Below are 57671 nucleotides of genomic sequence, written 5' to 3' on the forward strand. Positions count from 1 at the left end.
TAAATCACTTGCTCAACAATATCGTAGCTTTTCAGAAAAAGATATTGCCCTCATATTATGTACATGGTAGGATGTATTTGAAAGTTAGAAATTTTGTCACATGTTGACTATAAGCGAACGAATATGTTTTTTTTAGGATAAACAATCGTTATGATATGAATGAATATATGCGCAAAACAACAAAATGTTCGTTTTTATGTGATACCTCTTTTGTAATGATCTCGATTTATTCGTATTAACTCGTACTTTATAGTATGACCAACTGGGAAAATTTTATAAACGCGGATGAGAACAAGGGGAGAGACTACGTTGTAGCGCCGAAGGAGCAAGCATGAATTTGTGAATCTCTCAGGCAAAAGTACACTTGTTTGACGCAACTCTGGAGAGTGCTTCGACAGGAAGAATGAAGCCACCAAAGGGGAAAGCTTACGGGGTGTTCATACAGCATGAAGACTCAAGTAAGTAAACTTTCAGGTGCCAGGACAGAGACCTTTCTTTTATGAAAAGGGGGAGCTCTGTCCTTTTTTTCTTGGACAGAGATATAACGTTTGATTTTGAAAATGGTCTAGCACCAGCGCCAATCGCCTAGCAAATTTCAGGTCCTTTCACTGCGATAAGTCAACTATGAATCGCTTCACGATTCAAGTTTCCTTTATCTAAAGTCGAAGCTCTTCCAGTTTGTACGGCGATGAGCAAGGCGCTTCCGCTTTTCGATTAAATTTCGCTTTTTTAAGCGGGTTTTGATAAATACCAAGTAAAAATAAGAAAGGGGATCATGTAATGTCTGAGCTAAAGCGCACTCCTTTATTTGAGGTTTACAAACAATATGGGGGAAAAACAATTGATTTTGGCGGATGGGACCTTCCTGTACAGTTTTCCAGCATTAAAGAGGAACATGAAGCTGTTCGAACTAAGGCAGGATTATTTGATGTCTCTCATATGGGGGAGATTGAAGTTAAAGGTCCAAACAGTCTTTCTTATCTGCAAAAAATGATGACAAATGATATTTCAAAGTTGAGTGCTGGTGGTGCTCAATATACCGCTATGTGCTATGAAAATGGTGGCACAGTGGATGATTTACTCGTTTACAAACTAGGGGAAGATGATTATTTACTCGTGGTAAATGCGGCAAATATTACGAAAGATTATAATTGGCTAGAGAAGCATGTCGATGAAGGGGTTACGCTCAAAAATATCTCTGAGAGCATGGCTCAGCTAGCATTACAGGGACCAATAGCAGAAAAGGTATTGCAAAAGCTGGCAAAGGAAGACCTAAGTAAGATTGGCTTCTTTAAGTTCCAGCTTGAAGTGGAAATAGCAGGAAAGAAAACGCTTGTCTCTAGAACTGGCTACACTGGTGAGGATGGCTTTGAAATCTATTGCGCGAGTGAAGATGCTGTTCTGATTTGGAATGAAGTTTTAGCAGCCGGACAAGATGACGGAGTTTTGCCATGCGGCTTAGGGGCAAGAGATACGTTGCGTTTCGAGGCAACTTTAGCTCTTTATGGTCAAGAGCTTTCACCGCGAATTTCACCGTTAGAAGCTGGGATTGGATTTGCCGTAAAGCTTAATAAAGAAGCTGATTTCTTTGGAAAAGAAGCGTTAAAGAAGCAAAAAGAGTCCGGTGTTCCTCGTACATTAGTTGGTATTGAGATGATCGAAAGAGGAATTCCACGCCATGGCTATCCAGTTTATATCGATGATCAAAAAATTGGCGATGTGACTACTGGTACTCAATCACCTACATTAAAGAAAAATATTGGCTTGGCACTTATTGAAAGTAAATTTGGTGCGCCTGATACAGAAGTGGCAGTTGAAATTCGCGGCAAGAAAGTAAAAGCGAAAGTGATCCCAACTCCATTTTATAAACGAACTCGTTCTTAAAAGGAATGAAAACTAAATTTGCCAGGAAAAGAAAGGGGAATCCGCAATGAAGCATCGTTACTTACCGATGACTGAAGCCGACCAAAAAGAAATGCTTGATACGATCGGTGTTTCTTCCATTCAGGAGCTTTTTGATGATATTCCGAAAAGTGTTCAATTTAAGGGAAACTATAATATTAAAGCAGCAAAATCGGAATCTGCACTATTGAAAGAATTGACTCGATTAGCTAATAAAAATGCTGATTTAAAGTCTCATTCTAGTTTTCTAGGAGCAGGTGTATATGATCATTATATGCCTGTTATCGTCGATCACGTATTATCACGTTCAGAATTTTATACAGCCTATACACCGTATCAGCCAGAGATTTCTCAAGGTGAATTACAAGCCATTTTTGAATTTCAGACGATGATCTGTGAACTGACAGGAATGGATGTTGCCAACTCTTCTATGTATGATGGTGGAACGGCTCTCGCCGAAGCAGCCATGCTTAGTGCAGGTCAAACACGCAGAAAGAAAGTACTGGTCTCCAGCGCGGTTCATCCAGAATCAAAAGAAGTCGTGAAGATGTACGCAATGGGACAATATATCGAAGTCATTGAAGTTCCGCAAAAGGATGGGATTACCGATCTGGAAGCGTTACAGTCAATGGTTGATTCGGATACTGCAGCAGTGATTGTGCAATACCCAAATTTCTTTGGCCGACTTGAGCCGCTGGCAGAGATAGAAGAGGTTGCCCACGAACAAAAAGCGATGTTTGTTGTCTCTAGTAATCCATTAGCTCTTGGTGCCTTAACTCCTCCTGGAAGGTTTGGTGCAGACATTGTTGTAGGGGATGCGCAGCCATTTGGTATTCCTACAGCATTCGGTGGTCCGCATTGTGGTTATTTTGCTGTCACGAGCAAATTGATGAGAAAAGTACCAGGCCGTTTAGTTGGACAAACGACTGACGATGAAGGAAGAAGAGGGTTTGTTCTTACTCTTCAAGCGCGTGAGCAACATATTCGTCGTGATAAGGCAACGTCAAATATCTGTTCGAATCAAGCGTTGAATGCATTAGCTGCATCTGTAGCGATGACCGCTTTAGGAAGAAAAGGCGTGAAGGAAATGGCGCTACAAAACATCCAGAAAGCCCATTATGCAAAGAAGGTCTTGCAAGAAAAAGGGTTGGAGATTGTTTTTGACGGTCCATCCTTTAATGAGTTTGTCGTAAAGGTTTCAAATCCTGTGAAAGAAATGAATCAAGCCCTCCTGCAAAAAGGAATTATCGGTGGTTACGATCTAGGTCGTGATTACCCTGAGCTCGAACAGCACATGTTAGTAGCGGTTACAGAGTTGAGAACGAAAGAAGAGATCGATACATTTGCGCAAGAAATGGGGGATTTCCATGCATAAAGAAGATCAAGCCCTTATATTTGAACTTAGCAAGCGAGGCAGAGTTGGTTACAGCCTTCCAGAAATGGATGTTCCAGAGGTTGATGTGAACGAGCTTTTACCGGAAGGCTATTTACGAGCGGAAGAAGCGGAATTACCGGAAGTATCGGAGCTCGACATTATGCGTCACTACACTGCGTTATCGAAGCGAAATCATGGGGTCGATTCTGGTTTCTATCCACTCGGTTCTTGTACGATGAAATACAATCCGAAAATTAATGAAAATGTAGCTCGCTTTAATGGCTTTGCTCATATTCATCCATTGCAGGATGAGAGCTCTGTCCAAGGTGCCTTGGAGCTTATGTATGACCTTCAAGAGCATTTAATTGAAATCACAGGCATGGATGAAGTTACGTTACAGCCTGCAGCTGGTGCCCATGGAGAATGGACTGGCTTAATGATGATTCGCGCTTATCATGAAGCAAACGGAGATACGAAACGAACGAAGGTGATTGTTCCTGACTCTGCACATGGAACAAACCCTGCATCCGCAACGGTAGCTGGTTTTGAGACGGTAACAGTGAAGTCAAATAAGCACGGATTAGTAGATTTGGAAGATTTACGAAACGTAGTTGGAGAAGATACAGCAGCATTGATGCTGACAAATCCTAATACTTTAGGTCTATTTGAAGAAAATATCGTAGAGATGGCTGAAATTGTCCACGGAGCCGGTGGGAAGCTATACTATGACGGTGCCAATTTAAATGCTGTGCTTTCAAAAGCAAGACCAGGTGATATGGGCTTTGATGTCGTCCATTTAAACCTTCATAAAACATTTACTGGCCCCCATGGTGGCGGTGGTCCAGGTTCAGGACCTGTAGGAGTGAAGGAAGATTTAATTCCGTTTTTACCGAAGCCTGTCGTCACGAAGCAGGGAGACGAATATGTACTGGATTATAACCGTCCGCACTCAATCGGTCGCGTTAAACCTTATTATGGTAATTTTGGAATTAATGTCCGTGCTTATACGTATATTCGCAGCATGGGTCCAGATGGGCTCAAAGCTGTAACAGAATATGCGGTACTAAATGCCAACTATATGATGAGAAGATTGGCGCCATTCTACGATCTTCCATTTGATAGACATTGTAAGCACGAGTTCGTCCTAAGCGGGAAGCGTCAAAAAAAGCTTGGGGTGAGAACATTGGATATTGCTAAGCGTCTCCTTGATTTTGGCTATCACCCACCAACGATTTATTTCCCGCTGAATGTGGAGGAGTGCATCATGATTGAGCCGACCGAAACGGAGTCAAAGGAAACGTTAGATGCCTTCTGTGACGCGATGATCCAAATCGCCAAAGAAGCGGAGGAGAATCCAGAAATTGTTCAAGAGGCTCCGCATTCTACAGTCGTAGGTCGTCTTGATGAAACAACGGCAGCGAGAAAACCGATCTTGCGCTATCAAAAACTATAATATAATTTTTAATAAAAGGTAGTGTGCTTAATATTGTTGTTGTATAATATTTCGACTATCTTATGCGAAATGCGAAACATCAAAAGCGTATTATCGTCCCAAATGAAAAGGAGCTTTGCCCATGTGCAAAGCTCTTTGTTTGTCTATTTTTTTGTTTTGATCTTGCCTGTCCATCTTTTAAATCCGCCTTTAAGTTGCGATAAATCTTTATAGCCTTTACGATGAAGGGTTTGCGCGGCACGGCTACTTCTCATGCCACTTTGGCAATATAAGTATACAGGCTTGTCAGGACGGATTTCTTTCATTCTCATTTTCATTTGAGAAAGGGGAATATTTCTTGCACCAAGAATATGTCCAGCCTCAAATTCGTTCGGTTCCCGAACATCAATCAATTGTGCTTTTCGATATCCTGCACGAAACTCTTCTTCAGTAAGAGTCTTAACAATCTTTCTTTGGTAGAGCCAGTTGATTATGCTATATACAAGAAATGCAACTGTCAATATTAGCAAAATATAAAATCCGTTCATATCCTTTCTCCTTCCACACAAATAATGTGCCAAATAATATTATATAGGTGATTTAATAAGATAGTAAAGGAAATTGGACAAATTTTTCGTTTCCTCTCCTGGGAAGTAAGCATCTGAGCAAAAAATACCACCATTCCTAAACAAAAAAACGACAAAAGGTAGCGAGAAGGGCTTCTCACTACCTTTTGTCGACAATCTGAGCAGTGTCTATTTCTTTTTTTTTTCGCACTGGTTTGTTATGCTATTATTCAGTGTCTACTATATCGACATGAATTTTCGTATTAAAGAAGAGGGTTACAAATGAAAAAAGAAATTTGGGGTTTTATCGATTCAGGAGATTGCTCTCCCTCCTTCAATATGGCATTAGATGAAGCATTGCTTGATTGGCACAGTGAGGGAAGCATTCCGCCGATTATCCGATTTTATGGATGGAACCCGGCTACTTTGTCAATTGGATATTTTCAAAGGGTAGAAAAAGAAATTAATATGCAAGCGGTTCGGAAGCATGAATTAGGCTTTGTTCGCAGACCGACAGGCGGTAGGGGTGTGCTGCATGAGCATGAGCTCACCTATAGTGTCATTGTCTCTGAGGACTACCCAGACATGCCTAAAACCGTTACAGAGGCATATCGTGTTATTTCAGAGGGGATCCTGCAAGGCTTTCAGCAATTAGGGATGGATGCGTATTTTGCTGTTCCAAAGACGGAGGAAGATAGAGAATCATTAAAAAATCCACGTTCTGCTGTTTGCTTTGATGCACCAAGTTGGTATGAGCTCGTTGTAGAAGGCAGAAAGGTTGCAGGAAGTGCACAGACGAGACAGAAAGGAGTTATCCTTCAACACGGTTCGATTCTCCTTGATCTAGATGAAGATAAGCTCTTTAGCTTATTTAACTATCCGAATGATAGAGTGAAAGAAAGAATGCAAAAGGCATTTAAAAATAAAGCTGTGGCCATTAATGAAATTAGTCAGCAAAAAGTGTCGCTGGAAGAAGCAAAACGCGCTTTTAAAACGGGGTTTGAAAATGGATTACAGATCGAACTGACACCATTTGAGTTATCACGGAAACAGCTTGACTCTGTCAATATGTTAGCAAAACGAAGATATGAAAGTGATGAATGGAATTTTAAAAGATAAACGGCATAAAGTTCGTTTTATCTTTTTCTTTTTTAACATGAATCTTTTGTCCTGGTTTATAAAAAGCGCAAGTGTTGAAATATGTTAAAATTTATCAATATATGCTGAAAACATCGGACGATCTCTCTTTTTCTCAAGTTTTTAATCGTTTTTGTGTTTGACAAAATTTATTTTTTTTGCTGCACACACAATATATAGTAGTGGTTTAAATATTTGACATACTATATATTGATTTTGTTGGAGCGGTGTGATAATTTAATAGTAATTTGAATTACAGCTAGATTTAACTAGTGTTCTTCTACCGATAATTCAATAGACTAAAAAGGATTTAATTTAAAGGAGTTGTGTGTATGTCTGTTGCGTTAGGACAAAAATTAAATATTGATGTGGAGCGTTTGAACAAGGACATCCGATTGTTTCCTCAAGTTCATCCCATTACCCCAGACATGAAAATTACCCATAAAGGTGTTTCTAGATTGGTTATGTTAGATCGCTACACTTTTAAGGATACAGAAAAAATTACGCTTACGAACGGGGATTTCGTCGTTCTGACTATTAAAGAGGATCCGAAATTTCCAGCTAGAGGCCTTGGTCAAATTTTACAGATTGATTGGGAAGAAAAAAGGGCTCAAGTTCTTGTAGATGAAGAGTATCGTGGTGTACTTGATGATCCAGAAGAAGCAAGCACTGGTGTTATCAATCGTTCACTAGATGTAATCGAAAAGCCGTTAGAGCTTTACTACGAACAAATTGCGAAACGCAACGCAACAGGCTTGGCATCTGTTGAAACAACGGAAGAAAAGAGACAAGAGTGGTTTGAGAAGTTCTATCAAGAACTTGTTCATTTAAATTTTATTCCGGCAGGGCGTGTTTTGTACGGTGCAGGTGCTGATACAGATGTAACGTATTTTAACTGCTACGTAATGCCTTTTGTTCAAGACTCGCGCGAGGGGATTTCCGAACACCGTAAGCAGGTGATGGAAATTATGAGCCGTGGCGGCGGCGTTGGAACAAACGGTTCTACTTTAAGACCGCGCAACACTCTGGCACGAGGTGTGAACGGAAAATCATCTGGTTCAGTATCTTGGTTGGATGATATAGCGAAACTTACACATTTAGTTGAACAAGGTGGATCCCGTTAAGACCATGGCGGGAGAAAAATCTCGCGAATTGCTGGAACACCCTTAGAGCCTTTTTTACTACAACGTGACTGGTGACGGTGAGCGTGAAGGTTTGAAAATAAAAAGGATTGGGCAATCAGCAGCCAAGTATCTTTGGAAACGAAGATAAAGGTTCAACGACTATTGAAACTTCCTAAAGCTCGGGTTAAGAGAGGCAACGGATGCTAGAGATATGGAAGAAGTAAACCGTAAGATACGGCGACGTTCTTATGGGGCGCGAGACAAGGAAGAATTAATTAAATCAACTCAACTCTAAATCTCCATCATAAAGGTTTTAGTCAAGTAGAGATAGCAAAGTTACTTAATAAAAGTCAAGGAACCAAAATCAATTAAGAAAAAGGTTGCTCGAAACTGTATATAAGTAGCATAGAGAATATTAAGCTAATCTTTAAAAGAACTTTATAAACATGGAGTTACAAAACTAGTTGAAATTCGAAAAAATTTCTTCCTTGATGATATAGTCTGACCTTGCATGAGAGTGCAAGAGTGTGGCAGAAATGTCCACACCCCTCAATTAATGAGGAGTAACAATATGCGTGGGGCACAGATGATTATGTTGGCGGATTGGCATCCGGACATTATCGAATTTATTATTTCCAAAATGCAAAACCCAAGAATTCTGCGTTTCTTACTTGAAACGACAAACGATGAAACAATTAAAAAATATGCAAAAGAAAAATTAAAATTTACACCACTTACAGAACAGGAAAAAGCGATGTATCAAGGAATCCTGAACTACAGACATATACCTGGACAAGGTGGATTCAGCGAAAACATTATGGCTGAAGCAGAAGAAAAGCTAAGCACTGGTGGGAATTATTCCGTTCACAACCCTGAGTTTTTAACAGGTGCTAATATTTCTGTATGTTTAACAAAAGAATTTATGGATGCTGTTGAAAACGATGCAGAGTATGAGCTTCGTTTCCCAGATGTAGAACATTACAATGCTCAAGAAATGAAAACTTATAATGAAGAATGGCATAATGTTGGCGATGTACGCGAGTGGGAGAAAATGGGTCACAAAGTACGTGTGTACCGTAAAATCAAAGCGAAAGAGCTTTGGAACCTTATCAACATTTGTGCAACTTACTCAGCAGAGCCAGGAATTTTCTTTATTGATAATGCGAACGACATGACAAATGCGGTAAGCTATGGTCAAAAAGTCGTTGCGACAAACCCATGTGGCGAACAGCCTCTCGCACCATTCTCAGTTTGTAACTTAGCAGCGGTTAACTTAGCTGAAATGGCAGATAAAGAAACAAAAACAGTAAACTTTGAAAAGTTAAAGCGTACCGTTGAAGTTGGCGTACGCATGCAAGATAACGTGATTGATGCTACACCTTATTTTCTGGAGGAAAATAAGAAACAAGCTCTAGGTGAGCGTCGTGTAGGTCTAGGCGTGATGGGACTACATGATTTACTAATCTACTGTGAAACAGAGTACGGTTCTGAAAAAGGCAATGAGCTTGTAGATAAAGTGTTCGAAACGATCGCAACTACTGCATATAGAACCTCAGTAGAGCTGGCGAAAGAGAAGGGAAGCTTCCCATTCTTAACTGCTGACACAGAAGAAGAAACAAATCGTCTCCGTAAGGCCTTCACAGAAACAGGCTTTATGAAAAAAATGCCTGAAGATATTCGTGAATCAATCTTAGAACACGGTATTCGAAACTCACACTTACTAACTGTTGCTCCGACGGGTTCCACTGGAACAATGGTTGGAGTATCTACTGGCCTCGAGCCTTACTTCTCCTTCTCTTACTTCAGAAGTGGACGTTTAGGGAAGTTTATTGAGGTAAAAGCAGATATCGTGCAAGAATATTTGGAAAGTCACCCAGAAGCAGATGAAAACAATCTGCCAAATTGGTTCGTAACAGCGATGGAGCTTGCTCCTGAAGCACATGCGGATGTTCAATGTGTCATTCAGCGTTGGATTGATAGCTCAATTAGTAAAACGGTTAACGCGCCAAAAGGCTATAGCGTAGAACAGGTTCAAAAAGTATATGAAAGATTATACCGCGGTGGTGCAAAAGGTGGAACAGTCTACGTCGACGGTTCTCGTGATTCACAAGTACTGACATTGAAAGCGGAAGAAAACAGCTTTGAAGAGCCAGAGGAAAAGAAAGAAACGCCAAAGCAGCATGTCGTACTTGTAGACACGATCAGTGACCTTCGCTCAACAGATGTGACAATCGGCTCTGAAGTGGGCAATACTTGTCCTGTATGCCGTAAAGGAAAAGTGAAAGAAATTGGTGGATGTAATACATGTACCAACTGTAATACGCAATTAAAATGCGGACTTTAATTCTTTGAAGCGAGTCGAACTCTCTTTTTGAATAAAGTCAGATAAAAAGTAACCTCTTCGGTAGAGCCGCAAGAGGTTACTTTTTTTATAATTGAAAAATAGTTAGGCGTCGTGCGGTGTATAAATCAATAGTGACTCGATTTGCTCGTTTACGTCATGTGCCACATATTTTAATGGAAGGGGCAGTAACATCGCTTGGCGAACGCTCTTAAAACGGAAAACAGGGGCATGAAGCGGAGATTTGCGAACTTTATCGCCTTCTTTTTAATAATCAGGCTTTGTTAAATAGAATGGTAGTTAAAATGATTTTGGGCTCATTTCATGGGAAACCAAAGTTTCTCTTTTAAAATAGAAATAAACTAAATAGCGTAGGTTGATTTCCACTCCGGATGGGCACTTTTTCGCGGGCGGGGCCTAGCCGCTTCCCTCAGCTGTCGCCATCCTCCACTCCAATCCACTTTCTCTTTTTGAATAGAGAATAAAGAAATTGTCTTCAAGTACACGACGAAAACGAAGGAAGGAGATCGGCAATAGCAATCAAATTCAGCGATTTGTGCAGAATGTCCGTTTTTATCCCCGTGTACGGAAAGGAAACACCCTCCAAAACTTATACAATGTCCTATTGTGGAAGGCTTACATAGAAGAGGCGGAACATCTACGTTACAACGATGAAATCAAACAGATCTACGCGAAACGCAAGGAGACGATTGAACGTGTTTTTGCGGATGCGAAGGAAAAGCAGGGGATGCGATGGACAACCTTACGAGGTCTTAAAAACAAGTCTATGCAGGCGATGCTTACGTTTGCTGTCATGAATGTAAAGAACTGGCCACCTGCTTTTAGGGGTGCCAAACGAGTTGATGGGAGCGGAAGGCGCTTGACTCCTGGGGAATAGCGTTAGGCCACTGAAAAACTTAGTAAAAATGGGGGGGAGTTGTCCATTCAACTGACTTTTACAGTGGTATAAATGGAGAGGAGTATTCGGACAGAACGGGGAAATTTAGAACACAGAGTTTAAGAATTTAGCAAAATCTCGGTATAAAATTGAAGCCAAAAATAGTGAATTAAAAAACAGACACGGGTATGATGTTGCATCATCAAAGGGTCTATTTGGTTTGCAAATGCAAGGAGCAACGACGATATTTGTAGTCAATCTCAAAAGAATGATAAAGTTACTCAGTGAAAAAAAGTAAAAACAGCGGAAAAAAGGCCATTTCTTTCTCCATAAACGAGAGAAAATGGCTTTTTTTTGTTCCCATGAATGATAGGGACAAAAATAACGTAAGATTTTCAGTGGCCCCAATAGCGTGACAGCCTAGACTCCGCACGAGCATCCGCGAGGAGGAGGCTCGGCGCACGCCCCCGGGAAAGCAAGGAAATCAACGTTTTTAGCGCAATTCCAATCCAAAAATGACAAAATCCATCGATAGGGAGCCCTTTCGATGGATTTTGTCGACAGTCTGCTGAAAGGTCTTCTGATTCCATGAAGCGATAGGAGAAAACGAGCCAAAAATCAACACCGACATATAACAAAGCTAATAATAAAAAAGACGTCAAGTCATCTGAAGCCACCTTATTGAATAAGGTGGCTACTTCATATTCTCAAGCAGTAAAAATTTTTACATATATTTTGTTTTAAGATTTAGCCATGCAGGTAATTTTCTATGTTTACCGAAAAACACTTTTTTCATGTCCACTGTACTATTTTGATAGACTCCTGCTTATTTATGTAAAAAGCTTATTTCTAAGAGATGTCGCCCTTGTTTGTAGGCAAGTAATATTGTATGTTGCCGCATTTTGAATCGTCCAATAGGTCCTGCAACGAAGAAATGAAAAACATCTAAGGAGTGACCGTTATGTATATAGATGGAGTTTTTTCAGGTGGAGGGATCAAAGGCTTTGCCTTAATCGGGGCTTATCAGGCCATCGAGGAAAGGGGACTTAAATTCAAACGAGTAGCTGGGACAAGTGCAGGCTCAATTGTCGCTGCCTTAATTGCGGCTAACTACACAAGCAAGGAAGTTTATCAGCTGATTGACGAATTGGATTTAGTAAATTTTTTAGATCAGCGCAGAACCTTTATCCCAACGAAGGTTGCGAAATGGTTATTATTATATTGGCGAATGGGGCTTTATAAAGGAAATAATTTAGAAGAATGGTTGGAAAAGAAATTGGCGGTTAGAGGTATTCGCACCTTTGCTGATTTACCACCACAGACATTAAGGGTAATTGCTTCCGATTTGACAAACGGGCGCTTAATGGTGATACCGGATGACTTGCATAATTACGGCATTAATCTCAATGCTTTTTCAGTTGCGAAGGCGATCAGGATGAGCTGTAGTCTTCCTTATTTCTTTGAGCCAGTAAAACTTAAAAACAGTGTCACACCTAGTATTATTGTCGATGGTGGAGTATTAAGTAATTTTCCAATGTGGCTTTTTGACAAAGAGAATGTGAAAAAAGTACGCCCGGTTTTAGGGATTAAACTGAGTCATCATCTTAATGAGCTTCCAAAGAATGAAATTAATAATGCTATCAATCTATTTGAAGCATTGTTTGAGACAATGAAAGATGCCCATGACTCTCGCTACATTTCACGTAAGCATGAAAAAAACATCATTTTTATCCCAACTGAAGGGGTGCTGACAACTGATTTTGAACTAACCCCAGAAAGAAAACGATTATTATTTGAGCTTGGCTACAATCGCACAACCAAATTTTTTAAAACTTGGTCTTACTAATTTTTAGTTAGTCGGCATTATCATTAAGAAATATAGGGAGTGTGAGGGAAAGAAGACTGGATAGTGAAAATATCGAGCCATGTTTCATCAACATTAATTAAGTTTGTAATCAAAAAAAAGAGCCCAATTAAATTGAACTCCCGTTTTTATAGCTCCGAACCTATTTGCTAAAAGGAGGCCCGTTTTTTCTTTTTTCCTTTTTTCCCCTCAATTACAGTTAAATGTGCTGCAGATTTTGCTTTATTGGCTGTTCTCCTAAAGGTACTAACATTCCCAGAAATGCTTTTAGAAGAAGGCTTAGGAGCGTCTTTTTGCTGAAATCGTTTCTTTGACCGTTTCGCAGCTTTTTTAAAAGCAGTTTGTTCGCGCCTTTGTGGGCTTGCACCATAGAAGCGGCGAACTAAAAAGAAGATACCGAATCCAATAATAAGAAAGACAAAAATATTTGTCAAAAAAGAAGTAGGATTAGAGATAAAACGACTCACTATCCCTATGATTGCCAATCCAATCAGACCTGCTACAAAATAAAAAGAAGTTCGATTTTTCAATAAAGCCACCTCCCTATAAGCATAATTAGCATAAATTTCTAATTTTAAACCATTCTAAAGATTATTTTATAAATAAATATGTGAACGTCAACACAATGGGCTTGAACAAATAAGTGGTGAATGAAAAACGAACAATAGGATTGAAGAATTTATCAATATTCTATGCGTTTATTTATTTTATTGGCACACTATTTTGAAAATTGTGAAATAATTGGGGTTTTATTAATATTTATTATAATTTATTCTACTAGAAAATCAATAAAACCTCCATAATCGTAAACTTTTTCTTCTTATTTTGCTTGTTAAACAATTTTTTGCTCATGTTTCACATAAAAAAAAATCAACATAAACACAAATAAAGCCATTTGAATAAAAAGAATTTCCACCAAAATGCAAAGGAACGCTATTGCTAGGACATAATATAATTGGAGGTGGAAGGAATGAAAGGAAATCCTAAATTAGAGCAAAATAATAAAGAGGAACCGATGTCCATCATGACAATGGTTGTCTTAACAGGTTTGGTCGGGGGAATTTTATGGAGTAGCATTGGCTACTTGCTATATGTTTTTCATTTCACGGAGATCCGTCCTAATGTCATACTTGAGCCATGGGCATTGGGGGAATGGAAAAAACAATGGCTCGGAACGGTGATTTCCATTATATTTATCGGCATTATTTCAATCGGAGTTGCACTAATTTATTATGCTATCCTAAAAAAAGTAACGAGTATTCTTGGAGGAATCGGCTACGGAGTTGTTTTATTTTTGCTCGTGTTTTTTGTATTAAATCCCATTTTTCCGGGGATAGAACCGTTTGGAGAACTTAACAGAACGACGATTATTACATCGGTTTGTTTATTTATATTATATGGAATATTTATTGGTTATTCCATCTCATATGAATATGAGGAGCTGCAAATGCGAAAAAGACAAGAAGCTGAAGAGGTGCCTTCCTAAGAGATGGCAGCTTCAGCCACAAATTGGATTTCTCTCTCCGACAGAGTCTTAGCATGTTACTTAAAAAAACAATATGATAAAATATTCTTGTTAAGTATATTTTTACTATTCTTACAAGTGGAAAGTTAAAGGAGAGAGCCAAAGTGGATAAAATTCAAAAAGTAAGGGATAGTTTTGAAAAGTTAGGGATTGACGGACTACTGATAACAAGCGCCTACAATCGGCGTTATATTTCTAATTTTACCGGTTCAAGTGGTGTTGTTTTAATTAGTAAAGATGCTGCCAAATTTATTACTGACTTTCGCTACGTGGAGCAAGCAGCAAAGCAGTGTGAAGGCTTTGATATTGTCAAACACACTGGCACAATTCCTGAGGAAGTCGCTCTTCTAGTGAAGAATTTAGGGATTAAGCGACTGGGCTTCGAACAGGAGCATCTTACATATGCCAGCTTTAAAAACTATGAAGGAGTTGTTGATGCAGAACTTGTGCCTGTATCCGGCTTAATCGAAAAAATTCGCTTGATTAAGACTGATGCAGAGATTAAGATATTAAAGGAAGCAGCAGAAATAGCTGATGCTGCATATACACATATATTGCAATTCATTCGTCCCGGCATATCGGAGTTAGATGTTTCGAATGAATTAGAGTTCTTTATGAGAAAAGCTGGTGCCACTTCTTCTTCCTTTGACATTATTGTTGCTTCAGGAACCCGCTCGGCACTTCCGCATGGTGTGGCATCGGATAAAATCATCGAAAAAGGCGATTTCGTTACTTTAGATTTTGGAGCCTATTATAAAGGATATGTTTCTGACATTACGAGAACGTTAGCTGTAGGTGAACCAGATGCGAAATTAAAGGAAATTTACGAAATCGTGCTTGGTGCTCAACAATTGGGGATGGCTGGAATAAAACCTGGCATGACTGGAAGAGAAGCCGATGCTTTAACAAGAGATTATATTTCTGCAAAAGGGTACGGGGACTATTTTGGACATTCAACAGGGCATGGAATTGGACTTGAAGTACATGAAGGACCTGCATTATCCTTTAAATCTGATCTCAAATTAGAACCGGGCATGGTTGTTACAGTTGAGCCAGGGATATACATACCGGGACTTGGCGGAGTTCGTATTGAAGACGACACAGTAATTACCGAAAAAGGAAATGAGTCTTTGACTCACTCTACAAAAGAACTCATTATATTATAGAATTATGTAAATCAGTTTTTTGTGATATTTTGGAAAAAGACTCCGTGCTTCCAATTTACATTTTTATTACATTACCCTTGGGAGGATTTTTAAGATGATTTCTGTTAATGATTTCCGTACAGGATTAACGATTGAAGTAGATGGAGGGCTTTGGCGTGTGATGGATTTCCAGCATGTAAAGCCAGGTAAGGGTGCAGCGTTTGTGCGCTCTAAATTACGTAATCTTCGAACAGGTGCAGTTCAAGAAAAAACATTCCGTGCAGGAGAAAAAGTAGCGAAAGCACAAATTGATAACCGTAAAATGCAGTATTTGTATGCTAATGGCGATCAGCATGTTTTTATGGATAATGAGTCATATGACCAAATTGAGTTACCTGCATCAGCCATTGAATATGAGTTGAAGTTTTTGAAAGAAAATATGGAAGTTCATATTATGATGTTCCAAGGTGAAACCCTTGGAATCGAGCTGCCGAATACAGTTGAATTAGAAGTAACAGAGACGGAACCTGGTATTAAAGGAGATACAGCTTCTGGAGGTACAAAGCCAGCAACACTTGAAACGGGTCTTATCGTTCAGGTACCTTTCTTTGTTAATGAAGGCGATCGTTTAATCATTAACACATCAGAAGGCTCTTACGTCTCTCGCGCATAAACTAAATGAGTAAAAATCCCAAGTGGAAGTCCATTTGGGATTTTTTTTGTTGAAATAACAAGCGCTCTTATTTCGGGTAGCGGCAGGCAAAACGTGCCACTTATTTATTCGTTGGTGATGAATATCGCGGACACAACAGCCCTTATCTCAGTCGTTCCTGGTTCTATTTCGGTGGAAGCAGCTTTGACCATCTGCATTTCATATAAGGGACTAGGTTCTCTTAGAGCCACTTTTTCTTCTGTTATTTTCCTTGGAGTCGGGACAATGTTTAGATTTAAAGACTTTGCAATTGTATATGCCTTTTTTACAGCATCTTCTATCGCTTTTTTTAAAGCGACTCGATAAACTTCGGAGGAATTTGAAACTTGAAAAGAGATGTTCGAAACACGGTTGGCTCCATGCTCGACGGCAGTGTCAACAACAAGCCCGATGTTTTCAAGATTATTTACTGTTATTAGTAACAAATGCTCTACGCGGTAGCCCCGAAAAATTTGTTTTCCATCCACAAAATCATACATTGGATAAATCGTAAACTGATCTGTTTGAATATGTTCTGCCAATACTCCAATTTGCTGCAATGCATTTATGATCGAGGAGATTGCTCTTGCATTATCCGATTGGGCTTTTTTTAATTCCTTGTTTTCAATCTCGACTCCCAATCTTATCCTTCCTTTATCTGGTTGAATTGTAACGCTTCCTTCGCCAATTACTATAATTTCCCCCTCGAAAGGATTTCTATGTGCTCCTTGATAGAACGGTTGTTGATTATACATTTCTTCTTCCCCCACCCATTTAAACTTGTTCTTGCTCCCATTATTACATTTTATGTCTTGCCTAATGTTATATGATTCTGTTGTTTTTTGCTCATTTTGTGAGAGACCATAGTTTCTCATGCTTTTTTGCAAAAAAATCACTTTGACTCGATGAAAACGCTAGGAGAAAGCTGGTTTTCTCCATCCGTTTCATTGAGGCAGAACGAAAATCATGAGCAATTTAACCCCATCAATATTTAATCGAAAAATTTTCTTCTAAAAAAGTGATTATGCTGAACTAGTCATAAAGTGTCCAAGCAGGCATACATTTTTAATAGGTTCATCTTACAGTTCAAAAATGAAGAGAGGGGAATTTATTTTGGAACAGGTATTAAATATGCTGCCTCTCAATATTACTCACCAGATTGAGGTGCTTCCTCCTTTTCAAGTTAGTGAGATGGAAGAAATAAGAATTCGGATAAATCGACCGCTTGAAATTGCCGTGAAGGGAACTCCTCACTTTCTTCCTTATATTGTGAAGGAGGAAGATGCGATTCAGCTTTTAAATAAAATTAGTCATTTTTCCATTTATACCATGGAGGAAGAGTTAAAAAGAGGCTATGTGACAATCGCAGGGGGGCACCGAATTGGTTTAGCTGGGAAGGTCATCTTAGAGAATGATTCTGTTAAAGCGATTCGAGATATATCGTCTTTTAACATCCGCATCGCTAGAGAAAAGATCGGGATAGCAGATGGACTGGCTTCATATATATATGACAATGGTTGGCAACACACAATGATTATTGGACCTCCACAAACTGGAAAAACTACGTTACTTCGAGATTTTGCGCGCATCATTTCCGGTGGCGATCGTACTTATTCTCCTTTAAAAGTGGGGATTGTTGATGAACGTTCAGAAATTACTGGAAGCGTCAAGGGAATTCCTCAGTTAACTTTTGGACCCCGTATCGATGTATTGGACGCATGTCCAAAGGCGGAAGGGATGATGATGATGATCCGTTCAATGAGTCCAGATGTTTTGATTGTTGATGAAATCGGGAGAAAGGAAGATTGTGAAGCAATCTTAGAAGCGCTCCACGCTGGAATTAAGCTATTTACGACAACCCATGGTTATTCATATGAAGAGGTGAAAAATCGCCCTACTCTGCAACCATTGATTGAAATGGGAATCTTTCAGCGTTTTATTGAATTAAATCGGCTCAAGGGTCCTGGAACGATATCCTCTATTAAGGACGGCAACGGTTCAGAGCTTGTTAAAAAAGTGAGAGTGACATAAATGATGAAAATGATTGGAGCTATCGTCATTATTTTAGCAACGACATGGACAGGTTTTGAGGCATCGCGACATCTAAATGAAAGGCCGAGGCAATTGCGCTTGCTAAAATCGGCATTGCAATCTCTTGAAGCGGAAATTATGTATGGGCACACGCCATTGCATGAGGCATCAAGAAGAATAGCTGCTCAGATGAGTAAGCCATTATCATGGTTTTTCGATGCGTTTGCGAAAAAATTGACGAATACTGAAACAACTGTCAGAGAGGCATGGGAGGAAAGCTTAAAAGAAGTATGGAAGTTGACAGCGTTGAAGCAAGGAGAATTTGAAATCATGAAACAATTTGGTGAAACGTTGGGACGGCATGACCGAGTCTCCCAGCAGAAGCAAATTCAACTCACTTTAACACACTTGGAACGAGAGGAACAAGATGCTTATGATAGACAAGCAAAATACGAAAAAATGGTTAAAAGCCTTGGTTTTTTATCCGGATTATTGCTAGTCATTCTCTTGCTATGACGGATTTAAAAACGGCAACACAGAGTACTCACCATTATATATGTTCAGATTTAAACTCTCGCTTTCATAACGGCTATAAATGTCTTTATGAAATCACTTATTTAGCGTTTAGGGAGGAAAACACATGGGGTTAGAGGTAGATATAATCTTTAAAATAGCTGGAGTAGGAATTGTTGTTGCTTTCCTGCACACCATTCTTGACCAAGTTGGAAAAAAGGAATATGCCCAGTGGGTCACTCTGTTTGGCTTCATTTACATTTTGTTTATGGTCGCATCGATTGTAGATGACTTGTTTCAAAAAATAAAATCGGTGTTCCTCTTCCAAGGATAAAGGGAGGGCTCAAAGATTGAAATTATCCAAATTGTAGGAATTGCCCTAGTATCCACTTTTTTAGCACTTATTGTTAAGGAACAGAAGCCCAATTTTGCATTTTTACTTATTGTTTTTGTTGGTTGTACGATTTTTTTATTTTTGCTTGATCAAATATATGCAGTTATTCACATGCTCGAAGTAATTGCCATAAATGCAAAAGTTAATATCGTCTATGTTGAAACGATTTTAAAAATTATAGGAATTGCCTACATTGCTGAATTTGCCGCCCAAATTACGAAGGATGCTGGACAAGGAGCCATTGCTTCAAAAATAGAACTAGCAGGAAAAATATTAATTCTGGCAATGGCGATTCCAATTTTATCCGTTTTAATTGAAACGATCATTAAATTAATTCCAAGCTGAAGCTTCGTTACTTCCATCTGTTGCGCTAATCATACTAATGCTTTTCTTTTGCTATAAAGTACAAATCATAACTTTGAGAATAGTTTAACGGTAGCGCCAGTAAGTTATAAGTTATTCTTCACAAGATCTGCCAATCAAGAATTGGAAATTACAATTCTGACATTCGTATTTTTCGTGATGTCAGGCGATGAGCACGAAGGAGAACGATCAATGGCGTTTCGAATTGTCTATGCTTTTCTCATGAGAAGGTGAAATTTATGAAGCACTCTTCAACAATTTTTTCAATAATGTTCATTTGCATCCTTTTTTTATTTTTACTAAATGGACAAGCACATGCAGCGGAAGAAGAGCGTGACGGATTAGATCCGCAGGCGCTAGTTGACGCTCAACTGGAAGCGTTAAATTTAGATGAACTCAAACGGTATTGGGAGAATGTGTTGGATGAATACGGCGGATTTCTTCCTGAAAGTCAAAAGGGCAGTTTATATGACTTTTTAAAAGGTGAGAAGAAATTCTCTATAAAAGAATGGTTTTCAGGTTTTATGAAGTACATGTTTCATGAGTTTCTAGTGAATGGAAAATTGCTTGGAACATTAATTATGCTCACAATTTTTTCGATGTTCTTGCAATCCCTGCAAAATGCGTTTGAACAAAGCACTGTTAGTAAAGTGGCTTATTCCATTGTCTTTATGGTATTGGTCATTATCGCTTTAAATAGCTTTCATGTGGCTATTGAATATACGACAGATGCCATTCATACGATGACTTCGTTTATTCTGGCATTGATTCCCCTGTTGCTAGCCCTTATTGCAAGTTCAGGCGGAGTGATTTCAGCAGCTTTTTTTCATCCTGTTATTTTGTTTCTTATGAATATAAGCGGAACTTTCATACAGTTTATTGTCTTGCCATTTCTCTTTTTATCTACTTTGTTGAATATTGTTAGCACACTGACTGATCACTATAAGGTGACACAACTGGGAAATTTGCTGCGAAATTGGAGCATTGGATTGCTGGGTCTTTTTTTAACTGTATTTCTTGGCGTTATTTCGGTCCAAGGGGCATCCACTGCGATTACAGATGGGGTGACGATTCGAACGGCGAAGTTTATTACTGGAAACTTTATTCCGGTAATCGGCCGAATGTTTACTGATGCAACTGACACCGTCATAAGCGCCTCAGTACTCTTAAAAAACACTGTCGGAATTGCTGGCGTCGCGATTCTGCTCTTAATAGTTGCCTTTCCGGCTATTAAAATTTTAATGATCTCCTTTATTTATAAATTTGCAGCAGCAATCTTGCAACCCCTCGGAGGAGGGCCGATCATAAAGTGTTTGGATATTATTAGTAAGAGCGTCATATACGTGTTTGCAGCATTGGCGATTGTTTCCTTAATGTTCTTTCTCAGTTTGACGGTCATTATTGCAGCTGGGAATTTAACAATGATGGTGCGATAAATAAAGTACTTAGGGGGTAGTTATGGATTACATTACTGAATGGATTACGAATATTATTCTTTTTGTTCTCATTGCGACTGTAATAGACCTTCTGCTCCCTAATACGAGTTTACAAAAATATACGAAAATGGTGGCGGGTCTATTGTTAATAACAATCATTTTGTCTCCAATATTTAAGCTTCTTTCTTCCGATTTTGAATCAGCGCTGGCCTCGATCCCATCGATTCAATCCAATAGTGAAGAAAAAAATATGGAAAATTTAATAGAATTGCAGAAAAAAGAAATACAAGCCTCCAACCATGCATATATTTTAGAAGAAACGGCTGTCCAACTGCAATCGGACGTAGAGAAGGAGTTGATGGATCAGTACGGATTAGAAATTGCCCATATAGAAATTGATGTAGATGATGACAGTCAGAGTGAGTCTTTTGAACAAATTCAATCAATCGTTGTCCAGCTAAAGGAACCTAATACTGAGACAGACGCAGTTGAAGTCGTGAAAAAAGTAGAGATCAATACAAGTGAGCCTCTCCCATCTAAGAAACTAACAAAAGAAAGTCAAGCGATTGCATCTCTTCTTTCTGAAAAATGGGATGTTGAAAAAGAAAAAATAGAAATCGTCGTAGAAGGGGGGAGCGATTAATCAATGGAGCAAGAAAAAGGCCCGTTGTCTTGGCTGAAAAGATTGCTTTCAAAGGAAGGAAAGATAGATAAGAAATACCAGTATTTCATTGTTATTCTTCTTTTTGGGGCAGCCATTATGATAGTGAGTAATTCATTATTAGGTGAAGATAACGCTAGCATTCCAGTGTTGAATCATGAAAATGAAGAAAAGAGTGAAGTTGAAGCAATAGGAACTGCGAAGACAGCAGGAGATGATGAGATTAGTTCTTATGAAGCCAGATATGAAGCGCAGTTAAAAGATGCATTAGAGGGAATCGCTGGCGTTAGTGATGTGATGGTTGTCGTTAATGTCGATGCGACAGAAAAAAGTGTATACGAAAAAAACACAGTAACTCGTTCACAAACAACCGAAGAAACTGACCGGGAAGGTGGACAACGAAAAGTAGAGGATCAGTCTAAAGACAGTCAAATTGTCATTATTCGGGATGGGGAAAAAGAGGTTCCAATTGAATTAGAAACAAAAAAGCCGCAAATTCGTGGGGTTTTAGTAGTAGCAAAAGGCGCTGACAATATTCAGGTTAAAAAATGGATTATCGAATCTGTTACGAAATTGCTTGATGTTCCAAGTCATCGCGTATCGGTCATGCCAAGGAAGTAGCGAATGAAGAACATCGCTCCTAAATATTTTAGGAAACGATTTTATATATTGTGTGAACAATTTACATTTAATTTCATGAAGGGGGATTTTATAAATGTTACTAAAAAAGCAAACGGTTTGGCTTTTAACAATGTTAAGTTTAGTGGTTGTATTATCAGTTTATTATATGACTTCACCAGATCAAAGACAGCAGGAATTGGCGGCAACAGAGGAGAAGGAAGAAGCTGCAAATCAAGAGGAAGAAGGGGTAATTAGTGAAACAGAAACAGAAGGTGAAGTAATTTCAAGCGTGGCTAGTGATGAAGTATTTGATGCATTACGTTTGCAGCTTGATGAAGAAAGAAGCAAATACAAGGAAGAATTAAGAGATATTATGGCATCAACAGAGCTGCCGTCCGAGGAACGTGGTGACGCTTATGATAAGATTCAAAATCTTGATCAAGTTGCTCAGAAGGAAGCTGTATTAGAAACGTTAATTGTCGCTATGGGTTACGATGATGCTCTTGTTCGCGCGGATGGTGAGAGAGTTCGCATAACTGTTAAATCTAATGAACCTTCTGCTTCTGCAGCAAATGAAATTATTCAAGTAGTGAAGACAGAGCTTGGCCAAATGCAGGCAGTCGCGGTAGAATTTCAACCGAATGAATAAGAAAGACGATAACGGGGAGGCGTAGCCTCCCCGTTATGCTTGTTTAATGGTTTAGAAAACCCCTGGCTATGCCGGGGGTTCCAGAGAGCTTAAAGCGTGGTAACAAAAAAACCTCACTTCATGGTAGGATAAAGTTGGTTTCCCGACCACTTTATCTCACTCATGAAGGAGGTATGCCCTGATGAAGGACATGAATAGTTTAGCACACACAACATGGAATTGTAAGTATCACATAGTATTTGCACCAAAATACAGAAGGCAAATGATCTATGGAAAATACAGAAAGAGTATTGGACAGATCATAAGAGACTTATGTGAAAGGAAAGGCGTCATCATACATGAAGCAAATGCTTGTCCAGATCATATTCATATGTTGGTGAGTATTCCACCGAAATTAAGTGTATCTCAGTTTATGGGGTATTTAAAAGGAAAAAGTAGCCTGATGATATTTGATCGACATGCGAATCTGAAATATCGCTATGGAAATCGAAAATTCTGGTGTCGAGGTTTCTATGTTGATACAGTGGGAAGAAATAAGAAGCAAATACAAGAATATATAAGAAATCAGCTAAAAGAGGATTACGTGGCTGATCAATTAACGTTGTTCGAAGAATTTGATCCATTCACAGGAGAGAAAAATCGGAAGAAATAAAGAAATTCTTTAGAATTAGTGAGTGAATGTGGTGCAGAAGGGAAACCCTTTCAGTTGGCCTTTAAGGCCAAGGCCGGTAAGAGAGGCTTTCAGCCGCAGAGCAAACCACCAGTTCACACTGGTGGTTTTGATTGGAGTTTCATTAAATTATCAACAGATTGATGGGCATCTGTTACAGAGTTCAGCAATATTTCATGTTGTGCCGTTTGTACTCCGACTGCCGATGATAATTCCTGTAGTGTGGCGCTGGCTTGTTCAATCACAGCGCTAAATTCACTGAGTGCCTGCTCAATTGATCTGGAGGAGCCCAGGACATTTTTCGTGAGCGTCTCATATTTGGAGATATCCTCCTTTAGTTGGCGGAATGTAGTTTGAATTTGTGTAAAGGCATGTTGTGTATTGATCGCAAGCTGCAGATTATGATTAATTTTCGTTCTCGTTGACGAGACCGTTTCTGTCACAGCTTTAGTCCCGCCCATCACATGCTGTAGGTTTTCGGAAATATGTGTGGCCGTTTTATGGCTGATTTCTGCAAGTTTTCTTACTTCATCGGCTACTATCGCAAATCCTTTGCCGGATTCTCCAGCTCGTGCAGCTTCAATGGAGGCGTTTAACGCGAGTAGATTTGTTTGATCGGCTATTCCTTGGATTGCCTCTGAAAAATTAACGGTTTCTTTTACTAGCGAGGCTAGTGTTGTTGTTTGTTTTGCAACCTCTTCCATATTAAAATAGGAAACTTCAAGTCCATCTTTTAACTCGGTTACAAGCAATGCGCCATTATTGGTCACTCCTTGTGCGGCGATTGAATCACCGTGGAGCTTATGAACTAATTCACTTGTTTCCAGAATAACTTGATTTGAATTTTCTAATTCCCTAGTAATTTCTTGAATCGAATCAGTCTGAGTTTGCATGCCTGCGCTAATTTCACTAATTGAATGATTCATTTCTTGCGCGGCTTCATAATTTTCATGACTTTTATGTTTGACAAATTGGATCAAATTTGAGAGGCTAACCGTACTTGCATCAACCGTCTTTCTAATTTCTCGATCAAGCAATAACAGCTCCTCTGTTTGTTTTTGTGCTGTGACAATATTTTCAGATAATTTTTTTGCAATGGACAATTGGAACGCTAACAAAATTGACACTAACAGATAGAGGAGATAGACGGTTGCATAGTTCTTTATATCTAATGGCAATGCGGGATGATGCACCCAAGTAAAGACGCTAATTGCGACAAAACCGAGTATCGCTCCTGACCATAGTACCTTTTTATCCATGTAGATAGCTGCTGTAGCTAGAATAAAGTACAATAGAACATAGGCAGTAGGAGATACACTATTCGCCATGATAACATACATAACCACAGCGACAAGGAGAACTGCTAAGTATGGAATAATGGTTACGAGCTTTTTTGTATAATGGAGAAGAGCAATCAGACCCACTCCAAGACCACCGCCGATAATAATAGATAAAATGAGGGCTAATTCCTTTTGCATGACGATGTCTACAAGAGCGGCCAAAATGACACAGACAAATGTAGCTTTGACTACGAGTGAATTCTTTCTCGTTAAATCCTCCTGTTTAATTTCTGTAATCGTTTTCATCCTATTCCTCCCTGCTTTTTTCTTCTAAAATAATTTTCGCTATAATTGTAAAAAAATCCTTTTCAAAAATGTAATTTCATAATTGAAATATTCGATAGGAACAATTCCACTCAGACATTATTGGCATACGTCTTCCTGCTTTAAGTATTAGCCTCATGAAGAGTTTAAACATCTCCTTCATTATCTTAATTTTGAGGAACTGAAAATGATTGAAAAAAATGTAATGATTGAACTTTTGTAAGGTCTTATCGTATAGTATTAGTATCTAGTGCTAAACTTTAATGTGAATAGGAGTGTCATAAATGTTAAAGGTACAAGAAATTCGTGAACTAATTAAACTTGTAGATCAATCCAATTTAGATGAGTTTGTATATGAAGTTGATGATTGCAAAATTAAAATGAAAAAAAACCACGGAGGTGTAGTTGCTGTTTCAGCACCACCAGTTGTTGAACCGGCAGCCGTCGATGCAGCGCCAAAACCACAGGTGGTTCAAGCTGACAAGGAAGTTGAAGTAAAAGAAACGAAGGATGCACCTGTCTCCGTCGATGAAAGCTTACATAAAATAACCTCACCGATGGTTGGTACTTTTTATCATAAACCATCACCTGAAGCGGAGCCCTATGTAAAAGTAGGGAGCAAAGTTACCAACGATTCGATCGTTTGTATTGTTGAAGCAATGAAATTATTTAATGAGATTGAAGCAGAAGTAAATGGGGAAATCGTGGAGATCCTTGTGAAAGACGGCCAATTAGTAGAGTATGGTCAACCACTATTTTTGGTAAAGCCTGAATAAGGAGCGAAGCGAAAATGATAAAAAAATTATTAATTGCCAATCGAGGAGAAATTGCTGTCCGTATCATACGTGCGTGCCGGGAATTAGATATTGAATCAGTAGCTGTATATTCTGAAGCGGATAAGGATGCCCTCCATGTTCAGCTTGCTGATGAAGCATATTGTATCGGGCCAACATTGTCAAAGGATAGCTATTTGAATTTTACGAATATCATCAGTGTGGCAAAACTTACCGATTGCCAGGCGATTCACCCTGGATACGGATTTTTAGCTGAAAATGCAGCTTTTGCAGAGCTTTGTCGAGAGTGCAATATTATATTTGTAGGTCCGACTCCGGAAGCGATTACAAAAATGGGAACAAAGGATATTGCAAGAGAAACGATGAAGGAAGCAGGAGTTCCGATTGTTCCAGGATCGCAAGGAATTATTAAAGATGAATCCGAGGCCATTCAGCTTGCCGAAGAAATTGGCTATCCTGTTATTATCAAGGCAACTGCAGGCGGTGGTGGAAAAGGAATTCGCGTTGCCCGTAATGAAGCTGATTTAATTAAAGGAATAAACATAACTCAACAAGAAGCGCTCACTGCTTTTGGCAATCCTGGAGTATATATTGAGAAATATATAGAAGATTTTCGCCATGTCGAAATTCAAGTTTTAGCAGATAATTTTGGCAATGTTGTTCATTTAGGCGAGAGAGATTGTTCGATCCAACGAAGACTGCAAAAGCTTTTAGAAGAAACTCCTTCCCCAGCCTTAGATAGTGAAATTCGAGAAGAAATGGGTAATGCGGCTGTAAAAGCGGCTAAAGCAGTTGATTATACTGGTGCAGGTACGATAGAATTTATATATGATTATCGAAATCGCCAATTTTATTTCATGGAGATGAATACGCGAATTCAAGTTGAACATCCAGTAACAGAGATGGTCACAGGAGTCGATCTCATAAAAGAACAAATTAAAGTTGCTTCTGGGGAAGCATTGAAATTTCAGCAGGAAGAAGTCGAATTTAATGGATGGGCGATTGAATGTCGAATCAATGCAGAGAATCCAGAAAAATCTTTTATGCCTTCTCCTGGTAAAATTGAGATGTATCTTCCACCAGGCGGATTGGGAGTTAGGGTGGATTCGGCGGCATATCCAGGATATGCGATCCCTCCATTCTACGACTCGATGATTGCAAAGGTAATTACTTATGGAAGTACAAGAGAAGAAGCTATTTCAAGAATGAAAAGAGCATTGAGCGAGTTTGTCATTGAAGGGATCCATACAACCATTCCCTTCCACCTGAAATTGCTTAATCACGAGAAATTCGTGGAAGGTGATTTCAATACGAAATTTCTAGAAATGTATGATGTTATGAAATCTTAATACAAATATAGGAGGACTCGGATATGAGCGAAAACTTATTGGAAATGAGTCAAGGTCAAACTGGGCTTGGAAAAATAGAAATTGCTCCAGAGGTTATAGAAGTCATTGCTGGAATTGCCGCTTCAGAGGTTGAAGGCGTTTCACAAATGCGCGGAAGCTTTGCAACGGGTGTGGTGGAAAGATTAGGAAAGAAAAATCATGGAAAAGGCGTAAAAGTGGAACTTACTGAAGACGGGATTAAAGTCGATGTCTACTGTTTGATGAAATTTGGGATCTCTATTCCAACGGTAGCTGGAAAGGTTCAGGATAATATCCGTCAAGCTTTACTAAATATGACTGCACTTGAGGCTGAAGAAGTGAATGTTCATATTGTTGGAATTCAATTTGACAATCCGAAACAAGAAGCGGAAACTGAGCAAGAAATGTAATGGCACAATGAAAAAACCAGAGACGAAAAGTCTTTGGTTTTTGTTTTCTTTTTAGAAAATGCCTCCGGGCTTTTTTTAAAATCTGTCAAAAGAGATTAACCTGACATAATAACGGCTATAGTGAAGGATAAGATTAAAAATTCCACAAATTCTAACTTTAAAGCTGGTACAAGAGCCCAGTTGAAAGGCATTTAAAATTAAGAGGTGATCTGCCGTGATCACAAATATTGACCTCACAATAATATTGTTTAACATAGCCCTTTGTTATGCTATTATTTTTAATGACTTATAGAAAAGCAATGAAGCTTGTTAGAGTGGCTTAATCCAATTGGCAAAATAGGAAAGCTACATTTATTCCACTCACTTCAGCCATTAAGGTTACGAAGTTTAACGATATAAGTTCCATCTAAAACATCCTAAAAGGAGTAGAAAATAAATGAAAAGAAGAACAGCTAGAGAAAAGGCGTTGCAGGCGTTGTTCCAAATTGACGTAAGTGATGTAGAGCCGAAGGATGCGATTGCTCATGTCCTTGAAGGAGTACGGAATGATGATTATTTATTAAAATTAGTTTTGGGCGTTGTTGAAAACAAAGAAGAAATTGACGGAATTTTGCAGAAGAATCTTGAAAATTGGACGCTTGAACGGTTAGCGATTGTCGATCGTAACATTTTGCGTCTTTCAGCATATGAACTTTTGTATTGCAAAGAGGACGTTCCGACGAAAGTGGCTATTGATGAAGCGATTGAAATTGCCAAAATCTATGGAGATGATCAATCGAGCCGGTTTATCAATGGAATATTATCAAAGATTCATTAACGGATTGTAACAAGTTTTGCTTGTGAAAAAGGGGTTTTTTTATGAAGGAAAAGCGCTACCTTACTGTCGCAGCCTTAACGAAATATATAAAAAGAAAATTTGATGCCGACCCCCATTTACAAGGAGTACATGTAAAAGGGGAGATTTCCAATTTTAAACAGCATTCAAGTGGGCATATGTATTTTACCTTAAAGGATGATAAAGCAAGAATATTGGCAGTAATGTTTTCCAGCGATGCGCGTGCGATGAAATTCATTCCTGAGAATGGGATGAAGGTTCTGATTACCGGTAACATAACCGTGTATGAGCAAAGCGGACAATATCAAATATATGTTAAGAACATGCAGCCTGACGGTATTGGTGAACTATATTTGGCATATGAACAGCTAAAAGAGAAATTAGAAAAAGAAGGATTATTTTCACCTGCCCATAAAAAACCACTCCCAAAATATCCAAAAACAATTGGAGTTATTACTTCACCAACAGGTGCGGCTGTCCGAGATATCATTACAACGATAAAAAGGAGATATCCTGTTGCCAGCATCCTCATTTTTCCCGCAATTGTTCAAGGAGATCAAGCGCCAAATTCGATTGTAAACGCCATTAAAACAGCGAATGAAATGGATGAAGTCGATTGTTTAATTGTGGGCCGCGGCGGTGGCTCGATAGAGGAATTATGGGCGTTCAATGAGGAAATAGTTGTTAGAGCGATCTATACTTCGACGCTCCCTATTATTTCAGCAGTTGGACATGAAACTGATTTTACGATAGCTGACTTTGTTGCTGATATGCGCGCTCCTACCCCGACGGGAGCCGCTGAATTAGCAGTACCACATGTAGATGAATTGATGGAGCGGATATTGACGAGACAAACGAGAATGCTGAGGGTTATGAAAGAGCGGGTTCATTATGCACAAGAACGCCTAAAGCGAATTGAACGTTCTTATGCATTTCGTTATCCAAGACGAGCATACGAGCAGAAGATGGAGCAGGTTGATAGAGCAACAGAGCGTCTTGTAAAGGGTGCGGAAAAACAATTTTTAACCCAGAAAGAAGCCTATTTAAACTTAAATCGCCGTATTGAAAGACATAAACCACGTGAGCTGTTAAAAGAAGCAAGGGAACAGCATGAAAAAGCTGAAAAGCAAATGAACCGCGTGATGACAGCTATTTTGGCAGACAAACAGAAGGATTTTAGACAGATGCTTACAACACTTGAAGCGTTAAGTCCATTGAAGGTAATGGAACGGGGCTATAGTCTTGTCTACGATGATAGCGGCAAACTAGTAAAAAGTGTGAATGACTTTTCAAAGGAAGATCAACTGACCGTCCGGATGTCAGACGGATCGATTCAGTGTCAAGTCCTGAATGTTGAGGGGAAGGAGAGTTAAAGGTGGAAGAAAAAATGACGTTTGAAGAAGCGATGAAAAATCTCGAAGATATTGTGGAAAAGCTTGAAGAAGGAGATGTGCCGTTAGAAGAAGCAATCGCAATTTATCGAAAAGGAATGGAGCTTTCTAAGCTGTGCCACGATAAACTAAAAGATGTTGAAGAACAATTGACACAAATTATTACAGAGGATGGGAAAAAGCAGGAGTTTTCCATCCAAGAGGAGGAGTAAAGTGGAGCTTTTAGCATCTTTTATGCAAAAACATAAAGAGCTCCTCGAGCAGCAATTACGGACAAGTGTGATGCAAATGAAGGCCCCAGAGATTATAAAAGAATCCATGTTATATTCTTTGGAAGCTGGCGGGAAAAGAATTCGACCGATGCTCTTATTTGCCACAATTGATGCATTCGGGGATAAAGTTGAAAAAGGGTTACTGACTGCAGCAGCAATTGAGATGGTTCATACATATTCTTTGATTCATGATGATCTCCCAAGTATGGATAACGATGATTTAAGAAGAGGCAGACCGACAAATCATAAAGTTTATGGGGATGCTTTTGCGATTTTAGCAGGGGATGCCCTACTAACTTATAGCTTCCAATTAATTGCCGAGACAGCTGAGGTAGGGGCTGAAACAAAGCTGAAACTTATACGCGAGCTTTCTGTCGCCGCTGGTGCTGAAGGAATGGTCGGAGGGCAAGTTGCTGATATAAGCGGAGAAAATCGCCGTTTGACCTTGGACGAACTTGAATATATTCATATTCATAAAACAGGCAAACTGTTAGCCTTTAGCGCTGTCGCAGGAGCTCTCTTAGCAGGAGCACCGACCGCCATCGTTGAACAATTTAGAAAATTCGCCCATCACTTAGGACTGGCATTCCAAATTCGCGATGATATTCTTGATTTGGAAGGGAATGAGCAAAAGCTAGGAAAGCGTACTGGCAGTGATACTTTTAATCATAAAAGCACCTATCCTGCACTATTAACTATGAACGGTGCAAAGAAAGCATTGGTGCAGGAAATTGCGAAAGCGCAAGGCATTCTTCAGGAAACGGGCTTAAATACAGGATTGCTTATGGAGTTAACAGATTTGGTTGCAAATCGAGATCATTAATCTCCTTTATATGGGTGGCATAAATCTGCATTTTTACTAAATGGAATTTCTATGTTATAATACAGATTGATTTTGTCTAAATATTTATTTTGCTACATAGACTGAACGTAAACAAACACTTTCTCTATGTAAATGCAGTAGTGAGAGAGGGCGAAGTGAGGTATATCAACCTCCATCCCTTTATTATCCAAGCTGCGGTAGTGAAAAGGACCGTGTAAAATAAATAATTTGTTTTAAATGGAATTTGCGAAGCAGACGCAGAATTTCTATTAGAGACAATAAGCAAAAAGTCTAAATTGACATGAAGTCAGTTCAGCCGTTATCACTTTTGTGCTAGCGGTTCTTTTTTCAAGGCTATGTTATATATGATCTAGTTGATTTATGGCTCATCTGCGTAAGCAACCCTTGGTTTCTTATGTCTTTGAAGCTTAGCTTAAAAGCTGATTCTGACTTTGAGAAAATGCTAGGATTAAGCTTTTTTCTTCTTCGCTTCATCGAGTCAGAACTATAATAAGCCCAAAATGCATGAGCAACCATATTTAACACAGCTTTTTTTAGAAAGACAATCCGAAATCGGAATTAGTAATCCGAAAAAGAAATGAAAGTGAGTGGTCCGTTATGGATCTGTTATCAATAAAAGACCCATCTTTTTTGAAAGCATTGTCTAATAAGGAACTAGAGAAGCTAAGCCAAGAAATTCGCGAGTTTTTAATTGAAAAGTTGTCGAAAACAGGAGGCCATATTGGCCCGAACCTTGGTGTTGTTGAACTTACGATTGCGTTGCATAAATGCTTTAATAGCCCAAAGGATAAAATTCTTTGGGATGTCGGCCATCAATCGTATGTTCATAAAATTCTTACAGGAAGAGCCGATCAATTTGACACATTAAGGCAGTATAAGGGGCTTTGTGGATTCCCAAAAATGGTTGAAAGTGAGCATGACGTATGGGAAACAGGCCATAGTTCTACATCATTGTCTGCAGCGATGGGAATGGCGATCGCTCGTGATTTAAAAAAGGAGAAGTCGTTCATTGTTCCCGTTATTGGAGATGGGGCACTTACAGGCGGGATGGCACTTGAGGCGTTAAATCATATTGGACACGAACGAAAAAATATGATCGTTGTTCTAAATGATAACGAAATGTCAATTGCTCCGAATGTTGGTGCGCTTCACAATGTGTTGGGACGACTTCGGACGGCAGGTAAATACCAATGGGCTAAAGACGAATTGGAGTACTTGCTGAAGAAAATTCCGGCTGTAGGTGGTAAGTTGGCGGCTACAGCGGAAAGAATAAAGGACAGTTTAAAGTATTTGATCGTTTCGGGTGTGTTCTTTGAAGAGCTCGGTTTTACCTACTTAGGTCCAATTGATGGCCATAATTACGATGCATTATTAGAAAACATTGCCTATGCGAAGAAAATGGATGGACCCGTTCTTCTCCATGTCATTACGAAAAAAGGAAAAGGTTATCAGCCGGCCGAAAATGATACGATCGGAACATGGCATGGTACCGGTGCTTACAAAATTGAAACGGGTGACTTTATTAAACCTGTTCAATCTCCTCCAGCATGGAGCAAACTTGTCAGTGAAACGGTGCGGAAAATCGCTCGTGAAGATGAGAGAGTTGTCGCGATTACCCCGGCGATGCCAGTTGGTTCTAAATTAGAAGGTTTTGCTGGCGAATTTCCCGAGCGCATGTATGATGTTGGAATTGCTGAACAGCATGCAGCAACGATGGCAGCAGGATTGGCGACACAAAAAATGAAGCCGTTTCTAGCGATTTATTCCACGTTTTTGCAGCGTGCCTACGATCAGGTCGTACATGATATTTGTCGCCAAAACTTAAATGTCTTTATTGGAATTGACCGTGCTGGTTTAGTTGGGGCTGACGGAGAAACTCATCAAGGGGTATTTGATATTGCTTTTTTACGGCATGTACCCAATATGGTGCTAATGATGCCAAAGGATGAGAATGAAGGACAGCATCTTGTCCACACTGCATTAAAATACGATGATGGTCCAATTGCGATGAGATTCCCAAGAGGGAATGGCCTCGGAGTTCCTCTGGATGAAGAGCTGAAAGAAATACCGATTGGAACATGGGAAGTATTAAAAGAGGGGCTTGATGGAGCGATATTAACTTTTGGGACAACGATTCCAATGGCAATGAAGGCGGCAGAAATTCTTGAGAAACAGGGGGTTTCGATCAGGGTAATCAATGCACGTTTTATTAAGCCAATTGATGAAGAAATGCTTCTAGGTTTATTGGATGTAGATATGCCAATTCTTACAATCGAGGAAGCTGCCCTACAAGGTGGATTTGGTAGCTCGATTTTAGAATTTGCATCTGAAAAAGGATATCATCACGCTGAAATTGATCGCCTTGGCATTCCTGATCGATTTATCGAACACGGAAGTGTGAATGAATTGCTAAATGAAATTGGCCTCACAACAGAAAATGTTGTCAATAAACTGCAGACGTTGGCAAGAAGAAAACAAAAGAGGGCCTAAACAAAAATGAAAAAGGAACGGATAGACGTTTTACTAGTAGAACGGGGTTTAGTTGAAACGCGAGAAAAGGCAAAAAGAGCTATTATGGCTGGCCTTGTTTATAGTAATGAAGAACGGTTAGACAAGCCTGGGGAAAAAATTAGCATTGAGAGTCCGCTTACAGTGAAAGGAAATGTCCTTCCTTATGTAAGCCGTGGCGGATTAAAGCTCGAGAAAGCACTGAAAGAATTTGATTTAAATATTGAAGGCAAGGTACTGTTAGATATCGGTGCTTCAACTGGTGGTTTTACAGACTGTGCCCTACAAAACGGGGCGAAAATGTCCTATGCTCTTGATGTAGGTTATAACCAGTTAGCGTGGAAGCTCAGACAGGACGAGAGAGTTATTGTCATGGAAAGAACTAATTTTCGTTACGTGACTCCAGCTGATCTGTCGGCTGAGCTCCCTAACTTTGCTTCAATAGATGTTTCATTTATATCATTGAAATTGATCTTTCCTGTGTTAAAAGCATTGCTTGTTCCGGGAAGTGATATTGTCGCATTAATTAAACCTCAATTTGAAGCAGGACGTGATCAGGTAGGAAAAAAAGGAATTGTTCGGGATCCGAAAGTACATGAAGAGGTTCTGGAAAAAATGATTGATTTCGTGTTAAAAGAAGGCTTCGATGTTAAAAATTTGTCTTTCTCTCCGATCACGGGAGGAGATGGAAATATTGAATTTCTTCTTCATCTTCAATGGAATGGTTCGAAGGTCATGGGAGAGAAGAATTTGCTTTATTTTCCATCAGACATTGTGCGGAGCGCCCACGAACAATTGAAAAGAAAACAATCAGAGGAATAAGCATAGGCTTATTCCTTTTTTGCGTGAGTCATGAATATGGAAATTTCAGCAAAAAAAAGATTGCTAAAGATGGAGAATGAAGAGGAATATCGTCGTCTAATCACGAATCATTATATGAAAAAGTATACATTTTCCTGTTTTTCAGCTAACATATTATTGAATGATCTGTGCAATTATGAATGTAAAAGTATAACACCAATACACTGTATAAATTTCAGAGGTGATTTAATATGAATAAAGGACAACGACATATTAAAATAAGGGAAATTATAACGAATAACGATATTGAAACACAGGACGAGCTTGTTGATGAATTAAAAATTGCAGGTTTTAATGTTACGCAGGCAACTGTATCAAGAGATATTAAAGAGCTTCATTTAGTAAAGGTACCTCTTATGGATGGGCGTTATAAGTATAGTCTTCCAGCTGATCAACGCTTTAATCCTTTGCAAAAGTTGAAAAGAAATCTCATGGATGCATTTGTTCGTATCGATCAAGCGGGACATTTGCTTGTCATGAAGACGTTGCCCGGAAATGCGATGGCAATAGGGGCGTTAATTGATAATCTTGATTGGGAAGAGATTTTAGGAACAATTTGTGGGGATGATACGATTTTAATTATCTGTAAAACTCCGGTTGAGACAGAAATCATACAGGCTCGTTTTCTTGAAATGCTGTAACAATTTCTTTGTCCGGGATTCAAAATCTGATCATATTATTTAGGTTTATTTTAATTTTTTTAAAGAATGAACGGAATCAACCGTAAATGTGAATCTGGACTAAAGTGAAGATGAATTTGATTTAGAGGTGACTATTCATGCTCAGCGAGTTATCGATTAAAAATTTTGCTATAATTGAGGCTCTTTCGATTTCTTTTGACAAAGGGCTAACGGTTCTTTCTGGCGAAACAGGAGCAGGAAAATCAATTATTATTGATGCCATTCATTTGCTCGTTGGTGGCAGAGGTTCATCTGAATTTGTCCGCCATGGGGAAGAGAAAGCGGAAATTGAAGGGCTTTTCCAAATTGATCATGATTCACATCCATTATTTCAAAAGGTGAAGGAGTTTGGCATCGAGATTGAAGACGGAATGATCATTCTTCGACGCGACATTTCAAAGAGTGGGAAAAGTATTTGCCGCATAAATGGGAAGCTAGTGACAATTTCCACACTGCGTGAAATCGGTGCGGCGCTTGTTGATATTCATGGTCAGCATGAGCACCAAGAATTAATGGATGAAACTCGTCATTTATCCTTGCTTGATCAATTTGGTGGCAAGGAAATTGAGGACGTCTACCAAGAATATGTACATATTTATCAGCGATATGAAAAAACGCATAGGGCGCTAAAGCATTTGAGTGAAAATGAACAGCAGGTTGCACATCGTCTAGATTTAATTTCTTTTCAATTAGAGGAAATTCAAAAAGCGGATTTAAAGCTTCATGAAGATGAAGAGCTGATCGAGGAAAGAAGGAAGCTGAGCAATTTTGAGAAGCTTCATGAAGCGTTGAATATAAGCTATTCAGCCCTACAGGGCGATAATAAAGGACTCGATTGGCTTGGTCTTGCGATGAACCATTTGGAAGATGCAGCATCGATTGATCAACACTATAAAGAGGTATCTGATACGGTTTCCAATAGTTTTTATGTACTCGAGGACATCATACGAACATTAAGAAATGAGCTTGATATCCTTGAATTTGATCCTGAACGATTGAGCAATATTGAGGAGAGACTTAATGAAATTAATCAATTAAAACGTAAGTATGGAAAAACAATTGCCGAAATATTAGAGTATGCGGCCAAAATTGAGGAAGAGCTCGAGACACTGCAGAATAAAGAAACACATATTGAGAAGTTGCAGCGGGAGCTTTCCATCATCCAGAAAGACCTGGCGATTGAAGCGCGTGAATTAAGTAAAATGAGACAAAAGCATGCTGGTCAACTAACAAAATTGATTCATACTGAATTAAAAGAGCTTTACATGGAAAAAACAATATTTGAAGTTCGTTTTACAAGTGACTACGATAACTTTACGATAGCAGGTTCAGATAAAGTTGAATTTTACATTTCTACCAACCCGGGTGAACCATTAAAACCTCTTTCAAAAATAGCTTCAGGAGGAGAGTTATCGCGAATTATGCTTGCCTTAAAGAGCATCTTTTCAAAGCATCAGGGCATCACGTCGATTATTTTCGACGAAGTCGATACGGGAGTCAGTGGTCGGGTAGCACAAGCGATTGCTGAAAAAATATATCATGTGTCTGTTGACTCGCAAGTTCTGTGTATTTCTCACCTTCCTCAAGTAGCAGCAATGGCCGATACCCACTTATTTATTGCGAAAAAAATTACGGATGGTCGGACAAGGACTTCCGTAAAAATTTTGGGTGACGACGAAAAAATTCGCGAAATTGGCAGAATGATTTCAGGGGTGGAGATAACCGATTTAACGAAGGAGCATGCAAAAGAACTGCTTCATTTAGCGAAAGAGATTAAAATAACACAATGGGAGCTGGGACATAACTAGCTTCAAATAATGAGAAAGGTGAATTTGAGGGTACTCAAATTCACCTTTCTCTATTTTTGTGTGTTCATTTTTCTATTACCTTAGTTAATGGCCGTGAATTTTCTTAAATTCACGGCCATTAACGCGAGACCCATTTCGTTTTCTACCTTCGATTTTCCTCGTACAGAAAATCGAGTGAAACGCAAATTAGCCTTCAAGAATCCAAAAACTGGTTCCACATCGATTTTGCGTTTTCGATAGATGGCACCTGTTTTCTCTTCTGAAAGCTTCGCTCTCACATATTCTTTTTGCTGTTCCCATTTTTCGTTCACCATTAGTTTTCGATGGTTGCCTTCTTTTGCCTTGGTACATGATGAACGGAATGGACAGCCCGAACATTCTTCACATTCATAGACTTTAAATTCCCGTTTAAAGCCTGTTTTATCCGTACGTTCAGAGCGATATTTAAATAAAAGGCGTTTGTGATTTGGGCATGTGTATGTATCGCTTTCTTCATCATACTGCCAGTTGTCTGGATTAAACTTGTTTTGTTTATGTTTTTTCTTTTGTTCCTTCACATACATGTTATACGTTATTAGTGCTTCTCGGTTTCTGTTTGAAAGGATATCATTAAAGTTTTGTTCGCTGCCATAACCTGCATCTGCCACAATATGCTTCGGTAATTCGAAATAACCTTTCTCGATTTCATCTAGAAATGGAATTAACGTACGTGTATCTGTCGGATTTGAAAATATACTATACGCAAGTGTGTATTGACCTTCCGTTGCGATTTGTACATTATAACCTGCTTTCAATTGACCATTCTTCATATAATCATCTTTCATTCGCATGAATGTTGCATCAAGGTCTGTTTTCGAATAACTATTACGTGTACCCAAGATTTCAAAGTCCCGTTGATAGTTCTGTTTCCGTACAAGATAATCAGTTAACTGCTTACGCACTTGCTTTGGATATTTTCGTTCACTTCTTAATGCTTTTCTTTCTTCTACGCTCGATGATGCTTCTATTTTTTGGTCATATTCCGTAATGACTTCATCTACTTTTTCAATCATTTGATCGAGTTCTTCAAGTGATAATTGCTCATCACTTTCTCGTTCAATTTCAGGTAAGATCTCTTTTTCAAGTAACTCATTGTACAGTTGATTTGATTTTTCAATTAAGCTTTTGTGATATTTTTCAATCGACTTTTTCCACACGAATGTAAATTTATTCGCATTCGCTTCGATTTTGGTCCCATCAATGAAAATCGCTTCTTGATCGATTAGTTCTTCTTGTACAAGTTGACAACGGAATTGGACGAAACTTTGGCGAATGAGATCTTTCACTTGAGGTTGAACACGGAATCGGTTAATTGTTCGGTAGCTTGGTTCATATCCTTGAGCTAGCCACATCATACGGATACTATCTTTTAAAAGGGCTTCGATTTTACGACCAGAAAAGACAGACTGCGAATAAGCACATAAGATAATTTTTAACATCATGCGTGGATGATAAGCAGGGCACCCCTCATTTCGAAAAAATGGTTCAAGGGCTTCAGGTGGAATACTTTCCACTAAGTGATGTATATGGAAGGCAATATCATTTTTTTGTAACTTTACTTCTAAATCTAAAGGCAAAATTAATTGATTCATGTTATAATTTTTAAACATAAGGATCCTTCTTTCTGTATGATTTGGTTGTGGTGACTTAATTTTATCAGAAGAGGTCCTTATTTTTATACAAAAATGAATCAAAGCCAGTGAAATTTTACGTGTCGTAAAATTTCACTGGCTTTTTCATTTTAGAGATGGGTTTTGTCCCACCCTCATACTTCTTTACTTCTTATCAAAAATGCATTGGCTACAGCGTTGTCATACAAGCAACTCATTAATACGCAATGTCCTTAAAGAAGCAGTATAACGATTCGAAATAAAGTAAATACTGTTGTTGATAAATTGTTAAGCAAACCTGTAAACAATCACCACTTAAAGGATTATCTTACTCAAAAATTCTAAAAGCGCCCAAGTTCCATTACTATCCATTCTGGGTAGCTTTTTTATCTCTCTAGCGGTTATAAATGCGTCTAAAGGAGGCAAAATTAAAGGTGTAGCCATTTTAGAGTAAGTGTGTGTGTGGACTAGAAGCGAGGAGAGTGAAGATGTTGAATTTTGAACTTCTTAGAAAAATAATTGGTGGAATTCTCCTTGTTTCAATTGTTGCTCTTGGGTTTTCGAAACCTGTGCAACAGTATATTCAATTCCCAAAGGAAGTAACGCTTTTTGAAGGGCAAGAATTTTCTTTTCAGAAATCCCGCCCAGTGTCAGCAGAAATGAATAGCTCAAACCTTAGTGTTTCAGTCGATGATGAAGAAAATACAGTTTCATTAAATGCAAACAAATACGGAAAAAATGAGATGCTGTTAGAATTAGCGGGTTTTCCAATTAAAAAGGTCGATGTCAATGTTCTAAAGGATTTTAAGGTAATTCCAGGTGGCCAATCTATCGGAGTTAAGTTAAATACAGTTGGGGTCCTGGTAGTAGGACACCATCAGGTCAATACAAATGAAGGAAAGCAATCACCGGGAGAGGAAGCGGGAATAAAAGTCGGCGATATTATTACAAAGATTAACGGGAAACAGATTGAGAAAATGTCCGACGTTGCCCCTTTTGTTCAAGAGGCCGGAGAATCGGGAACACCGTTGAAGGTTGAGATCAGTCGTGAAAGTGGAAAAGTAACAACAGAACTAAAACCGCAAAAGGAAAAAGATGAAGATAAGTTTAAGCTTGGTCTCTATATTCGAGATTCAGCAGCAGGAATAGGAACGATGACGTTCTATCATCCGCAAAGTAAAAAATACGGTGCTTTAGGGCACGTCATTTCTGATATGGATACAAAAAAGCCAATTGTTGTAGAAGACGGGCAAATTGTTCGTTCAACTGTAACATCCATTGAAAAAGGAAGCAATGGAGACCCTGGAGAAAAATTAGCTAGGTTCTCTTCAGATAAAGAGGTAATTGGAAATATCCAACGAAATAGCCCATTCGGAATATTTGGGAAGCTAAATCGTGACATAGAGAACGGGGTTATGGATAAAGCTTTGCCAATCGCTCTTTCCCATCAAGTTAAGGAAGGTCCGGCACAGATACTGACAGTCGTCGATAATGATGAAGTTAAACTTTTTGATATCGAAATTGTCAGTACAATCCCGCAAAAATTTCCTGCCACGAAAGGAATGGTCTTAAAAGTTACAGATAAAGAATTGCTTGATAAGACAGGCGGAATCGTTCAAGGGATGTCGGGAAGCCCAATCATTCAAGATGGAAAAGTAGTTGGAGCAGTTACTCATGTATTTGTTAATGATCCAACTTCAGGTTATGGAGTTCATATTGAGTGGATGCTTAATGAAGCAGGGATCGATATTTATGAAAAGGAAGAGGAAAAAGCAAGTTAAATTATTACCTTCTGGAGGTGGAATTTTCCGCCTCCTTCTTCTTTTTTCATGATAATATGGAAGAAAATAAAGATTTTTCGACAAAGTCATCACACAAAAAAAATCAAGTGACGAAACTAGTCGAAAATAAGAGAAAATAGGAGAAAATAGAAGAATTACTACATTTTTGCAGAAAAAATAAAAAAAGAAAAGGATTTTTATTGGCTTTGTCGAATTGAATATTTAGAATAAAGATATAAGAATCAAATTTAAGAGACGAGAAACTTAAGGATCGAGGAGGAAACTGTAAGTGAAGAAAATTAAAGTTTGTGTAGTTGATGACAATCGAGAACTAGTGGGTCTATTAGAAGATTATATTTCTTCTCAGGAAGACATGGAAGTTGTAGGTGTGGCCCATAATGGACAGGAGTGCCTGGAGGTATTGCAGGAAACTGACCCAGATGTTCTTGTTTTAGATATTATTATGCCGCATTTAGATGGATTAGCAGTACTGGAAAGGTTAAGGGAGATGAAAAAGAACCATCTTCCAAATGTTATTATGTTAACGGCATTTGGCCAAGAAGATGTGACGAAAAAAGCAGTTGAGTTAGGTGCATCTTACTTCATTTTAAAACCTTTTGATTTAGAGCATTTAGGCAATCATATTCGTCAGGTAAGCGGGAAAGAAGCGCCTGTTATGAGAAAATCATCAGGATTAGCGAGTGCTGTTAGACCAGTTGTGGAGGAAAAACCAAGAAACCTTGATGCTAGTATTACAAGCATAATTCATGAAATTGGTGTCCCAGCTCATATTAAAGGCTATTTATATTTAAGAGAAGCTATTTCCATGGTCTATAATGACATAGAATTATTGGGATCGATTACAAAAGTTTTATATCCCGATATTGCCAAAAAATATAACACTACAGCTAGCCGCGTTGAGCGCGCTATTCGTCATGCCATTGAAGTGGCATGGAGTCGGGGCAATATTGATTCTATTTCATCCTTATTTGGTTATACCGTATCTATGTCCAAAGCAAAGCCAACGAATAGCGAATTTATCGCGATGGTGGCAGATAAGCTTCGTTTAGAGCATAAGGCTTCTTGAAAGGGAAAGGACTAAATAAAAGACGTCGAAAGGGCGTCTTTTATTTCTGATTAGGAGGTTGAAGAAACTTGACACTTATTTTTGCCCACCGTGGTTATTCTGCAAAATATCCTGAGAATACGATGAAAGCTTTTAAGGAAGCGGAAAATGCAGGTGCTGATGGAATCGAATTAGATGTCCAATTAACAAAAGACAATGAGATCGTTGTCATTCATGATGATAAAGTCGATCGTACGACAAATGGGAGCGGTTTTGTGAAAGATTTTTCCTTCGCAGAATTGCGGAGACTTGATGCAAGCTATAAGCACAAAACAATTCTAAAAAAAGAGCCGGTCCCTTCTTTAAAAGAGGTGCTTGCGTGGCTGCAGACGAATCAACTTCAGTGCAATATTGAAATTAAAAGCAGTGCGGAATCATACATGAAAATAGAGGAGCCGCTTATTGAGCTTATTCGTGAATTTGCTTTAACAGAGCGAGTGATCATTTCTTCATTTAATCACTATAGTATCGTTTACTGCTATCGCCTTGCTCCTGAAATAGAGATTGCTCCCTTATATCATGAGGGACTCTACATGCCCTGGGTCTATGCACGGTCGATTAAAGCGAAGGGAATGCACCCTAATTTCCGAGTCGTTCCTAATGAAATCATTAAAGCTTCTCTTGAGTTTGGTATTGAAGTGAGACCTTATACTGTCAATAAAGAACAGGAGATGAGGAGACTCTTTGATATTGGCTGCACTGCATTTATTACAGATGATCCAGTAAAGGCGATTAAAATTAGAAAAGAATACAGCTAAATTTAATATCTATTGAGAAAGGCATCCCCAAACCTTTTGCGGATGCCTTTCTGAGCGATTAAAATGTCGAACACGTACAGCTAAAATGCTTAACAAGTCAGGGATATGCTACTAAGAGAACTTCTTTCGTTATCGGCAGAAAACTGATGCTAATACGGTCATGGTACGGAGCAAAGCTACTTTCATTAATCGTCTACCGGAACAAATTTGAACCAGTTCTAAACAGTCGCCGCCCTTATAGTTGAAAGATTGTTAAACTAAAGTTTTTTATCCAATTTAAAGCGATTCTGGACTTTATTTTTCTTTCGATCACGATGAAGGATAAATCCTCCGATGAAGGCTAATCCAGCTAAAAACAATAATAATCCGGAAATAAATTGCAGCCATAATAAAGAGGAAGTAAACGGTCCAATTGTAATTCCAAAGACCATATCCCGCATCATTTTAATTCCGTATGCCGCAATGATTCCAGGTATTACTAAAATTAATAAAGCTATAATCCGAATCATAAAAATCCTCATTTCTATTTGATCTCCTATATTATAACATGCTTTTGCGATACAAGTATGTCGTCCTCCTGACATTCTCGCAGTTCCTTTTCAAAACATTTTTTTATTTGGCTTTGTTCAATAGAATTGGTGTTAAAATGAGCCCAAAGTCAACAGCGACCTAAACAAAAAACATATTCTAAAAAAATTTGTCATTGAAACCGTTTAACACTAAAATAGACTTATGTGCAAAAAAATTCATTGTTTATGAAAAATTTTTCTTGCAAGAAGGTAGGGGAGATCATGTGCAAACAGTAATGATTGTTGGAGCTGGTTTGGGTGGATTATCGATTTTAAAGATATTAAAAGAAACCGCTGTTCTGGATGTGAAAGTGGTCATCGATATTGATGAGAATGCTCCGGGAATCTTGTTTGCTAAGGAGCTAGGGATTGAAGTGGGAACAGATTGGAAAAAATATTTATCTGATCAGCTGGATGTGGTCATAGAAGTAACTGGAAGGCAAGAGGTATTTAACGAAATTCGTGAGTTAAGAGACAGGAAGACAGTGTTAATTCCAGGGAGTATGGCTTATTTAATCTCAAAGTTGATTGAAGAGAAAGAAGAATTAATCTCTAGACTTGAATATGAAACCTACAAACATGATTTAATATTTAATGCAACTGGTGATGGCATGCTTGTTGTAGATAAAGATGCGACGATCACCTTCATCAATCATAGCGCAGCAACGATGATCGGAATGAAAAAGGAAGAAATGATCGGAAAACCGGTTTTAGAAGTTGTCCCAACTAGCCGTTTGCCGCTTGTTTTACAAACCCGAAAGTCTGAAACGAATCGAAAACAAACTCTTGCGAACGGGATGAAGATCATTACGACGAGAATCCCGATGATCGCTGAAAATAATGAAATAATCGGAGCATTTGCAGTCTTTAAGGACATAACAGAAGTTGTCAATTTAGCCGAGGAACTCACAAATTTAAAAGAAGTGCAAACGATGCTTGAATCAGTGATTCAATCGAGTGAAGAGGCGATTTCTGTCGTTGATGAAAATGGTTTGGGGATTATCATTAATCCAGCTTACACAAGATTAACAGGGCTCTCTGAGGCAGAGGTTATCGGTCAACCGGCGACTACGGATATTTCTGAAGGAGAAAGCATGCATATGCAAGTTTTAAAAACGAGGCGAGCTGTTCGTGGGGTGGCAATGCGATTAGGTCCTAACAAGAAAGAGGTCATTGTCAATGTGGCGCCTGTCATTGTTGATGGGAAATTAAAAGGAAGTGTCGGAGTCATTCATGATATGTCCGAAATAAAGAGCTTGAACCGAGAACTGAGCAGAGCGAGGCAGATTATTCGAACGCTGGAAGCAAAATATTCATTTGAGGATATTATTGGTGATTCCGAAGAAATGCGTTTAGCTATTGAGCAAGCAAAGCTGGGGGCTAGAACACCTGCAACCGTTCTTCTTCGTGGAGAGTCCGGTACTGGAAAAGAACTCTTTGCTCATGCGATCCATAATGCAAGTGATCGAAAGTATAACAAATTTGTTCGCGTTAATTGTGCTTCTCTATCAGAGTCATTACTTGAAAGCGAACTTTTCGGTTATGAAGAAGGAGCTTTTTCCGGTGCGAAAAGAGGTGGAAAACGAGGCCTTTTCGAAGAAGCGAACAATGGTAGTATTTTTTTAGATGAAATTGGTGAATTAACAGCGAATACTCAAGCGAAACTATTACGAGTATTGCAGGAAAGTGAAATTACTCGAGTCGGTGGCACGAAGCCGATTTCCATTAATGTAAGGGTAATTGCTGCTACAAATGTTAATATTGAAAAAGGGATCATCAATGGAACATTTAGGGAAGATTTATATTATCGTCTCAATCGAATGCCGATCCATATTCCTCCTTTAAGGGATCGAAAAGGAGACATTCCGTTATTATGTGAGCGTTTGATCCAGAAGATTAATCAAGATTATGGGAGGAATGTGGAAGGAGTAACGGCAGATGCCATGAAACATTTGCTTCGGTATCATTGGCCAGGTAATGTAAGAGAATTGGAAAATATACTGGGACGAGCGATTATTTTCATGAATTATCATGAAACGGAGATTGATTTGTTGCATTTGCCGAATTTAAACATCATTCAGGAGCAGACATTCGAACCATTCTCTCATTCTGAAGCCGAAGGAGAAACATTAAACGTGAAATTAGAGCGGTATGAGAAAGAGATTATCGCACAAACGCTTGTGAAAATGAATGGCAATAAGACGGAGACAGCCAAAGCTTTAGGTTTATCCGTTCGTAATCTCTACTATAAGTTGGACAAATACAAATTATAAGGCTATGATCATGTTTGTAAAGATTAGCATGCAATTTTTTTCGCATATCTGCAAAAAAGTTCATGGATTGCAAGCTAGAAACGGGAGTTTAAAACCTTATTTTAATTGGCATAAAAATTGCAAACATACTTTATGTTATCGCAAAATGTATTTGACCAAATAAAGGAAAATACAGACAAAAATTAAAGGGGGTTGAATACAGCTTGAAATTGCAATCTCTAATTGACAGAGCCATACAATTTCCTTCAATCACGGTGGCGGTAGCTGCTGCTGAAGATGAGGATGTACTTGAAGCGGTACAAGAAGCGCTGCGAAGAAGGCTTTCCCGCTTCCTTTTATATGGCGACAAGGAGAAGATCATCGAGATTATCAATGCTAAATTTCCTCATTTGATAAACAAGGGTGATGTTCAAATCATTCATGCACTTACGAATCAGGAGGCAGCTGAAAAAGCCGTTAAGGCTGTACATTTAAATGAAGCCAATGTGTTGATGAAGGGAAATGTTCAAACCGCGGTTATTTTAAAGGCAATTTTAAATAAAGAATATGGTTTAAGGACAGGAAATATTCTTTCGCATGTTGCTGTTTTTGAAATCCCAGACTTTGAACGCCTTCTCTTTATTACCGATGCAGCGATGAATCTCTATCCTGATCTTGGACAAAAGGTACAAATTATTGAAAATGCCGTTGCAATTGCAAGAAGTGTTGGGGTCAATTGGCCAACAGTGGCACCGATTGCCGCTGTTGAAGTAGTCAACCCGAGTATGCAGGCAACACTGGATGCTGCTGCACTTTCGCAAATGAATCGAAGAGAGCAGATAACGAATTGTCTTATTGATGGGCCGCTTGCGTTAGATAATGCGGTTTCGAGCTTGTCAGCAGAGCAAAAAGGAATCAAAAGTGAAGTTGCTGGACGAGCAGATATCCTGCTTGTGCCAACAATAGAGGTAGGAAATGCATTGTATAAATCATTGACATATTTTGCGAAGGCGAAGGTTGGAGGAGTCATTGCCGGGGCGAAGGCACCAATTGTTTTAACTTCCAGGGCAGATTCTGCTGAAAGCAAGCTTTACTCCCTAGCTTTAGCCATTTGTTCTACTAAACATTGATGATATTTAACAAAAGAGGAGAGATACAACATGGAAATTTTCAAGTATATGGAGTCTTATGATTACGAACAAGTCGTTTTTTGCCAAGATAAGCAATCCGGACTAAAGGCGATAATTGCGATACATGATACGACTTTAGGACCAGCGCTTGGTGGAACGCGGATGTGGACATATGAATCAGAGGAGGCAGCAATTGAAGATGCTCTTCGTTTAGCGAAGGGGATGACATATAAAAATGCTGCTGCTGGGTTAAATCTTGGAGGCGGTAAAACGGTTATTATTGGGGATCCTCGTAAAGATAAGAACGAAGAAATGTTTCGTGCCTTTGGCCGTTACATTCAAGGTTTAAATGGCCGTTATATTACAGCTGAAGATGTAGGAACAACTGTTGCTGATATGGATTTGATCCATGAAGAAACCGATTATGTAACGGGAATATCACCAGCATTCGGTTCATCGGGAAATCCTTCTCCAGTTACAGCTTATGGTGTATATCGTGGGATGAAGGCAGCAGCTAAGGAAGCCTTTGGGAATGATTCACTAGAAGGAAAAGTGGTTGCTGTTCAGGGTATCGGTAATGTTGCTTTTAATTTATGCCGTCATTTACATGAAGAAGGGGCAAGTTTAATTGTGACAGATATTAATAAAGAAGCTGTACAAAGAGCGGTGGAAGAGTTCGGTGCAAAGGCAGTGGAACCAGACGAAATTTATAGTGTCGACTGTGATATTTATGCTCCTTGTGCGTTAGGAGCTGTCATTAATGATGATACAATTCCGCAATTAAAGGCTAAAGTTATTGCGGGAGCTGCTAACAATCAGCTTCGTGACACGGTTCATGGTGACCTCATTCATGAATTAGGGATTGTCTATGCACCTGATTATGTAATTAATGCCGGTGGAGTTATCAATGTCGCTGATGAGTTGTACGGTTATAACCGCGACCGAGCGATGAAGAGAGTTGAGACAATTTATCAAAACATTGAAAAGGTAATTGAAATCTCAAAGCGTGATGGAATTCCGACTTATAAAGCAGCAGATCGTATGGCTGAAGAGAGAATCGAAAGAATGCGCAATTCCCGCAGTCAATTTCTTCAAAATGGCCATCACATTCTAAGCAGAAGATAAATGCTTTGTCAGTTAAATGGTATGGTTATTACATGTTGAAAGGTGTTAAGCGCAAGTTTCCGTTATGAATGGCTCAAATCATCGAATAAAGAACAGTAGGAAAGGAAATTTGCGCTTTCAATTGGAGGGTTAGACAGTGCCAGAGTCAATTAATCGAATTCTCGTCATCAATCCAGGATCTACTTCAACGAAAATTGGGGTATTCGATAATGAGAAATCTGTTTTTGAAAAGACGATTCGTCATCGTAATGATGAAATTGGTCAATTTAATCAAGTTATTGATCAATATGAATTCCGTAAAAAGACGATCCTCGAATCACTCGATAAAGAAGGTATGAACATTTCCAAGCTTAAAGCGGTTTGCGGTCGTGGTGGATTGCTGCGCCCCATAGAAGGAGGAACGTATCGAGTTAACGAAGCGATGTTGTCCGATCTTCGTGCTGGTTTTGCTGGTGAGCATGCCTCCAATCTTGGTGGAATTATTGCCCATGAAATTGCATCAGGATTGAATATTCCAGCTTATATTGTCGATCCTGTTGTTGTTGATGAGTTGGAACCTATTGCTCGAATTTCAGGTTTTTCGTTAATAGACCGAAAAAGCATCTTCCACGCCCTTAATCAAAAGGCAGTATCGAGGCGGGTTGCGCAGGAGTTAGGGAAGAGATACGAAGAGCTCAATTTAATTGTCGCCCATATGGGGGGCGGGATTACGGTTGGTGTACATAAAAAGGGGAGAGTTGTCGATGTGAACAACGGTCTTCATGGAGATGGACCGTTCAGTCCAGAACGTGCGGGTACAGTGCCTGCGGGCGATCTCGTTGCCCTCTGTTATTCTGGACAATACTTTTATGAAGAAATCATGAAAAAACTGGTCGGACAAGGTGGATTGGTTGGCTATTTGAAAACAAATGATGCTCTTGCGGTGGAAAAAATGATAGAAAATGGCGATGACAAGGCAAGCTTAGTCTATTCTGCGATGGCATACCAAGTAGCGAAGGAAATTGGTTCAGCTAGTGCGGTTTTATCAGGGAAGGTCGATGCGATTATTTTAACGGGTGGTCTTGCCTATGGAAAAGGATTTGTGCAGGAGATTCAGGAAAGAGTCAAATGGATTGCTGATGTCATTGTAAAGCCGGGAGAGAATGAGCTTCAAGCGTTAGCGGAAGGAGCGCTTAGAGTGTTAAGAGGTGAGGAAGAGGAGAAACATTATCCAAACCCAGTAAAGAGCAGTGAGAGGATTTGAAAAAGGAGGTCGTTTTTTATGGCGAAGGAATATGATTTAGTCATTCTTGGCGGTGGTACAGGTGGCTACGTCGCAGCGATTCGGGCATCTCAGTTAGGCTTAAAAACGGCAATCGTTGAGAAAGGAAAACTTGGCGGCACCTGTCTACATAAAGGGTGTATCCCCAGTAAAGCATTGTTAAGAAGCGCTGAAGTATTTGCGACGACAAAAAAAAGCGAAGAATTCGGTGTGGAAACCACAGGTGTTTCATTAAATTTTGCCAAGGTGCAGGAACGAAAAAACAATATCATTGAACAACTTCATAAAGGTGTTCAACATTTAATGAAGCAAGGTAAGATTGATGTTTTTGCAGGAACAGGGAGAATTTTAGGTCCGTCTATATTTTCACCTATGCCAGGAACAATTTCTGTTGAAATGAATGATGAAACAGAAAACGAAATGCTAATTCCTAAAAACGTTATTATTGGAACTGGTTCAAGGCCGCGTACTTTACCGGGATTAGACATAGATGGTGAGCTAGTAATGACTTCAGATGAAGCGTTGCAAATGGACTCACTTCCCCATTCGATCATTATTGTTGGCGGCGGTGTGATTGGAATTGAATGGGCATCAATGTTGTCGGATTTTGGGGTTGAAGTAACAATTATTGAATACGCAGATCGTATTTTACCAACAGAGGACAAAGAAATTTCCAAGGAAATGCAGCGGCTGATGAAGAAGCGTAAAATCAATGTTGTCACAAGTGCAAAGGTTTTGCCAGAAACGCTTCAAAAAGGAGAAACTGTCACCATCTCTGCTGAAGTAAAGGGAACAGAAAAACAATTTAAAGCAGATAAAATACTTGTTTCGGTTGGCCGTATCGCAAACACAGAAGGAATAGGTTTAGAAAATACCGATATTCAAGTAGAAAAAGGGTTCATTGTCACAAATGATTTTTATCAAACAAAAGAATCGCACATTTATGCGATAGGAGATTGTATCGGTGGCTTGCAGCTTGCCCATGTTGCTTCACATGAAGGGATTGTTGCGGTTGAGCATATTGCTGGAGAGAAGCCAGAACCTCTTGACTATCGGTTAATTTCTAAATGTATATATAGCGCTCCTGAGGTAGCAAGTGTTGGTTATACGGAAGAAGAAGCAAAGGAAAAAGGACACAAAGTTAAAGTTGGAAAATTTTCCTTCCGTGCGATTGGAAAGGCGCTTGTTTTTGGTGAATCAGATGGATTTGTGAAAATGATCGCTGATGAAGAAAGCAATGATATATTAGGCGTCCATATGATTGGACCTCATGTAACAGATATGATTTCTGAAGCGGGTTTAGCACAAGTATTAGATGCGACACCTTGGGAGGTTGCCCATACGATTCATCCGCATCCAACTTTATCAGAAGCGATTGGTGAAGCAGCTTTAGCGGTTGATGGCAAGGCGATACATGGATAAGATTAATTTCTCGGGAGGGAATGGAATTGACTGAGAATCGTCATAGCGCTCTTGGATTGAGCGATGAAAAGGTGCTGGAAATGTACGAAACAATGCTGTTGGCAAGAAGAATTGATGAACGGATGTGGCTCTTAAACCGTGCAGGTAAGATTCCGTTTGTTATTTCTTGTCAAGGGCAGGAGGCTGCCCAGGTTGGTGCGGCATTTGCATTAGATAAAGAGAAAGATTATGTATTGCCCTATTATCGCGACATGGGGGTAGTATTGACTTTTGGAATGACAGCAACAGAATTAATGCTTTCTGCATTTGCAAAAGGGGAAGATCCGAATTCTGGGGGCCGACAAATGCCCGGACATTTTGGACAAAAGAAAAATCGGATTGTCACCGGTTCATCCCCTGTAACGACACAGGTTCCTCATGCGGTTGGAGTGGCATTAGCAGGAAAGATGGAGGATAAAGATCTTGTCACTTTCGTCACCTTTGGTGAAGGTTCATCGAATCAGGGTGACTTCCATGAAGGTGCCAATTTTGCGGGTGTTCATAAGCTCCCAGTTATCTTTATGTGTGAGAATAATAAATATGCAATTTCTGTACCCATTGAAAAGCAGTTGGCTTGTGAAAATGTCTCTGATCGTGCTGTTGGTTATGGAATGCCTGGAATTACAGTCGACGGAAATGATCCGTTAGAGGTGTATAAGGCTGTTAAAGAGGCAGCGGATCGCGGACGCCGTGGCGAAGGTCCATCATTAATTGAAACGATTTCTTACCGTCTAACTCCACATTCTTCAGATGACGATGATAGAAGCTATCGTGCTCCTGATGAGGTCGCTGAAGCGAAAACAAAAGACCCGATTATTACTTTTGGAGCTTATTTGAAGGAAAATGGTGTAATGAACGATGAGAAGGAAAAAGAAATTAACGATCGTGTGATGAAAATCGTTAACGAAGCAACAGATTATGCAGAAAACGCTCCATACGCAGAGGCAGAATATGCGATGAAGCATGTGTATGCAGAGTAAGGGGGAAGATTGAAATGGCAGTCATTTCATATATAGATGCAGTGACGATGGCGATTCGTGAGGAAATGGAAAGAGACTCTAAAGTTTTCGTTCTTGGTGAAGATGTAGGGAAAAAGGGCGGAGTTTTTAAAGCAACTCAAGGATTATACGAGCAGTTTGGGGAAGACAGAGTCATTGATACCCCCCTTGCTGAATCAGCGATCGCAGGAGTAGGAATTGGGGCAGCAATGTATGGCATGCGTCCGATTGCGGAAATGCAATTTGCTGATTTTATCATGCCGGCTGTCAATCAAATCATTTCTGAAGCAGCAAAAATCCGTTATCGTTCCAATAATGACTGGAATTGTCCCATTGTGATTCGCGCCCCATATGGTGGCGGTATTCATGGAGCATTGTATCATTCCCAATCGGTTGAAGCCGTATTCGCCAACCAGCCTGGATTAAAAATTGTCATGCCATCTACGCCATACGATGTAAAGGGACTATTAAAGGCTGCAATTCGTGATGAAGACCCGGTTCTCTTTTTCGAGCATAAAAGAGCATACCGTTTAATTAAAGGCGAAGTACCTACTGAAGATTATGTTCTTCCAATCGGAAAAGCGGATGTCAAGCGTGAAGGCGATGATATTACTGTTATTACGTACGGGTTATGTGTTCATTTTGCACTGCAGGCTGCTGAACGACTTGCGAGTGAGGGCATTTCGGCACATATTTTAGATTTGCGTACTGTTTATCCGTTGGATAAAGAAGCCATTATTAAGGCAGCCAGCAAGACGGGTAAAGTATTGCTTATAACAGAGGACAATAAGGAAGGCAGCATTATTAGTGAAGTGTCGGCGATAATTGCAGAAAATTGCCTCTTCGATTTGGATGCTCCGATTAAGCGCTTAGCGGGACCAGATGTACCTGCAATGCCATATGCACCGACAATGGAAAAGTATTTTATGGTTAATCCGGATAAAGTTGAACAAGCGATGCGAGAGTTGGCTGAATTTTAAATAGAGAAAAAGCGTAGTTGAAGGAGGTTTTTCGAATTGACAATTGAACAAATTAAAATGCCTCAATTAGGAGAAAGTGTTACCGAAGGAACAATAAGCAAATGGCTTGTATCAGCAGGGGATAAAGTCAATAAGTACGACCCGCTGGCAGAGGTTATGACAGATAAAGTAAATGCGGAAATACCCTCCTCTTTTTCCGGTGTCATAAAAGAACTAATTGCAAATGAAGGGGATACGCTAGCAGTAGGTGAAGTGATTTGCTCTGTGGAAGTAGAGGGCAGTGTAAGTGAAGCAGATGAAGAAACTCCTGCTGCTCAAAATGAAGCAGACTTTTCAAGTACAAACGCTTTGCTTGATGCAACAAACAGCAAAGCTCGTTATTCACCTGCTGTACTGAAACTTTCACAAGAACATGGTATTGATTTGAATCTTGTGCAGGGAAGCGGTGCTGGCGGACGTATTACCCGTAAGGATATTTTAAAGATTGTTGAGTCAGGTCAGATTCCAAAATCGGTTCAAGCTGAGACACCGCCTGCGAAACCTCAAGCTCAGACAGCAAAACAAAGCGCTCCTGTGCCATCGATTCCAGTTGGGGCTGGTGATACTGAAATTCCACTAACTGGAGTTCGCAAAGCAATTGCAGCAAATATGCTTAAAAGCAAGCATGAAATCCCGCATGCTTGGACAATGATCGAAGTCGATGTGACGAATTTAGTTGAATATCGAAACATGGTCAAGGATGAATTCAAAAATAAAGAAGGATTTAATTTGACTTTCTTCGCGTTTTTTGTCAAAGCTGTTGCTCAAGCCTTAAAAGAGTTCCCACAAATGAATTCAATGTGGGCAGGAGATAAAATCGTGCAGAAAAAAGACATCAATATTTCTATTGCAGTAGCAACAGATGATGCATTGTTTGTACCGGTTATCAAGGCAGCCGATGAGAAAACAATTAAAGGGATTGCTCGCGAGATTACCGAGTATGCCACAAAGGTGCGTGCTGGTAAATTGACAAGCGAAGACATGCAGGGCGGGACATTTACAGTGAATAACACAGGTTCATTCGGCTCTGTCCAATCGATGGGAATCATTAATTATCCACAAGCTGGGATTTTACAAGTGGAATCGATTGTCAAGCGCCCTGTTGTTATAAATGGCATGATTGCCGTTCGTGATATGGTGAATTTATGCTTGTCGCTTGATCATCGCGTTCTTGATGGCTTAGTATGTGGTCGTTTTCTCCAAAGAGTTAAAGAAATTCTTGAACATACAAGCAAAGAAAATACCTCGATTTACTAAATGTTATTTTAAAATAGCATATAATCTCTTGAAGACCGTTTATTAAACAACGGTCTTCCTCTTTTCTCTCCGTTGCTTGAATGAAATTCGTGTACTACAATAGTGGTATCAATAGAAAATTTAATAATCGGAATTTTTAATAACCTCATGGAAGGTGGAGAGGAAATGCGAGAGCAATCGTTTCCAAAGGTTTCTATTAAGAATTGGGTTGAAAAGAGCGAGCAGTCAATGAAAGGGAAAAAGATTGAGTCGCTTGAAAAAGATACATATGAGCAAATAAGATTGAAACCGCTTTACATGCAAAACGATCAAGAGGAAGTAAGCCAGTTTCCGGCACAGTCCGATTTTAGAAGAGGAGCCTATTCTCTAGGTTACTTATCAAATCAATGGAAGGTGGCACAAAAACTTACGATTGATAAAAATTTAAATGAGCAACTGTACAAAGCCATTTCTAAAGGACAAACAGCGCTCTCGTTTGAGATCAATGAAAGCGTGTTGGCAAAAGTTGAAGAATTAGAGGAAGAGCTGCTCCGTTATCCATTTTCAATCAATGCGAAAGAATATCACCATGAATTTTTAAAGAAAATTCAAAGTCTGCCTCACTCTGGGAAGTGTTATGGTTATATCGGCATCGATCCAGTTGCTCTTCTAGCAGAAAAAGGGATAGATAGGATTGAAGAAGGCTATCAGCAGATGTTTGAAGCGATCAATAATAGCCTAACTTCACTTCCTCGAATACGGACCATTTTAGTGGATACAGTTCCATATCATAATGGTGGTGCTCATGCTGTGCAAGAATTGGCAATTGCAATTAGCACAGGGGTACAGCATATTGAAAAACTTGCGGAGTTCGGCTTATCAATCAAAACATTAGTGTCAAAAATTGTTTTTCAATTTTCGATAGGCGCAAATTTCTTTATGGAACTGGCAAAGCTTAGAGCGGCTCGAGTGTTATGGGATATGGTAACGAAAGCTTATGGAGTAGATGAAGAAGAGCGGGGAATGATTATTTCTGCTACGACCTCTCGCTTTACGAAAACGCTCTATGATCCTTATGTGAACATGTTAAGAGCGGGAAGTGAGGCCTTTGCAGCAGTATTGGGAGGAATTCAATATTTACATGTCAGCCCCTTTAATGAGCCTGAAGGTAAAGAGACTGCTTTTTCGGATCGTATTGCAAGAAATACACAATTAATTTTACGAGATGAGTCCCACTTGGCAAAAACAATTGATCCAGCAGGTGGTTCCTGGTACGTGGAATCTTTAACGACAGAGCTTGTTGAAAAAGCATGGGAACTATTTTTGGCGATCGATGAAAAAGGTGGAATTGTTGAAGTGCTTAAACAAGGATGGATACAGACGGAGATTGCCAAAGTAAGAAAAAGGCGTGAAGAAGCGATAGCGACGAGGCAGCAAGCGATTGTGGGAACGAATAAATATGTGGACTTACAAGGTGAATCATTAAAAAACGTGCAGGTAAGCGGAGTGCAGCATAGAGCCGAATTTCCACCAATTCCACAAGGGCGATTATCAGAGTCATATGAGGAGCTTAGGTTCAGTGCGCAGAAACTGAAAAAGCAAGGAGTAGATTTAGCTGTAGGACTGCTCACTTTAGGAGAATTAAAGTCTCATAAACTGCGGACTGACTTTGCCAACGGATTTCTCGCACCAGCTGGTATTGAAGGAAAAATGAGTACAGAAATTCATGCAATAACTCATGCTTTAGAGTTTGTGAGAGAAACAGGCTATAAACATTACTGTCTTTGTGGAAGCAATGAGCAATATGCATCTTTCGGAATCGAGCTTGCCCAAAACATCAAAACAGCCTTCCCTCACGTTCACTTGTATGTTGTTGGGCTTCCTGAAGAGCGGGAAAGCTGGGAAAAGGTCGGGATTGCTGGATTTATTCATTTAAAGAGCAACTGCTATCAAACCCTTGCTACGATTTTAGCTGATTTGGAGGTGGGCATAGATGACTAAGCCGAATTTTAAGGCATTCTCTTTATTTGCGTCGAAAAGTGATTCGAAGGAAAAATGGCAACGAAAAGCGAGAGAAGAAATTGCTCAAAATATGGAAGAGCTTCTTTTTGAAACAAATGAGCACATCAAAATCAAAGCGCTTTATACGAGTGAAGATCGTCAAAATTTAGAGCAATTAGAGCATTTGCCCGGATTGCCGCCATATACGAGAGGGCCATATCCGACGATGTATGTTAATCGGCCGTGGACTGTCCGGCAATATGCCGGTTTTTCGACTGCAGAAGAAAGCAACGCCTTCTATCGGAGAAATTTAGCAATGGGGCAGAAAGGACTTTCCGTCGCCTTTGACTTAGCAACACATCGCGGCTATGATTCCGATCATCCAAGAGTAGTAGGCGATGTGGGCAAAGCGGGGGTAGCGATTGATTCTGTACTCGATATGAAAACATTATTTGAAGGGATTCCGCTTGATCAAATGTCTGTCTCAATGACAATGAATGGTGCGGTCCTTCCGATTATGGCGTTTTACATCGTTACCGCAGAAGAGCAAGGGGTATCGCAAGATAAACTTTCTGGAACAATCCAAAATGATATTTTGAAAGAGTATATGGTTCGCAATACGTATATTTACCCTCCCGAAATGTCGATGAGAATTATCGCTGATATTTTTAAGTATACATCTACCTATATGCCTAAATTTAATAGTATTAGTATATCAGGATATCATATGCAGGAGGCTGGTGCACCAGCTGATATCGAACTTGCTTATACTTTAGCTGACGGACTTGAATACGTGCGGACGGGTTTGACAGCAGGGATTGAAATCGATTCTTTTGCACCAAGACTGTCGTTTTTTTGGGCAATTGGCATGAACTATTTTATGGAAATCGCAAAAATGAGAGCAGCACGTCTTATTTGGGCAAAAATGATGAAAACTTTTCAACCGAAAAATCCAAAATCGATGGCGTTGCGTACTCATTCACAAACTTCCGGTTGGAGTTTGACTGAACAGGATCCGTTTAATAACGTTACCCGCACATTGATTGAAGCGCATGCGGCAGCGATGGGACATACACAATCGCTTCACACGAATGCCCTTGATGAAGCGATTGCTTTACCGACTGATTTTTCAGCGCGGATCGCTCGCAATACCCAGTTATTTTTACAAGAGGAAACAGGGATTACAGATGTGATTGATCCGTGGGCAGGTTCTTACTATGTCGAAGCCTTGACTGCAGAGCTGGCAGAACGGGCTTGGGAGCACATCGAAGAAATTGAGCAGCTTGGTGGAATGGCAAAAGCGATTGAAACAGGTCTTCCAAAAATGAAAATTGAAGAAGCGGCAGCAAGACGACAAGCGCAAATTGATTCCGGAAAAGAGACTATTATCGGCGTAAATCAATACAGACTCGAAAGGGAAGAACCGATAGAGATCCTTGATATCGACAATACGGCAGTGCGCTTAAGACAAATTGAAAAATTGGAAAAATTAAAAGCGGCACGCAATGAAGCAAAAGTAACGGAGGCGTTAAGGGCCATTACGGAAGCAGCGGAGTCGGGAGAGGGAAATCTTTTACAATTGGCTGTAGAAGCGGCACGAGTACGAGCTACACTTGGGGAAATTTCTTATGCAATTGAACAGGTAGTGAATCGCCATAAAGCGGTGATACGTTCAATAAGTGGTGTGTATAGTTCTGCCTTTTCAAATGAGGAGGAAATTGCCGAGGTTCAGCGAATGACAGAGGAATTTTTAGAAAATGAAGGGAGACGCCCAAGAATTTTAATTGCCAAAATGGGGCAGGATGGACATGATCGAGGAGCGAAAGTAATTTCGACTGCTTTTGCCGATTTAGGATTTGATGTCGATATCGGACCGCTATTCCAAACGCCCGAAGAGACTGCCTTGCAGGCTGTGGAAAATGATGTGCATGTGATCGGGATGAGTTCCTTAGCAGCAGGTCATAAAACATTGCTGCCGCAGCTGCGAGCAGAATTAACAAATTTGGGGAGAGAAGATATTTTAGTGGTTGTCGGTGGAGTTATTCCTGCCCAGGATTATCAGTTTTTATATGATAATGGAGCCGCAGCGATATTTGGACCAGGAACAGTAATTCCTGTGGCTGCACAAAAGGTGATTCACGCTATTTATGAAAGACTGGGCTATGAGGAAGTGTCGAGTGAACATGACGGAGGATAAGAAGCCAGAATGGAGCGATCCGAATCAGCCTGAAAGGTATAATTCAGTTATTCGAACTGGGGTAACAGGCTCGGAGCAAATAACATTCGCCCAAAAAAAGACCCGTTTTCAAAGAAAAAAAGTTAATGGTCCATCGCTTGAAAAGCTGTACAAAGGGGTTTTAGCAGGAGAACGTAGAGAGCTTGCGAGGGCCATTACACTGATTGAAAGCAATGCAGAATACCATTTTGCTCAAGCGCAGGAGCTTTTGCAGAAGCTTCTTCCTCATGCCGGAAGAGCATTAAGAATTGGAATTACCGGTGTTCCAGGTGCAGGAAAAAGTACGTTTATTGAAGCCCTTGGTAGTTTTCTTTGTGGCGAAGGATTAAGTGTGGCTGTTTTGGCCGTCGATCCAAG

Annotated in this window: 48 protein-coding genes, 4 pseudogenes and 1 riboswitch (1 of these 53 only partly in view); of the genes and pseudogenes, 46 read left to right on the top strand and 6 right to left on the bottom strand. The window is 39.5% G+C overall.

Annotation, left to right across the window (positions count from 1 at the left end):
- The first annotated feature begins 285 nt into the window (after positions 1–285).
- A riboswitch (glycine riboswitch) is annotated at positions 286–374 on the top strand.
- A 406-nt stretch (positions 375–780) separates the two neighbouring features.
- Genes gcvT through gcvPB form a run of 3 tightly spaced genes read left to right on the top strand, consistent with a single transcriptional unit; the run spans position 781 to position 4730 of the window.
- A complete protein-coding gene (gene gcvT / locus NST02_RS09825; RefSeq protein ID WP_095306732.1) occupies positions 781–1884 on the top strand; it encodes a glycine cleavage system aminomethyltransferase GcvT in 1104 nt (367 codons plus the stop codon).
- A 46-nt stretch (positions 1885–1930) separates the two neighbouring features.
- Entirely contained in the window at positions 1931–3277 is a 1347-nt protein-coding gene (gcvPA, locus tag NST02_RS09830; protein ID WP_095306731.1) for an aminomethyl-transferring glycine dehydrogenase subunit GcvPA, read from the top strand.
- Positions 3270–4730 carry an aminomethyl-transferring glycine dehydrogenase subunit GcvPB gene (gcvPB, locus tag NST02_RS09835; protein WP_340948860.1) on the top strand — a complete coding sequence of 487 codons (1461 nt, stop codon included), beginning with the start codon at positions 3270–3272 and terminating at the stop codon, positions 4728–4730. The genes gcvPA and gcvPB overlap by 8 nt, the downstream gene beginning before the upstream one ends.
- 143 nt (positions 4731–4873) lie before the next feature.
- Here gcvPB and NST02_RS09840 read toward each other — a convergent pair whose 3' ends face one another.
- Complete coding sequence (locus tag NST02_RS09840) at positions 4874–5257, bottom strand: rhodanese-like domain-containing protein (RefSeq protein WP_095306729.1); 384 nt, start codon at positions 5255–5257, stop codon at positions 4874–4876.
- Between the two features lie 300 nt (positions 5258–5557).
- On the opposite strand from NST02_RS09840, the gene NST02_RS09845 reads away from it, so the two are divergent.
- The 6 genes and pseudogenes from NST02_RS09845 (at position 5558) to NST02_RS09870 (ending at position 12621) form a co-directional block, all read left to right on the top strand.
- Entirely contained in the window at positions 5558–6394 is an 837-nt protein-coding gene (locus NST02_RS09845; protein ID WP_095306728.1) for a lipoate--protein ligase family protein, read from the top strand.
- Positions 6395–6744: 350 nt separating this feature from the next.
- A pseudogene (locus NST02_RS09850) lies at positions 6745–7533 on the top strand (ribonucleotide reductase N-terminal alpha domain-containing protein); the annotation flags it as partial.
- Positions 7534–8107: 574 nt separating this feature from the next.
- A pseudogene (locus tag NST02_RS09855) lies at positions 8108–9880 on the top strand (vitamin B12-dependent ribonucleotide reductase); the annotation flags it as partial.
- A gap of 489 nt (positions 9881–10369) precedes the next feature.
- A pseudogene (locus NST02_RS09860) lies at positions 10370–10775 on the top strand (transposase); the annotation flags it as partial.
- A 118-nt stretch (positions 10776–10893) separates the two neighbouring features.
- Positions 10894–11073: pseudogene (locus tag NST02_RS09865) on the top strand (IS5/IS1182 family transposase); the annotation flags it as partial.
- A 663-nt stretch (positions 11074–11736) separates the two neighbouring features.
- Positions 11737–12621, top strand: coding sequence for a patatin-like phospholipase family protein (locus NST02_RS09870; protein ID WP_095306717.1), 885 nt, complete (start codon positions 11737–11739; stop codon positions 12619–12621).
- 167 nt (positions 12622–12788) lie between these two features.
- On the opposite strand, the gene NST02_RS09875 is transcribed toward NST02_RS09870, so the two are convergent.
- On the bottom strand, positions 12789–13178 hold the full coding sequence (locus tag NST02_RS09875; protein WP_280526655.1) for an SA1362 family protein: 390 nt from the start codon (positions 13176–13178) through the stop codon (positions 12789–12791).
- A gap of 431 nt (positions 13179–13609) precedes the next feature.
- On the opposite strand from NST02_RS09875, the gene NST02_RS09880 reads away from it, so the two are divergent.
- From NST02_RS09880 to efp, 3 genes are all read left to right on the top strand, one after another.
- Positions 13610–14125, top strand: coding sequence for a YqhR family membrane protein (locus tag NST02_RS09880; protein WP_095306715.1), 516 nt, complete (start codon positions 13610–13612; stop codon positions 14123–14125).
- Positions 14126–14268: 143 nt separating this feature from the next.
- On the top strand, positions 14269–15330 hold the full coding sequence (locus tag NST02_RS09885; protein WP_095306714.1) for a M24 family metallopeptidase: 1062 nt from the start codon (positions 14269–14271) through the stop codon (positions 15328–15330).
- A 94-nt stretch (positions 15331–15424) separates the two neighbouring features.
- Positions 15425–15982, top strand: coding sequence for an elongation factor P (gene efp / locus NST02_RS09890; protein WP_095306713.1), 558 nt, complete (start codon positions 15425–15427; stop codon positions 15980–15982).
- A 104-nt stretch (positions 15983–16086) separates the two neighbouring features.
- Here the strand turns inward: efp and NST02_RS09895 are convergent, their stop codons facing one another.
- Positions 16087–16755: an SIMPL domain-containing protein gene (locus NST02_RS09895; RefSeq protein WP_170211364.1), complete on the bottom strand. Its 669-nt coding sequence runs from the start codon at positions 16753–16755 to the stop codon at positions 16087–16089.
- A gap of 358 nt (positions 16756–17113) precedes the next feature.
- Here NST02_RS09895 and spoIIIAA point away from each other — a divergent pair, with 358 nt between their 5' ends.
- The 9 genes from spoIIIAA (at position 17114) to tnpA (ending at position 23320) form a co-directional block, all read left to right on the top strand.
- Positions 17114–18031 carry a stage III sporulation protein AA gene (gene spoIIIAA / locus NST02_RS09900; protein ID WP_095306711.1) on the top strand — a complete coding sequence of 306 codons (918 nt, stop codon included), beginning with the start codon at positions 17114–17116 and terminating at the stop codon, positions 18029–18031.
- Complete coding sequence (gene spoIIIAB / locus NST02_RS09905) at positions 18032–18547, top strand: stage III sporulation protein SpoIIIAB (protein ID WP_095306710.1); 516 nt, start codon at positions 18032–18034, stop codon at positions 18545–18547. It abuts the gene before it with no gap.
- A gap of 124 nt (positions 18548–18671) precedes the next feature.
- Positions 18672–18878, top strand: coding sequence for a stage III sporulation protein AC (gene spoIIIAC / locus NST02_RS09910; protein ID WP_009794945.1), 207 nt, complete (start codon positions 18672–18674; stop codon positions 18876–18878).
- A 24-nt stretch (positions 18879–18902) separates the two neighbouring features.
- A complete protein-coding gene (gene spoIIIAD, locus NST02_RS09915) occupies positions 18903–19283 on the top strand; it encodes a stage III sporulation protein AD (protein ID WP_095306709.1) in 381 nt (126 codons plus the stop codon).
- Positions 19284–19540: 257 nt separating this feature from the next.
- The gene (gene spoIIIAE, locus NST02_RS09920) at positions 19541–20737 is read left to right on the top strand and encodes a stage III sporulation protein AE (protein WP_137744515.1); all 1197 of its coding nucleotides are present in this window, start codon (positions 19541–19543) and stop codon (positions 20735–20737) included.
- Positions 20738–20759: 22 nt separating this feature from the next.
- The gene (spoIIIAF, locus tag NST02_RS09925) at positions 20760–21380 is read left to right on the top strand and encodes a stage III sporulation protein AF (RefSeq protein WP_095306707.1); all 621 of its coding nucleotides are present in this window, start codon (positions 20760–20762) and stop codon (positions 21378–21380) included.
- A gap of 3 nt (positions 21381–21383) precedes the next feature.
- Positions 21384–22019, top strand: a complete 636-nt coding sequence (gene spoIIIAG / locus NST02_RS09930) for a stage III sporulation protein AG (RefSeq protein WP_137744514.1) — start codon at positions 21384–21386, stop codon at positions 22017–22019.
- Positions 22020–22113: 94 nt separating this feature from the next.
- Positions 22114–22668: a SpoIIIAH-like family protein gene (locus NST02_RS09935; protein WP_095306705.1), complete on the top strand. Its 555-nt coding sequence runs from the start codon at positions 22114–22116 to the stop codon at positions 22666–22668.
- A gap of 181 nt (positions 22669–22849) precedes the next feature.
- The gene (gene tnpA, locus NST02_RS09940; protein WP_340948879.1) at positions 22850–23320 is read left to right on the top strand and encodes an IS200/IS605 family transposase; all 471 of its coding nucleotides are present in this window, start codon (positions 22850–22852) and stop codon (positions 23318–23320) included.
- Positions 23321–23433: 113 nt separating this feature from the next.
- Here tnpA and NST02_RS09945 read toward each other — a convergent pair whose 3' ends face one another.
- Positions 23434–24924, bottom strand: coding sequence for a methyl-accepting chemotaxis protein (locus NST02_RS09945; RefSeq protein WP_340948880.1), 1491 nt, complete (start codon positions 24922–24924; stop codon positions 23434–23436).
- 302 nt (positions 24925–25226) lie between these two features.
- On the opposite strand from NST02_RS09945, the gene accB reads away from it, so the two are divergent.
- The 11 genes from accB (at position 25227) to recN (ending at position 36712) form a co-directional block, all read left to right on the top strand.
- Entirely contained in the window at positions 25227–25718 is a 492-nt protein-coding gene (accB, locus tag NST02_RS09950) for an acetyl-CoA carboxylase biotin carboxyl carrier protein (RefSeq protein ID WP_340948882.1), read from the top strand.
- Positions 25719–25732: 14 nt separating this feature from the next.
- Positions 25733–27085, top strand: coding sequence for an acetyl-CoA carboxylase biotin carboxylase subunit (gene accC, locus NST02_RS09955; protein ID WP_095306702.1), 1353 nt, complete (start codon positions 25733–25735; stop codon positions 27083–27085).
- Positions 27086–27108: 23 nt separating this feature from the next.
- Complete coding sequence (locus tag NST02_RS09960) at positions 27109–27513, top strand: Asp23/Gls24 family envelope stress response protein (protein WP_095306701.1); 405 nt, start codon at positions 27109–27111, stop codon at positions 27511–27513.
- A 436-nt stretch (positions 27514–27949) separates the two neighbouring features.
- Complete coding sequence (gene nusB / locus NST02_RS09965; protein ID WP_095306700.1) at positions 27950–28330, top strand: transcription antitermination factor NusB; 381 nt, start codon at positions 27950–27952, stop codon at positions 28328–28330.
- A 41-nt stretch (positions 28331–28371) separates the two neighbouring features.
- Positions 28372–29721: an exodeoxyribonuclease VII large subunit gene (xseA, locus tag NST02_RS09970; RefSeq protein ID WP_095306699.1), complete on the top strand. Its 1350-nt coding sequence runs from the start codon at positions 28372–28374 to the stop codon at positions 29719–29721.
- A 2-nt stretch (positions 29722–29723) separates the two neighbouring features.
- Positions 29724–29951, top strand: coding sequence for an exodeoxyribonuclease VII small subunit (locus NST02_RS09975; protein ID WP_137743192.1), 228 nt, complete (start codon positions 29724–29726; stop codon positions 29949–29951).
- Positions 29952–29973: 22 nt separating this feature from the next.
- Entirely contained in the window at positions 29974–30834 is an 861-nt protein-coding gene (locus tag NST02_RS09980; RefSeq protein WP_321177901.1) for a polyprenyl synthetase family protein, read from the top strand.
- Between the two features lie 618 nt (positions 30835–31452).
- Positions 31453–33345, top strand: a complete 1893-nt coding sequence (dxs, locus tag NST02_RS09985; RefSeq protein WP_095306697.1) for a 1-deoxy-D-xylulose-5-phosphate synthase — start codon at positions 31453–31455, stop codon at positions 33343–33345.
- Positions 33346–33351: 6 nt separating this feature from the next.
- A complete protein-coding gene (locus NST02_RS09990; protein ID WP_095306696.1) occupies positions 33352–34185 on the top strand; it encodes a TlyA family RNA methyltransferase in 834 nt (277 codons plus the stop codon).
- Between the two features lie 230 nt (positions 34186–34415).
- Positions 34416–34865: a transcriptional regulator AhrC/ArgR gene (gene ahrC / locus NST02_RS09995; RefSeq protein ID WP_095306695.1), complete on the top strand. Its 450-nt coding sequence runs from the start codon at positions 34416–34418 to the stop codon at positions 34863–34865.
- A 137-nt stretch (positions 34866–35002) separates the two neighbouring features.
- Complete coding sequence (gene recN / locus NST02_RS10000) at positions 35003–36712, top strand: DNA repair protein RecN (protein ID WP_340948886.1); 1710 nt, start codon at positions 35003–35005, stop codon at positions 36710–36712.
- A gap of 80 nt (positions 36713–36792) precedes the next feature.
- Here recN and NST02_RS10005 read toward each other — a convergent pair whose 3' ends face one another.
- On the bottom strand, positions 36793–38361 hold the full coding sequence (locus NST02_RS10005; protein ID WP_137744929.1) for an IS1182 family transposase: 1569 nt from the start codon (positions 38359–38361) through the stop codon (positions 36793–36795).
- Positions 38362–38849: 488 nt separating this feature from the next.
- On the opposite strand from NST02_RS10005, the gene spoIVB reads away from it, so the two are divergent.
- The 3 genes from spoIVB (at position 38850) to NST02_RS10020 (ending at position 42026) form a co-directional block, all read left to right on the top strand.
- Positions 38850–40142: a SpoIVB peptidase gene (gene spoIVB, locus NST02_RS10010; protein ID WP_408014791.1), complete on the top strand. Its 1293-nt coding sequence runs from the start codon at positions 38850–38852 to the stop codon at positions 40140–40142.
- Between the two features lie 289 nt (positions 40143–40431).
- Positions 40432–41229 (top strand): sporulation transcription factor Spo0A, encoded by a 798-nt coding sequence (gene spo0A, locus NST02_RS10015; protein ID WP_095306693.1) that lies wholly within the window; start codon positions 40432–40434, stop codon positions 41227–41229.
- Positions 41230–41297: 68 nt separating this feature from the next.
- Complete coding sequence (locus NST02_RS10020) at positions 41298–42026, top strand: glycerophosphodiester phosphodiesterase (protein ID WP_095306692.1); 729 nt, start codon at positions 41298–41300, stop codon at positions 42024–42026.
- Positions 42027–42283: 257 nt separating this feature from the next.
- On the opposite strand, the gene NST02_RS10025 is transcribed toward NST02_RS10020, so the two are convergent.
- Positions 42284–42535 (bottom strand): DUF2627 domain-containing protein, encoded by a 252-nt coding sequence (locus NST02_RS10025; protein ID WP_095306723.1) that lies wholly within the window; start codon positions 42533–42535, stop codon positions 42284–42286.
- A gap of 284 nt (positions 42536–42819) precedes the next feature.
- Between NST02_RS10025 and NST02_RS10030 the strand changes: the two genes are divergently transcribed.
- The 11 genes from NST02_RS10030 to meaB form a co-directional block, all read left to right on the top strand.
- Positions 42820–44868: a sigma-54-dependent Fis family transcriptional regulator gene (locus NST02_RS10030; RefSeq protein ID WP_340948887.1), complete on the top strand. Its 2049-nt coding sequence runs from the start codon at positions 42820–42822 to the stop codon at positions 44866–44868.
- A gap of 203 nt (positions 44869–45071) precedes the next feature.
- Positions 45072–45977 (top strand): phosphate butyryltransferase, encoded by a 906-nt coding sequence (gene yqiS, locus NST02_RS10035; RefSeq protein ID WP_095306690.1) that lies wholly within the window; start codon positions 45072–45074, stop codon positions 45975–45977.
- A gap of 30 nt (positions 45978–46007) precedes the next feature.
- Positions 46008–47102 carry a branched-chain amino acid dehydrogenase gene (gene bcd, locus NST02_RS10040; RefSeq protein WP_095306689.1) on the top strand — a complete coding sequence of 365 codons (1095 nt, stop codon included), beginning with the start codon at positions 46008–46010 and terminating at the stop codon, positions 47100–47102.
- Between the two features lie 136 nt (positions 47103–47238).
- Positions 47239–48345 carry a butyrate kinase gene (buk, locus tag NST02_RS10045; protein ID WP_095306688.1) on the top strand — a complete coding sequence of 369 codons (1107 nt, stop codon included), beginning with the start codon at positions 47239–47241 and terminating at the stop codon, positions 48343–48345.
- Positions 48346–48363: 18 nt separating this feature from the next.
- Complete coding sequence (gene lpdA, locus NST02_RS10050) at positions 48364–49785, top strand: dihydrolipoyl dehydrogenase (RefSeq protein ID WP_095306687.1); 1422 nt, start codon at positions 48364–48366, stop codon at positions 49783–49785.
- Positions 49786–49805: 20 nt separating this feature from the next.
- A complete protein-coding gene (locus tag NST02_RS10055; protein ID WP_095306686.1) occupies positions 49806–50804 on the top strand; it encodes a thiamine pyrophosphate-dependent dehydrogenase E1 component subunit alpha in 999 nt (332 codons plus the stop codon).
- 14 nt (positions 50805–50818) lie between these two features.
- The gene (locus tag NST02_RS10060; protein WP_095306685.1) at positions 50819–51802 is read left to right on the top strand and encodes an alpha-ketoacid dehydrogenase subunit beta; all 984 of its coding nucleotides are present in this window, start codon (positions 50819–50821) and stop codon (positions 51800–51802) included.
- 36 nt (positions 51803–51838) lie between these two features.
- The gene (locus NST02_RS10065; protein WP_340948892.1) at positions 51839–53098 is read left to right on the top strand and encodes a dihydrolipoamide acetyltransferase family protein; all 1260 of its coding nucleotides are present in this window, start codon (positions 51839–51841) and stop codon (positions 53096–53098) included.
- A 165-nt stretch (positions 53099–53263) separates the two neighbouring features.
- Positions 53264–55078 carry a methylmalonyl-CoA mutase subunit beta gene (locus NST02_RS10070; RefSeq protein WP_340948893.1) on the top strand — a complete coding sequence of 605 codons (1815 nt, stop codon included), beginning with the start codon at positions 53264–53266 and terminating at the stop codon, positions 55076–55078.
- A complete protein-coding gene (scpA, locus tag NST02_RS10075; protein ID WP_340948895.1) occupies positions 55071–57275 on the top strand; it encodes a methylmalonyl-CoA mutase in 2205 nt (734 codons plus the stop codon). The genes NST02_RS10070 and scpA overlap by 8 nt, the downstream gene beginning before the upstream one ends.
- A protein-coding gene (meaB, locus tag NST02_RS10080; protein ID WP_095306681.1) for a methylmalonyl Co-A mutase-associated GTPase MeaB crosses the window boundary here: on the top strand, positions 57262–57671 show its 5' end (the start). It continues 715 nt past the right edge of the window; 410 of the gene's 1125 nt are visible here — the first part of the coding sequence; it begins with the start codon at positions 57262–57264; the stop codon falls past the right edge of the window. Before scpA ends, meaB begins: the two co-directional genes overlap by 14 nt.

The organism is Robertmurraya sp. FSL W8-0741 (genome assembly GCF_038004005.1).
GTDB lineage: Bacteria > Bacillota > Bacilli > Bacillales > Cytobacillaceae > Robertmurraya > Robertmurraya siralis.

Bases quoted from the DNA above. Each gene is read 5' to 3' on its own strand.
- gcvT (WP_095306732.1), top strand. From the start codon at position 781: ATGTCTGAGCTAAAGCGCACTCCTTTATTTGAGGTTTACAAACAATAT.
- gcvPA (WP_095306731.1), top strand. From the start codon at position 1,931: ATGAAGCATCGTTACTTACCGATGACTGAAGCCGACCAAAAAGAAATG.
- gcvPB (WP_340948860.1), top strand. From the start codon at position 3,270: ATGCATAAAGAAGATCAAGCCCTTATATTTGAACTTAGCAAGCGAGGC.
- NST02_RS09840 (WP_095306729.1), bottom strand. From the start codon at position 5,257: ATGAACGGATTTTATATTTTGCTAATATTGACAGTTGCATTTCTTGTA.
- NST02_RS09845 (WP_095306728.1), top strand. From the start codon at position 5,558: ATGAAAAAAGAAATTTGGGGTTTTATCGATTCAGGAGATTGCTCTCCC.
- NST02_RS09870 (WP_095306717.1), top strand. From the start codon at position 11,737: ATGTATATAGATGGAGTTTTTTCAGGTGGAGGGATCAAAGGCTTTGCC.
- NST02_RS09880 (WP_095306715.1), top strand. From the start codon at position 13,610: ATGAAAGGAAATCCTAAATTAGAGCAAAATAATAAAGAGGAACCGATG.
- efp (WP_095306713.1), top strand. From the start codon at position 15,425: ATGATTTCTGTTAATGATTTCCGTACAGGATTAACGATTGAAGTAGAT.
- NST02_RS09895 (WP_170211364.1), bottom strand. From the start codon at position 16,755: ATGTATAATCAACAACCGTTCTATCAAGGAGCACATAGAAATCCTTTC.
- spoIIIAB (WP_095306710.1), top strand. From the start codon at position 18,032: ATGATGAAAATGATTGGAGCTATCGTCATTATTTTAGCAACGACATGG.
- spoIIIAC (WP_009794945.1), top strand. From the start codon at position 18,672: ATGGGGTTAGAGGTAGATATAATCTTTAAAATAGCTGGAGTAGGAATT.
- spoIIIAE (WP_137744515.1), top strand. From the start codon at position 19,541: ATGAAGCACTCTTCAACAATTTTTTCAATAATGTTCATTTGCATCCTT.
- spoIIIAF (WP_095306707.1), top strand. From the start codon at position 20,760: ATGGATTACATTACTGAATGGATTACGAATATTATTCTTTTTGTTCTC.
- spoIIIAG (WP_137744514.1), top strand. From the start codon at position 21,384: ATGGAGCAAGAAAAAGGCCCGTTGTCTTGGCTGAAAAGATTGCTTTCA.
- NST02_RS09935 (WP_095306705.1), top strand. From the start codon at position 22,114: ATGTTACTAAAAAAGCAAACGGTTTGGCTTTTAACAATGTTAAGTTTA.
- tnpA (WP_340948879.1), top strand. From the start codon at position 22,850: ATGAAGGACATGAATAGTTTAGCACACACAACATGGAATTGTAAGTAT.
- NST02_RS09945 (WP_340948880.1), bottom strand. From the start codon at position 24,924: ATGAAAACGATTACAGAAATTAAACAGGAGGATTTAACGAGAAAGAAT.
- accB (WP_340948882.1), top strand. From the start codon at position 25,227: ATGTTAAAGGTACAAGAAATTCGTGAACTAATTAAACTTGTAGATCAA.
- accC (WP_095306702.1), top strand. From the start codon at position 25,733: ATGATAAAAAAATTATTAATTGCCAATCGAGGAGAAATTGCTGTCCGT.
- NST02_RS09960 (WP_095306701.1), top strand. From the start codon at position 27,109: ATGAGCGAAAACTTATTGGAAATGAGTCAAGGTCAAACTGGGCTTGGA.
- nusB (WP_095306700.1), top strand. From the start codon at position 27,950: ATGAAAAGAAGAACAGCTAGAGAAAAGGCGTTGCAGGCGTTGTTCCAA.
- xseA (WP_095306699.1), top strand. From the start codon at position 28,372: ATGAAGGAAAAGCGCTACCTTACTGTCGCAGCCTTAACGAAATATATA.
- NST02_RS09980 (WP_321177901.1), top strand. From the start codon at position 29,974: ATGCAAAAACATAAAGAGCTCCTCGAGCAGCAATTACGGACAAGTGTG.
- dxs (WP_095306697.1), top strand. From the start codon at position 31,453: ATGGATCTGTTATCAATAAAAGACCCATCTTTTTTGAAAGCATTGTCT.
- NST02_RS09990 (WP_095306696.1), top strand. From the start codon at position 33,352: ATGAAAAAGGAACGGATAGACGTTTTACTAGTAGAACGGGGTTTAGTT.
- ahrC (WP_095306695.1), top strand. From the start codon at position 34,416: ATGAATAAAGGACAACGACATATTAAAATAAGGGAAATTATAACGAAT.
- recN (WP_340948886.1), top strand. From the start codon at position 35,003: ATGCTCAGCGAGTTATCGATTAAAAATTTTGCTATAATTGAGGCTCTT.
- NST02_RS10005 (WP_137744929.1), bottom strand. From the start codon at position 38,361: ATGTTTAAAAATTATAACATGAATCAATTAATTTTGCCTTTAGATTTA.
- spoIVB (WP_408014791.1), top strand. From the start codon at position 38,850: ATGTTGAATTTTGAACTTCTTAGAAAAATAATTGGTGGAATTCTCCTT.
- NST02_RS10025 (WP_095306723.1), bottom strand. From the start codon at position 42,535: ATGATTCGGATTATAGCTTTATTAATTTTAGTAATACCTGGAATCATT.
- bcd (WP_095306689.1), top strand. From the start codon at position 46,008: ATGGAAATTTTCAAGTATATGGAGTCTTATGATTACGAACAAGTCGTT.
- lpdA (WP_095306687.1), top strand. From the start codon at position 48,364: ATGGCGAAGGAATATGATTTAGTCATTCTTGGCGGTGGTACAGGTGGC.
- NST02_RS10055 (WP_095306686.1), top strand. From the start codon at position 49,806: ATGGAATTGACTGAGAATCGTCATAGCGCTCTTGGATTGAGCGATGAA.
- NST02_RS10060 (WP_095306685.1), top strand. From the start codon at position 50,819: ATGGCAGTCATTTCATATATAGATGCAGTGACGATGGCGATTCGTGAG.
- NST02_RS10070 (WP_340948893.1), top strand. From the start codon at position 53,264: ATGCGAGAGCAATCGTTTCCAAAGGTTTCTATTAAGAATTGGGTTGAA.
- scpA (WP_340948895.1), top strand. From the start codon at position 55,071: ATGACTAAGCCGAATTTTAAGGCATTCTCTTTATTTGCGTCGAAAAGT.